At 64.1% G+C, this 57,671-nt stretch carries 50 protein-coding genes, 2 tRNA genes and 9 pseudogenes (2 of these 61 cut by a window edge); 42 read left to right on the forward strand and 19 right to left on the reverse strand.

Translation table 11 applies throughout. The annotated features are described in order from the left end of the window. The 3 genes in view from OL239_RS07910 to ndk are tightly spaced (at most 40 nt apart) and all read left to right on the forward strand, a layout consistent with a single transcriptional unit that may run on beyond the window. On the forward strand, window positions 1-741 hold the 3' portion of the coding sequence (locus tag OL239_RS07910; protein WP_268911383.1) for a bifunctional folylpolyglutamate synthase/dihydrofolate synthase. It extends 639 nt beyond the left edge of the window; only the last 741 of its 1,380 coding nucleotides appear in the window; its start codon lies beyond the left edge, outside the window; the stop codon is at window positions 739-741. A gap of 5 nt (window positions 742-746) precedes the next feature. Further along, window positions 747-1,220 (forward strand): DUF4233 domain-containing protein, encoded by a 474-nt coding sequence (locus OL239_RS07915; RefSeq protein ID WP_268911384.1) that lies wholly within the window; start codon window positions 747-749, stop codon window positions 1,218-1,220. A gap of 40 nt (window positions 1,221-1,260) precedes the next feature. Further along, complete coding sequence (gene ndk / locus OL239_RS07920; RefSeq protein ID WP_268911385.1) at window positions 1,261-1,677, forward strand: nucleoside-diphosphate kinase; 417 nt, start codon at window positions 1,261-1,263, stop codon at window positions 1,675-1,677. 85 nt (window positions 1,678-1,762) lie between these two features. Here the strand turns inward: ndk and OL239_RS07925 are convergent. Further along, window positions 1,763-2,880, reverse strand: a pseudogene (locus OL239_RS07925) (SDR family oxidoreductase). A 132-nt stretch (window positions 2,881-3,012) separates the two neighbouring features. Here OL239_RS07925 and OL239_RS07930 point away from each other — a divergent pair. Continuing rightward, the gene (locus tag OL239_RS07930; protein ID WP_268911386.1) at window positions 3,013-3,648 is read left to right on the forward strand and encodes a CG0192-related protein; all 636 of its coding nucleotides are present in this window, start codon (window positions 3,013-3,015) and stop codon (window positions 3,646-3,648) included. A gap of 16 nt (window positions 3,649-3,664) precedes the next feature. On the opposite strand, the gene OL239_RS07935 is transcribed toward OL239_RS07930, so the two are convergent. Next, on the reverse strand, window positions 3,665-4,288 hold the full coding sequence (locus OL239_RS07935; protein WP_268911387.1) for a vitamin K epoxide reductase family protein: 624 nt from the start codon (window positions 4,286-4,288) through the stop codon (window positions 3,665-3,667). 1,046 nt (window positions 4,289-5,334) lie between these two features. Here OL239_RS07935 and OL239_RS07940 point away from each other — a divergent pair. The 15 genes from OL239_RS07940 to nhaA all read left to right on the forward strand — a co-directional run bounded on the left by OL239_RS07940 (window position 5,335) and on the right by nhaA (window position 19,547). Then, the gene (locus OL239_RS07940; RefSeq protein ID WP_329609377.1) at window positions 5,335-7,899 is read left to right on the forward strand and encodes an Rne/Rng family ribonuclease; all 2,565 of its coding nucleotides are present in this window, start codon (window positions 5,335-5,337) and stop codon (window positions 7,897-7,899) included. After that, the gene (locus tag OL239_RS07945; RefSeq protein ID WP_268911389.1) at window positions 7,785-8,381 is read left to right on the forward strand and encodes a hypothetical protein; all 597 of its coding nucleotides are present in this window, start codon (window positions 7,785-7,787) and stop codon (window positions 8,379-8,381) included. Before OL239_RS07940 ends, OL239_RS07945 begins: the two co-directional genes overlap by 115 nt. A gap of 339 nt (window positions 8,382-8,720) precedes the next feature. Then, a complete protein-coding gene (rplU, locus tag OL239_RS07950; protein WP_104053917.1) occupies window positions 8,721-9,032 on the forward strand; it encodes a 50S ribosomal protein L21 in 312 nt (103 codons plus the stop codon). A gap of 90 nt (window positions 9,033-9,122) precedes the next feature. Further along, a complete protein-coding gene (gene rpmA, locus OL239_RS07955) occupies window positions 9,123-9,386 on the forward strand; it encodes a 50S ribosomal protein L27 (RefSeq protein ID WP_104053918.1) in 264 nt (87 codons plus the stop codon). A gap of 106 nt (window positions 9,387-9,492) precedes the next feature. Continuing rightward, on the forward strand, window positions 9,493-11,067 hold the full coding sequence (gene obgE, locus OL239_RS07960) for a GTPase ObgE (protein WP_268911390.1): 1,575 nt from the start codon (window positions 9,493-9,495) through the stop codon (window positions 11,065-11,067). A gap of 52 nt (window positions 11,068-11,119) precedes the next feature. Continuing rightward, a complete protein-coding gene (gene proB, locus OL239_RS07965) occupies window positions 11,120-12,373 on the forward strand; it encodes a glutamate 5-kinase (RefSeq protein ID WP_268911391.1) in 1,254 nt (417 codons plus the stop codon). Then, complete coding sequence (locus OL239_RS07970; RefSeq protein WP_442864248.1) at window positions 12,370-13,728, forward strand: glutamate-5-semialdehyde dehydrogenase; 1,359 nt, start codon at window positions 12,370-12,372, stop codon at window positions 13,726-13,728. Before proB ends, OL239_RS07970 begins: the two co-directional genes overlap by 4 nt. Before the next feature lie 141 nt (window positions 13,729-13,869). Further along, window positions 13,870-14,109, forward strand: coding sequence for a hypothetical protein (locus OL239_RS07975; RefSeq protein WP_268911393.1), 240 nt, complete (start codon window positions 13,870-13,872; stop codon window positions 14,107-14,109). A 69-nt stretch (window positions 14,110-14,178) separates the two neighbouring features. Next, complete coding sequence (nadD, locus tag OL239_RS07980; protein WP_268911394.1) at window positions 14,179-14,802, forward strand: nicotinate-nucleotide adenylyltransferase; 624 nt, start codon at window positions 14,179-14,181, stop codon at window positions 14,800-14,802. A gap of 441 nt (window positions 14,803-15,243) precedes the next feature. Next, entirely contained in the window at window positions 15,244-16,104 is an 861-nt protein-coding gene (locus OL239_RS07985) for a hypothetical protein (RefSeq protein ID WP_268911395.1), read from the forward strand. Between the two features lie 19 nt (window positions 16,105-16,123). Next, a complete protein-coding gene (rsfS, locus tag OL239_RS07990) occupies window positions 16,124-16,522 on the forward strand; it encodes a ribosome silencing factor (RefSeq protein ID WP_268911396.1) in 399 nt (132 codons plus the stop codon). Between the two features lie 29 nt (window positions 16,523-16,551). Further along, entirely contained in the window at window positions 16,552-17,217 is a 666-nt protein-coding gene (locus tag OL239_RS07995) for a histidine phosphatase family protein (RefSeq protein WP_268911705.1), read from the forward strand. Between the two features lie 150 nt (window positions 17,218-17,367). Beyond that, a tRNA-Ala gene (locus tag OL239_RS08000) sits at window positions 17,368-17,443 on the forward strand. A gap of 84 nt (window positions 17,444-17,527) precedes the next feature. Then, window positions 17,528-17,603, forward strand: a tRNA-Ala gene (locus OL239_RS08005). A gap of 180 nt (window positions 17,604-17,783) precedes the next feature. Continuing rightward, window positions 17,784-19,547 (forward strand): Na+/H+ antiporter NhaA, encoded by a 1,764-nt coding sequence (gene nhaA, locus OL239_RS08010; RefSeq protein ID WP_268911397.1) that lies wholly within the window; start codon window positions 17,784-17,786, stop codon window positions 19,545-19,547. On the opposite strand, the gene OL239_RS08015 is transcribed toward nhaA, so the two are convergent. Continuing rightward, a complete protein-coding gene (locus OL239_RS08015; protein WP_268911398.1) occupies window positions 19,544-20,272 on the reverse strand; it encodes a lysoplasmalogenase family protein in 729 nt (242 codons plus the stop codon). The genes nhaA and OL239_RS08015 overlap by 4 nt on opposite strands. A 250-nt stretch (window positions 20,273-20,522) precedes the next feature. On the opposite strand from OL239_RS08015, the gene OL239_RS08020 reads away from it, so the two are divergent. Next, window positions 20,523-21,596: a fatty acid desaturase family protein gene (locus tag OL239_RS08020; protein ID WP_268911399.1), complete on the forward strand. Its 1,074-nt coding sequence runs from the start codon at window positions 20,523-20,525 to the stop codon at window positions 21,594-21,596. A gap of 96 nt (window positions 21,597-21,692) precedes the next feature. Beyond that, window positions 21,693-22,793 (forward strand): annotated as a pseudogene (locus OL239_RS08025) (App1 family protein). Window positions 22,794-22,941: 148 nt separating this feature from the next. On the opposite strand, the gene OL239_RS08030 reads toward OL239_RS08025, so the two are convergent. The 3 genes and pseudogenes from OL239_RS08030 to OL239_RS08040 form a co-directional block, all read right to left on the reverse strand. Next, window positions 22,942-23,361: a hypothetical protein gene (locus OL239_RS08030; RefSeq protein WP_268911400.1), complete on the reverse strand. Its 420-nt coding sequence runs from the start codon at window positions 23,359-23,361 to the stop codon at window positions 22,942-22,944. A 145-nt stretch (window positions 23,362-23,506) separates the two neighbouring features. Further along, complete coding sequence (locus OL239_RS08035) at window positions 23,507-24,055, reverse strand: FUSC family protein (RefSeq protein ID WP_268911401.1); 549 nt, start codon at window positions 24,053-24,055, stop codon at window positions 23,507-23,509. Between the two features lie 98 nt (window positions 24,056-24,153). Then, window positions 24,154-25,085: pseudogene (locus tag OL239_RS08040) on the reverse strand (LysR family transcriptional regulator). A gap of 544 nt (window positions 25,086-25,629) precedes the next feature. Between OL239_RS08040 and nrdH the strand changes: the two are divergent. The 7 genes and pseudogenes from nrdH (at window position 25,630) to OL239_RS08075 (ending at window position 34,681) form a co-directional block, all read left to right on the forward strand. Further along, window positions 25,630-25,875: a glutaredoxin-like protein NrdH gene (gene nrdH / locus OL239_RS08045; protein ID WP_227890139.1), complete on the forward strand. Its 246-nt coding sequence runs from the start codon at window positions 25,630-25,632 to the stop codon at window positions 25,873-25,875. Between the two features lie 61 nt (window positions 25,876-25,936). After that, window positions 25,937-26,446, forward strand: coding sequence for a class Ib ribonucleoside-diphosphate reductase assembly flavoprotein NrdI (gene nrdI, locus OL239_RS08050; RefSeq protein WP_442864249.1), 510 nt, complete (start codon window positions 25,937-25,939; stop codon window positions 26,444-26,446). Further along, window positions 26,443-28,580: pseudogene (nrdE, locus tag OL239_RS08055) on the forward strand (class 1b ribonucleoside-diphosphate reductase subunit alpha). Before nrdI ends, nrdE begins: the two are co-directional and overlap by 4 nt. Window positions 28,581-28,642: 62 nt before the next feature. Beyond that, entirely contained in the window at window positions 28,643-29,617 is a 975-nt protein-coding gene (gene nrdF / locus OL239_RS08060; protein ID WP_268911402.1) for a class 1b ribonucleoside-diphosphate reductase subunit beta, read from the forward strand. Window positions 29,618-30,081: 464 nt separating this feature from the next. After that, window positions 30,082-31,245, forward strand: coding sequence for an SAVED domain-containing protein (locus OL239_RS08065; protein ID WP_268911403.1), 1,164 nt, complete (start codon window positions 30,082-30,084; stop codon window positions 31,243-31,245). Next, entirely contained in the window at window positions 31,242-32,597 is a 1,356-nt protein-coding gene (locus tag OL239_RS08070; protein WP_268911404.1) for a nucleotide-binding domain-containing protein, read from the forward strand. Before OL239_RS08065 ends, OL239_RS08070 begins: the two co-directional genes overlap by 4 nt. 605 nt (window positions 32,598-33,202) lie before the next feature. Beyond that, the gene (locus OL239_RS08075; protein WP_268911405.1) at window positions 33,203-34,681 is read left to right on the forward strand and encodes a zinc-ribbon domain-containing protein; all 1,479 of its coding nucleotides are present in this window, start codon (window positions 33,203-33,205) and stop codon (window positions 34,679-34,681) included. Between the two features lie 333 nt (window positions 34,682-35,014). Here OL239_RS08075 and OL239_RS08080 read toward each other — a convergent pair whose 3' ends face one another. Beyond that, the gene (locus OL239_RS08080) at window positions 35,015-35,593 is read right to left on the reverse strand and encodes an ASCH domain-containing protein (RefSeq protein ID WP_329609402.1); all 579 of its coding nucleotides are present in this window, start codon (window positions 35,591-35,593) and stop codon (window positions 35,015-35,017) included. A gap of 179 nt (window positions 35,594-35,772) precedes the next feature. On the opposite strand from OL239_RS08080, the gene istA reads away from it, so the two are divergent. Continuing rightward, window positions 35,773-37,314: an IS21 family transposase gene (istA, locus tag OL239_RS08085; RefSeq protein ID WP_268909024.1), complete on the forward strand. Its 1,542-nt coding sequence runs from the start codon at window positions 35,773-35,775 to the stop codon at window positions 37,312-37,314. Continuing rightward, window positions 37,311-38,090 (forward strand): IS21-like element helper ATPase IstB, encoded by a 780-nt coding sequence (gene istB, locus OL239_RS08090; RefSeq protein WP_268909857.1) that lies wholly within the window; start codon window positions 37,311-37,313, stop codon window positions 38,088-38,090. Before istA ends, istB begins: the two co-directional genes overlap by 4 nt. Here istB and OL239_RS08095 read toward each other — a convergent pair. Then, window positions 38,087-40,126, reverse strand: a complete 2,040-nt coding sequence (locus OL239_RS08095; RefSeq protein WP_268911406.1) for a GNAT family N-acetyltransferase — start codon at window positions 40,124-40,126, stop codon at window positions 38,087-38,089. The genes istB and OL239_RS08095 overlap by 4 nt on opposite strands. 254 nt (window positions 40,127-40,380) lie before the next feature. Between OL239_RS08095 and OL239_RS08100 the strand changes: the two genes are divergently transcribed. Next, on the forward strand, window positions 40,381-40,743 hold the full coding sequence (locus OL239_RS08100; protein WP_268911407.1) for a hypothetical protein: 363 nt from the start codon (window positions 40,381-40,383) through the stop codon (window positions 40,741-40,743). Between the two features lie 211 nt (window positions 40,744-40,954). Here the strand turns inward: OL239_RS08100 and OL239_RS08105 are convergent. Continuing rightward, window positions 40,955-42,116: pseudogene (locus tag OL239_RS08105) on the reverse strand (IS3 family transposase). A 436-nt stretch (window positions 42,117-42,552) separates the two neighbouring features. Here OL239_RS08105 and OL239_RS08110 point away from each other — a divergent pair. Further along, window positions 42,553-42,678 carry a mycothiol transferase gene (locus OL239_RS08110; protein ID WP_442864250.1) on the forward strand — a complete coding sequence of 42 codons (126 nt, stop codon included), beginning with the start codon at window positions 42,553-42,555 and terminating at the stop codon, window positions 42,676-42,678. Window positions 42,679-42,711: 33 nt separating this feature from the next. Here OL239_RS08110 and OL239_RS08115 read toward each other — a convergent pair. The 6 genes and pseudogenes from OL239_RS08115 to OL239_RS08130 form a co-directional block, all read right to left on the reverse strand. After that, window positions 42,712-43,193 (reverse strand): annotated as a pseudogene (locus OL239_RS08115) (MOSC domain-containing protein); the annotation flags it as partial. A 5-nt stretch (window positions 43,194-43,198) separates the two neighbouring features. Then, window positions 43,199-43,576 carry a serine/threonine protein phosphatase gene (locus OL239_RS08120; RefSeq protein WP_268911408.1) on the reverse strand — a complete coding sequence of 126 codons (378 nt, stop codon included), beginning with the start codon at window positions 43,574-43,576 and terminating at the stop codon, window positions 43,199-43,201. An 85-nt stretch (window positions 43,577-43,661) separates the two neighbouring features. Continuing rightward, window positions 43,662-44,297, reverse strand: a complete 636-nt coding sequence (locus OL239_RS08125) for an FMN-binding negative transcriptional regulator (protein ID WP_268911409.1) — start codon at window positions 44,295-44,297, stop codon at window positions 43,662-43,664. Between the two features lie 284 nt (window positions 44,298-44,581). After that, window positions 44,582-44,917, reverse strand: coding sequence for a DNA glycosylase AlkZ-like family protein (locus tag OL239_RS20090; RefSeq protein ID WP_442864288.1), 336 nt, complete (start codon window positions 44,915-44,917; stop codon window positions 44,582-44,584). Beyond that, complete coding sequence (locus OL239_RS20095) at window positions 44,824-45,480, reverse strand: DNA glycosylase AlkZ-like family protein (protein WP_442864251.1); 657 nt, start codon at window positions 45,478-45,480, stop codon at window positions 44,824-44,826. The genes OL239_RS20090 and OL239_RS20095 overlap by 94 nt, the downstream gene beginning before the upstream one ends. Before the next feature lie 3 nt (window positions 45,481-45,483). Further along, window positions 45,484-46,449, reverse strand: a complete 966-nt coding sequence (locus tag OL239_RS08130) for a helix-turn-helix transcriptional regulator (protein ID WP_268911410.1) — start codon at window positions 46,447-46,449, stop codon at window positions 45,484-45,486. Between the two features lie 99 nt (window positions 46,450-46,548). Here OL239_RS08130 and OL239_RS08135 point away from each other — a divergent pair, with 99 nt between their 5' ends. The 4 genes and pseudogenes from OL239_RS08135 to OL239_RS08150 form a co-directional block, all read left to right on the forward strand. Then, the gene (locus OL239_RS08135) at window positions 46,549-47,403 is read left to right on the forward strand and encodes an NmrA family NAD(P)-binding protein (protein WP_268911411.1); all 855 of its coding nucleotides are present in this window, start codon (window positions 46,549-46,551) and stop codon (window positions 47,401-47,403) included. A 139-nt stretch (window positions 47,404-47,542) separates the two neighbouring features. Next, window positions 47,543-48,142, forward strand: a complete 600-nt coding sequence (locus tag OL239_RS08140; protein ID WP_268911412.1) for a M15 family metallopeptidase — start codon at window positions 47,543-47,545, stop codon at window positions 48,140-48,142. A 290-nt stretch (window positions 48,143-48,432) separates the two neighbouring features. Next, window positions 48,433-48,618 (forward strand): annotated as a pseudogene (locus OL239_RS08145) (DivIVA domain-containing protein); the annotation flags it as partial. 39 nt (window positions 48,619-48,657) lie between these two features. Continuing rightward, window positions 48,658-48,813 (forward strand): annotated as a pseudogene (locus OL239_RS08150) (DivIVA domain-containing protein); the annotation flags it as partial. A 14-nt stretch (window positions 48,814-48,827) separates the two neighbouring features. On the opposite strand, the gene OL239_RS08155 reads toward OL239_RS08150, so the two are convergent. The 3 genes from OL239_RS08155 to OL239_RS08165 all read right to left on the reverse strand — a co-directional run bounded on the left by OL239_RS08155 (window position 48,828) and on the right by OL239_RS08165 (window position 50,687). Beyond that, the gene (locus tag OL239_RS08155) at window positions 48,828-49,379 is read right to left on the reverse strand and encodes a DUF1697 domain-containing protein (protein ID WP_268911413.1); all 552 of its coding nucleotides are present in this window, start codon (window positions 49,377-49,379) and stop codon (window positions 48,828-48,830) included. 86 nt (window positions 49,380-49,465) lie between these two features. Further along, a complete protein-coding gene (locus tag OL239_RS08160) occupies window positions 49,466-49,618 on the reverse strand; it encodes a hypothetical protein (protein WP_268911414.1) in 153 nt (50 codons plus the stop codon). A 235-nt stretch (window positions 49,619-49,853) separates the two neighbouring features. Then, on the reverse strand, window positions 49,854-50,687 hold the full coding sequence (locus tag OL239_RS08165) for an SDR family oxidoreductase (protein WP_268911415.1): 834 nt from the start codon (window positions 50,685-50,687) through the stop codon (window positions 49,854-49,856). Between the two features lie 468 nt (window positions 50,688-51,155). On the opposite strand from OL239_RS08165, the gene OL239_RS08170 reads away from it, so the two are divergent. From OL239_RS08170 to OL239_RS08190, 5 genes are all read left to right on the forward strand, one after another. Continuing rightward, the gene (locus OL239_RS08170) at window positions 51,156-51,629 is read left to right on the forward strand and encodes a GH25 family lysozyme (protein ID WP_268911416.1); all 474 of its coding nucleotides are present in this window, start codon (window positions 51,156-51,158) and stop codon (window positions 51,627-51,629) included. 52 nt (window positions 51,630-51,681) lie between these two features. Next, window positions 51,682-52,743, forward strand: a complete 1,062-nt coding sequence (locus OL239_RS08175) for a GH25 family lysozyme (protein WP_268911417.1) — start codon at window positions 51,682-51,684, stop codon at window positions 52,741-52,743. 137 nt (window positions 52,744-52,880) lie between these two features. Continuing rightward, a complete protein-coding gene (locus OL239_RS08180) occupies window positions 52,881-53,027 on the forward strand; it encodes a toxin-antitoxin system HicB family antitoxin (protein WP_268911418.1) in 147 nt (48 codons plus the stop codon). 485 nt (window positions 53,028-53,512) lie between these two features. Continuing rightward, on the forward strand, window positions 53,513-54,511 hold the full coding sequence (locus OL239_RS08185; protein ID WP_268911419.1) for a CAP domain-containing protein: 999 nt from the start codon (window positions 53,513-53,515) through the stop codon (window positions 54,509-54,511). A 92-nt stretch (window positions 54,512-54,603) separates the two neighbouring features. Continuing rightward, window positions 54,604-55,362, forward strand: coding sequence for a hypothetical protein (locus OL239_RS08190; protein WP_268911420.1), 759 nt, complete (start codon window positions 54,604-54,606; stop codon window positions 55,360-55,362). Here OL239_RS08190 and OL239_RS08195 read toward each other — a convergent pair. Beyond that, a pseudogene (locus OL239_RS08195) lies at window positions 55,356-56,329 on the reverse strand (SDR family oxidoreductase). The gene OL239_RS08190 and the pseudogene OL239_RS08195 sit on opposite strands and share 7 nt — an antisense overlap. 593 nt (window positions 56,330-56,922) lie before the next feature. Here OL239_RS08195 and OL239_RS08200 point away from each other — a divergent pair. Further along, a protein-coding gene (locus OL239_RS08200) for an SOS response-associated peptidase (protein WP_268911421.1) crosses the window boundary here: on the forward strand, window positions 56,923-57,671 show its 5' portion. 142 nt of this gene lie beyond the right edge of the window; 749 of the gene's 891 nt are visible here — the first part of the coding sequence; the start codon lies at window positions 56,923-56,925; the stop codon falls past the right edge of the window.

Here is a 57,671-nt window from a genome sequence, read left to right on the forward strand (position 1 = left end):
AGTGCTGCCCAGCCGATGGAAGCCGCGCAGGTCCTGCTGGAGAAAGCCCGGGAAGCAGGCGTTCCGTACCGCTTCGAAGGCGTTGAATTCGGCGTCGAGTCCCGCGTGATGGCGGTGGGCGGACAAATGCTGGCCGTCGCCGGACTTGCCGGCCGCTACGGGGACCTGCTGCTTCCGCTGCACGGCAAGCACCAGGCCGAGAATGCCGCGGTCGCCGTTGCCGCACTGGAGGCCTTCATTGGCGGCGGCACGAAGGAACTGGACGTGGAACTGCTGCGCACCGGTTTCTCCACGGTGAGCTCGCCCGGCCGGCTGGAAGTCGTTCGCACCGCGCCCACCATCGTGGTGGACGCGGCCCACAACCCCGCCGGGGCCAAGGCCGCGGCGGAGGCCGTGCAGGAAGCGTTCAGCTTCACATCGCTGGTCGTGGTGGTCGGCATCCTGGCCGAAAAGGACGCCGTCGGAATCCTCACCGAGCTGCGCGAAACGCTCGGTGACCAGATCACCGGCGTGTGCCTCACGCAGTCCAGTTCCCCGCGTGCCCTGTCCGCCGAGGACCTCGTCCAGGACGCCGTCGACGCCGGTTTTGCCGACGAAGACCTGCAGGTGGAGCCCGGCCTGGACAACGCCATTGAATGGGCGGTGGCCAAGGCCGAGGAAAACAATGACCTGTCCGGCGGCGTGCTGATTATCGGATCCATTACCCTGGTGGCCGAAGCGCGCACCCTTCTCGGAAAGTAAGCACCATGGCTAAACTCACCAAAGCGCAGCGCGAGTGGCGTCCGGGAATGCCTAAGAAACGGCGTTCCATCCGCATCATGTTCGCCTCCACTGTCCTGGTCCTGGAAGCGTTCCTGGTACTTTTTGCAACGCTGGCCGTCTTCGGCCTGCGGCGGGACGAGCTGTCTCCTGCGGTCATCCTCGGCGGCGGGTTCGTCCTTTTCGCCGCGCTCATCGCCACCTGCGCGATCCTGCCCAAGCCGGCCGGTCCGGTGATCGGCTGGATTCTGCAGCTGGCCATCATTGCCACCGGATTCCTGGTGCCGGAGATGTTCTTTGTCGGTGCCATCTTCGCTGCCACCTGGTGGTACGGGCTGAAGACCGGCATGCGCCTGGACCGGGAGAACCGGGTGCGGGACCGGGAACAGGCGGAATGGGAAAAGGCCCATCCGGAGGGTTCCGAGGGCCCCGGCGCTTCCGCTGCACCCGCCGCAGACTAGGCTTAGACTCGAATACCGCAACTTCGCAAGGAGATACACCGTGAGCACCGAGCGCACACTTGTACTGATCAAGCCCGACGGCGTGGAGCGGAAGCTCTCCGGCGCAGTCCTGGCCCGGGTGGAAGCCAAGGGCTACACCCTGGCGGAACTGAAGAAGGTGCATGCCACCCGCGAGGTGCTCGAAGAGCACTACGCCGAGCACAAGGGCAAGCCGTTCTACGAACCGCTGGTGGAATTCATGCTGAGCGGCCCGGTTGTGGCGGCCATCTTCGAAGGCGAACGCGTCATCGAAGGTTTCCGCTCCCTGGCCGGAACCACGGACCCCACCGCCGCCGCCCCGGGCACCATCCGCGGCGACTTTGGCCGCGACTGGGGCACGGCAGTGCAGCAGAACCTGGTCCACGGTTCGGATTCCCCGGAGTCCGCCGCCCGTGAAATCGGCATCTGGTTCAAGTAGCCGTACCGCTGCGCGGATACACCCGCAGCACGCCGCGGAAGGGGCCGGCACCAGTGATGGTGCCGGCCCCTTCCGTCATTTCCGCTTAGGGAATCAGGCGTTCGGCGCGCAGGCGGTCGAAGAGCTCAAGGAAGGCATCCTGCGTGCGGCGGTAACCGGTGAAACCCGCCAGCCGGCTCTTGCTCATGTCCGTCAGGACTTCGATGTTCCGGCCCAGGTCGGCGTCGGTGTGCCACCAGGAGGCCAGCCGCCGAAGCTCCGGTTCCGCCAGGCCGTGGCGGGCAGCGAGCTTTTCCCAGGCTTCATCCATGTCCGCCATCTGCTCCTCGAGCGGCCGGGGCGTGGTATCGAAACCGGCCGCTTCCACCCCAAAGTATTCCGCCAGCCGCGGCCAGAGGGAACGCCAGCGGAAAATATCGCCGTTGACCACGTTGAAGGCCTCGTTTGCTGTGTGCCGATCGGTGGCAGCCCACAGCATGTGCTCGGCGAGCAAACCGGCGTCGGTCATGTCAGTGACCGAGTTCCACTGGGTTTCCGATCCCGGAAAACAAACGGCAGTCCCAGTTCACGGCACAGCGTGGCCTGCGCGGCCAGCGTCTGCCCCATGTTCATGGCGTTGCCCACGGCGAAGCCAATGACGGTGTGGGCGCGGTGGACGGACCAGGCGAAACCCTGCCTTTCCGCGGCTGCCGTCAGTTCGTCCTCCTGCGCGTAGTAGAAGTTATCCACCGGCAGCCGGGGTTCGTCCTCGGAGAACGGAGTGTCCGGCATGGACCCTTCGCCGTACGCCTCGAACGGTCCCATGTAGTGCTTGAGCCCGGTCATCAGGGCCACGTGTTCCACCGGGGCATGCTCCAGCGCCGTCAGGAGATTGCGGACCATGGCCGAGTTGACGGCAATGTTCTCCGCTTCCGTTTCCTGCCGCGACCACGAGGTGAAGAAGACGTGGGTGGGGCGGGCATCCGCCAGTGCCGCGGCCAGGTTCTCGGGCGAGGTCAGGTCCGCAGCCACCGAAACGACGCCGGGACGGGCCTCGGAGCCGGCAGCTGAGTCCATTCCCTTCCGGGACAGCGCCAGCACCGTCCATCCCTGCCGGGACAGGAGGTCCACGAGGGCGGCACCGGCAATACCGGTGGCGCCGGCAACCAGGGCGGTGGGTGCGGGGTCCTGTGAGGCATGGTGTGCGGGGGCAGTTCTGAGCATGGTTCTCCTGATCAAGTGGGGCGTTTCGCGGGACTGCGGCAGGGGGTTCCTGCCCGGGCCCGTGCAGGCGACAACCGGAAAACTGCGGGGGAAATTCCTGACGCTGCACCCCGGAGCGCCTAGGCTGGGCACATGGCACTCATTCATCACGCAGATTTGCACCCGGACAAAATGGAACTTCTTACCTCCTGGCTTCCCTCGGCCGCCTGGTTTCCCGGCACCGGGCAGCTGCCTCTGGAGCGGATCGGTTCCTTCCGCTTCGACGATCCCGACGGCGAGGTCGGCATCGAAACCCACTTGGTCGCCGTCGGGCTCGATGTCCTTCAGGTGCCACTTACTTACCGCGGCGCACCGCTGGACGGCGGGGAAGAGTTCCTGATCAGTTCCATGGAACATTCGGTGCTGGGCCGGCGCTGGGTCTACGACGCCTGCGGGGATCCGGCCTACGCGCAGGCGCTGGCTGCCTCGATCCTCTCCGGGCAGGGGCAGGCACCGCAGTATTTCGAGAACGACGGCGTCCGGGAGGACATTCCGGAGTCCGTCAGTGTGGTGGCCAGCGGAATGCCCGACGGCGAGGAATTGGCCGATGGGCCCCAGCCGGGACCGGCGGACCTTCCCGTGGCCCGCATGACAACCGGCGACTGGGAACTTTCAGTGGTGCGGGTGCTGGAGCTTGGGGGAGAAGCGGTGGCTGATCCGTCATTGACCGCCACGTGGAATGGGCAGGACGTCCCCGTGCTTCTCGCGTGGGCGCTGCCGCTCGGCTGATCAGTTTCGCTGCCGGTCAGCCAACGAACGAATTCATGAACCGGAAAAAGATTGACGCAGCGGTGGCGACCCAGAGCAGGGCCACGATAACCCAGGCCCATTCGGACACGAACTTGACCAGGCCCGCCGGGGCCGGCAGGACACCGTGTGCGAGGTTGCGGATGGTCGTGAAGACGAACAACGGAATCATGGCGGCCCAGACCACGATGCAGTAAAGGCACAGCACGTAAATGTCGAACAGTGCCTGGCTCCACAGCCAGACCACGAACACCATACCCAGGGTCACGCCGGCCTGAAGTCCCAGCCAGTACCAGCGCTGAAACCGGGCACCGGCCAGCATGGCCATGGCGGTGGTGATGATGACAGCGAACGCCACAATGCCGATCAACGGGTTGGGGAAGCCGAAGATGGCGGCCTGCGGGGTCTGGAAAACAGTGCCGCAGGAAACCCAGGGGCTGATGTCGCAGCTGGTGATGTAGCTGGCATCCGCATAGACACGAAGCCGTTCCAGGACCAGGACGCCGGAGGCCAGCCAGCCCACGATGCCGGTGACAAGCAGAATCCAGGCGAAGCCGCGTTCCTGGCCCTGCTGGTCGGCGGGCCGGCGGGTGACTTGCGGATTGGCGGCGCTGGACGGCACGGAGATCTCCTTTTGGCTGGTGGTGATACGTGTCGAGTCTATGCGCTGATGCGGGCCAAAAAGACGGGCATGTGAGATAATGGCTGTGGCTGACGGCGGAACCACATTCCGTTGCCGGTCCAGCGACAGGCTTCCGGTTCTGTCGGTGACGCTTCCCAAGCAGTTCGCCCATCAACCCGGATGGGAACCAGGGAATCCGCCGATCAGACCTGCCCGCAGCGGCAACGTCGTGAACGTGCCGGCAGGTAGCAGGAAAAGCGCCGCTGGTCTTCGAGTGATACCGCGCCCTACAGCTGGCACGACCTCGGATGACATCCAGACGACTTCCGGCTGGCGGCAGGCAACTGATGCCCCCCGCACAGCCGATACATTGCCCGCTGGGCATTGGAATGTGGCCAGTGCCGCAGGGGCCGGAGCGTAGTTTTTTATGAGTGATGAACTGAATAATGAACCAGCAGTTAACAGCGGCCTAGCGGCTGGTGAAGCGACGGAGGATGCTTCCGCCCAGGCCAAAGAACCCGTAAAACGGCCACCCGCAGCCGCCGCAAGTCGGTGGCTGCTTCTGCACCGGCGGAGAGCGAGGAAACCGGCGAAGCCCCGGCCCCCGCCGCTGATGCTCCGGCCGCTGCCGCACCCAAGCGGGTCCGCAAGGCGCCGGCGGCAACCGCTGCCGCCGCAACCGCCGCCGCGCCTGCCGAAGAAGCCGCCGCAGCGGAAAAACCTAAGCGTGTACGGGCTCCCCGCCGCAAGACGGTTCCGGCAGGCGAAGCCGCTGCTCCCGCGGAGGCGGCTGCTCCGGCAGAAGGGGCCGTCCCCGCAACCGTTGACGCAGCCGCTCCTGAAGCCACGGCTCCGGCGGCCGCTCCTGAAGCGACGGCTCCCGCAGCAGCTGACGGCGCGGAAGCGTCCGAGGGTCCGGCACCGGTGAAGGCCGTGCGCCGCCGTCGGGCGCCTGCCAAAAGGCAGCCGAAGCACCGGCTGCAGCCGAAGCTCCGGCTGCGGCCGCGGCGCAGGAGACGCCGGATGCCCCCGCCGGGGGCACAGCCGTGGAACCCGGAGCCGCCGTGCTCCCGGACGCAGCTGAAGCCAAAACTGCACCGAAGCGCACCCGCCGCCGCCCCGCGAAGGCTGCCGGAAAGACTGCGCCGGACGCCGAAGGCACCGCAGAGCTTCCCGAAGCTGCCGCGGAGGCCGCAGTGGATGACACTGCGGCTGCCCCCGGATCCGCCGCCGCGGACGAAGCCCTCCCCGCCGATGCAGCAGCGAAAGAAACGGCGCAGGACGAGGCGGAGACATCCAGTCTGAATCCCTTTGCCGTTCCCGCCCTGCCGCTTTTCCATGCGCCGGATTTGACCGCCGTCCGTGCCGCACCCGTGTCCGGGGCCGCCGATGAATCCGACGAAGATGACGATTCAGCCGACGGCAACCGCAGCCGCCGCCGCAGCCGGCGGGGGCGCAACCGGACGCGCAGCGATGCCCCCGCGCACAGCGATGCACCCGCGGATGAGAGCGCGGAGTCCGAGTCGGCGGCCGCCCCAGTAGACGGCGCGGCGGGCCCGGAAGCCGAGGGCGTAACGTCGCGGCGCCGCCGCCGCCGGCGCCGCGGCGACGCGGACCTTGAACTCACCGGTGGAGCCGACGATGATCCGCCCAACACGGTGACCCGGGTCCGGGCCCCGCGTGCCCACGCCGACGCACCCGTCTCGGACCGCGTCACCAGCGTCAAGGGATCCACGCGCCTCGAAGCCAAGAAGCAGCGCCGCCGCGAGTCCCGCGAATCCGGACGCCGCCGCCACGTCATCACTGAAGCCGAGTTCCTGGCCCGCCGCGAGTCGGTCGACCGGCAGATGATCGTCCGCCAGCGCGACGAACGGATCCAGATCGGGGTGCTCGAAGACGGTGTCCTTGCCGAGCACTTTGTCTCCAACACCCAGCAGGACTCGCTGATCGGCAATGTGTATGTCGGCAAGGTCCAGAACGTGCTGCCGAGCATGGAAGCCGCCTTCGTGGACATCGGACGCGGCCGCAACGCCGTGCTGTATGCCGGTGAAGTGAACTGGGACGCTGCCGGGCTCGACGGCCAGCCGCGCCGCATCGAGCTGGCCCTAAAATCAGGGGACTCCGTCCTGGTGCAGGTCACCAAGGATCCGGTGGGCCACAAGGGAGCCCGCCTCACCAGCCAGATCTCGCTGCCGGGCCGCTACCTGGTCTACGTACCGGGCGGTTCCATGACGGGAATTTCCCGCAAGCTGCCTGACGTGGAGCGCAACCGGCTCAAGAAAATCCTCAAGGACCACCTGCCGGAGAATGCCGGCGTCATCGTGCGCACTGCCGCCGAGGGAGCGTCCGAGGAGGAGCTGATGAATGACATCAACCGCCTCCGCGCCCAGTGGGAGAGCATTGACGCCAAAGCCAAGTCCACCAAGACCCTGGCTCCGGAGCTGCTCTACGGCGAGCCGGACCTGACCATCAAGGTGGTCCGAGACGTCTTCAACGAGGATTTCTCCAAGCTGATCGTTTCCGGTGAAGAGGCCTGGGACACCATCGAGGCCTATGTCACCTACGTGGCGCCGGACCTGGTGGGCCGCCTGGAAAAATGGACCAAGGACGAGGACATCTTCGCCGCCAGCCGTATTGACGAGCAGATCGCCAAGGCACTGGACCGCAAGGTCTTCCTGCCGTCGGGCGGTTCGCTTGTCATCGACCGCACGGAAGCCATGACCGTGGTGGACGTCAACACCGGCAAATTCACCGGCAGCGGCGGAAACCTCGAGGAGACCGTCACTAAAAACAACCTTGAAGCGGCCGAAGAAGTGGTCCGCCAGCTGCGGCTGCGGGATATTGGCGGCATCATCGTCATTGACTTCATCGACATGGTCCTTGAAGCTAACCGCGACCTGGTCCTGCGCCGCCTCGTCGAGTGCCTGGGCCGTGACCGGACCAAGCATCAGGTTGCCGAGGTAACGTCCCTGGGCCTGGTCCAGATGACCCGCAAGCGGATGGGCACCGGACTGCTCGAGGTCTTTGGCGAGAACTGCGAGCACTGCGACGGCCGCGGGGTGATTACGCATGAGATCCCGGTTGAACACCGCCGCAGCACCAGCCACAACAGTGCAGGCAACGGTACGGCTGCCCATGCGGTGTCCGAGGACCACCACCAGCAGCACCTGCGGCAGGAAAAGCAGTCCCGCGGGGACCGCAAGCGCAACCGCAGCCGCGGCCAGGGTACCCCGCAGCAGGCAGCCGCAGCAGCGGCTGCCGAGGAGCCGGTCAAGAGCGAGGAGCCCGCTAACGCCGAAGCCGAGCGGCAGGCCAAGGCCAAAGCCGAGGCTGCCCGCGCAGCGCTGGCCACCATCGCTGCCGCAACTGCTGCCGCCACCGCGGCAGCAGCGAACGACGCCGGCGGGGCGGGGAGCGCACCGACGGCGGCAAGCAGGTTGATGCCCCGAAGGCTCCCGCCTCGGAAACGGCCGGGGAGGCGGTTGATGCCGGCGCCGTGCTGCAGATCCAGGGCGAGACCGTCGTGGTGCCGCGCCGGGAACGCCGCGAGCCGGTGCAGGAGGAGCCGCGTTTCACGCTGGAGAGCCTTACCGAGGCCTTCAACGAGGTAGCCGCTGCCGGCGCACCGCAGGGCAGCACAGCTGAGGGCACGCAGGAAAGGGACCGGGCCGGCGAGTCCGCAGCTGCCCAGCCGGCAGCCGGGACCGCGCCCCGCCGTTCGCGGCGAAGCAGCGCTGCCGCCCGCAGCGTCCAGCCGGCTTCCGCAGCTGCCGGGGAAGCCGCGGCAGCCGCGCAGGCGCCGGCCTCCGCGGCGAAGGAACCCGCCGCGCCGGTCCGCCCCGCGGCGCCGGAGCCTGTCCGGCAGGCCCCCTCGGCGCCGTCCCGGGCTCCGCGCCGCCGCCGCGCCGCCGGCAGCCCCCAGGGCGCCGCAGGAACGGATGCCATCCATACCGGCGGTGCAGTTGCTGCCGGACCCGTAGCTGTCCGCCGCGTTGCGGCACCTGCTGCTGAACAGGCAAAGGATAAGCTCCGCGAACCCGCCGGCAGTGCGCCCGTCATCCTCGGCGTCGGCGTTCCGGCCTCGGAGCTCTAGCCGAACCGCAGCGCCGGTGCCTGGACGGACCCACCGGCACCAAAAGCTGGGGCGGCCGTCCCCGAAACAGGGGGCGGCCGCCTCAGCTTCGCCGCGGAGGCGGCAGGACCTCCGGAAATGCTATAAAGTAGGACGAGAGCAGTGACGTCCGAAGAGGCGCAGCGCCCGAAGCCCCGCATTTGCGGGTTGTCGGTTGCGTAGCGTAACCTTGAACTTCGGTGCGAACGCCTTCCAACCGTTTATCGGATACAGGGCGTGACTGCATGGCGCAAGGCGGGCAAATTCAGCCCAGCTAGATGCGCATCCAAGTATTAAACGTCGAGAGAAGTGAGTTCCCAAGTGGTGTACGCGATTGTCCGCGCTGGCGGCCGCCAAGAAAAGGTTTCCGTCGGAGACCTCGTAACCCTGGACCGCGTCCCCGGTGGAGCCGGCAGCACCTTTGAGCTGCCCGCCCTGCTATTGGTTGATGGCGACCAGGTCACCTCTTCCGCACAGGACCTGGCCAAGGTCACCGTGACGGCAGAGATCGTTGAGAATTTTCGGGGTCCGAAGATTGTCATCCAGAAATTCAAGAACAAGACCGGCTACAAGAAGCGCCAGGGCTACCGCTCCTCGCTGACCAAGGTCAAGGTTACGTCCATCAACTCCTGATTCTCGTGCCGGCTCCACCCGGAGCCGGGAACGCGGGAAGCATCCCGCCCCTGAGTTTCATAATCAGTTAGCAAAGGCAGGCAGTAGAAAATGGCACATAAGAAAGGTGCGAGTTCCACTCGCAACGGTCGCGACTCCAACGCCCAGTACCTTGGCGTGAAGCGTTTCGGTGGCCAGGTTGTCAAGGCAGGCGAAATCATCGTTCGCCAGCGCGGCACCCACTTCCACCCGGGCGAGGGCGTTGGCCGCGGAGGCGACGACACCCTGTTCGCACTGGAAGCAGGCGCAGTTGAATTCGGCAGCCGCCGCGGCCGCCGCGTCGTGAACATCGTGGCTGCTGCAGCCGCCGAGTAATCACCGGCAATTAGCTTTTCCGACGGGGCGGGCCTTGATGGCCCGCCCCGTTGTCTTTAAGCCAAGCAGAATTGGCATGATCAAGTAGTTCCTTTGAAGGAGAACCATGGCCAGCTTTGTAGACCGCGTAGTGCTGCATGTATCGGGCGGTACGGGCGGCCATGGTTGCGTGTCCGTCAAGCGTGAAAAGTTCAAGCCCCTGGGCGGGCCCGACGGCGGCAACGGCGGCGACGGCGGCGATGTCATCCTCCGCGTCGACTCCAGCGCCACCACGCTGCTTGACTACCACCACCTCCCGCACCGCCACGCCACCAACGGCGGCAACGGGATGGGCGACTGGCGCAACGGCAAGACCGGCGAAACACTGATCCTGCCGGTGCCCGACGGCACCGTGGTCAAGAACAAGGACGGCGAAGTGCTGGCCGACCTCGTAGGCGAAGGCTCCGAGTATATTGCCGCAGCCGGCGGCCAGGGTGGACTGGGCAACTCCTCGCTGTCCTCGCAGAAACGCAAGGCCCCCGGTTTTGCCCTGCTGGGCATACCCGGCGATGAGCGGGATATCGTCCTGGAACTCAAGTCCATTGCCGACATTGCCCTGGTCGGGTTCCCGTCCGCCGGAAAGTCCTCGCTGATCGCGGCCATGTCCGCCGCCCGGCCGAAGATTGCCGACTACCCCTTCACCACGCTCGTACCGAACCTGGGCGTCGTGCAGGCGGGCGACGTCCGCTTCACCGTGGCAGACGTTCCCGGTCTCATCGAGGGTGCCTCCGAGGGCAAGGGCCTGGGCCACAACTTCCTGCGCCACGTCGAGCGCTGCGCCGCCCTGGTGCACGTGCTGGACTGTGCCGCCCTGGAAACGGACCGCGACCCGCTCGGCGACCTGGACATCATCGAAAAAGAGCTTGAGAAGTACGCCGTGGACATGAGCTTCGCCGGCACCGACGGAGACGTGGTGCCCCTGAACCAGCGTCCGCGCCTGATCGCGCTGAACAAGGTGGACGTTCCGGACGGCCGCGACATGGCCGAGTTCGTGCGCCCGGAACTGGAGAAGCGCGGTTACCGCGTCTTCGAAGTGTCCGCTTCCAGCCATGAGGGCCTGAAGTCGCTGGGCTACGCCATGGCGGAGATTGTCCGCGATGCCCGCAGCGCCGTGCAGAGCGCACCGCCGCGGGTCAAGACCCCCACGCTGCGGGTTCGCAGTGCTGACGCCAAGGGCGGGTTCACGATCCGCCGGGAAGAGCGGAACCTCGAGCCGCTGTTCCGCGTCCTCGGTGACAAGCCGGTGCGCTGGGTGCAGCAGACCGACTTCACCAACGACGAGGCCGTGGGCTACCTGGCCGACCGCCTGGCCAAGCTCGGCGTGGAAGACAAGCTCTTCAAGGCCGGCGCCAAGCTCGGCGACGCCGTGGTGATCGGCGAGGGCGACGGCGTCGTCTTCGACTGGGAGCCGACGATGATCGGCGGCGCGGAACTGCTGGCAGCTTCGCCGCGCGGTTCGGACATCCGGATCGAGGAGTTCTCCCGGCCGACCCGCGAGGAAAAGCGCGAAGACCACCAGCAGCGCCGCGACGCCCGGGCAGCCGCCCGCGCCGAGCTTGAAGCAGAGCGACGTGCCGGAATCTGGACCGAATCGGTGAATTACAAGCACAATAAGCCCGCCGGGCCGGCAGACGGCGAATAGCGGCTTAATACAATCCGCACGGGGACGGGGATACGCATAGGGTGGTGGGGACATGACTGAGAACACGACCTCCCCCGTCCCTGTCCCCGCACCCCGGCGGGCGCTCCGCTCCCGCGCCGGACTTGCCCGGGCGCACCGGATCGTCGTCAAGGTGGGTTCGTCCTCGCTGACCTCCGTGGCCGGCGGCATTTCCGATGAAGCCCTCACCGGGCTCGCCGACGTGCTGGCCGCCCGCCGGGCGCAGGGAACTGAAATCATCCTGGTGTCGTCCGGGGCGATTTCCGCGGGCCTGGCACCGCTGGGGCTGACCAAGCGCCCCACCCAGCTTTCCTCACAGCAGGCAGCCGCTTCCGTGGGACAGGGCCTGCTGATGGCCCGGTACACCGAAGCCTTCGGCAAGCACGGCGTGACCGTCAGCCAGGTCCTGCTCACCATCGAAGACCTGATGCGCCGCACCCACCACGCCAACGCCCACCGGGCGATGGAACGGCTGCTGAATTTCGGCGTCGTGCCCATCGTCAATGAAAACGACACGGTGGCCAGCCACGAAATCCGCTTCGGCGACAACGACCGCCTGGCAGCCCTGGTGGCGCACCTGGTCAAAGCCGACGCGCTGATCCTGCTCTCCGACGTCGACGCCCTCTACGACGGTCCGCCCTCGGAGGGTGCGGTACGCATCCCGGAGGTAACCGGGCAGAAAGACCTTGAGGACGTGCGCATCGGCAAGGTCGGCCGCGCCGGTGTCGGCACCGGCGGCATGGCCACGAAGGTCGAGGCCGCCACCATCGCCGCCGAGTCCGGCATCCCCGCGCTGGTGACCAGCACCGCCAACGCAGCCGCAGCGCTGGCGGGCGAGGACGTGGGCACCTGGTTCACCGGCCGCGGACGCCGCCAGTCCATGCGCCTGCTGTGGCTGGCCCACGTAGCCCGCCTGCAGGGCACACTGGTGGTGGACGACGGCGCCGCCGGAGCAGTTGCGGACCGCCGCCGGTCGCTGCTGCCGGCGGGTATTGTCTCCGTGGAGGGGCATTTCGAGCCCGGAGACCCGGTGGCCGTTGCCCGCCTGGACGGCATGGTGATAGCCCACGGGCTGGCCAATTACGGCTCGGATGAGCTGCCGCGGATGCTCGGCCGCTCCACCCGCGAACTGTCCAGGGAACTGGGGCGCGCCTATGAGCGCGCCGTGGTGCACGTCAACGATCTGGTCGTCCTGAAGGACGGCAGGAACGACGCGCCGTCCGGAGCCGCCGCCGAAGCAGGCAGCTCCGCCCCCCGCCCCGAGACCCTCAATACACTGGGAGCATGAACGCCGTGAAGACAACCGAAACATCAGGGACCGACACGTCAGGGACCGACACGTCAGGAACCGGTACGTCAGCCGCCGGGTCAGCTGCGGCGGCGGAAGAGGCGGAAGCCGGTGTGCATGCAGCGGCCGGCCGTGCACGAACCGCCGCCCGGCGGCTGGCCCGGGCGAACCGGGCGCTGAAGGACCTGGGCCTGCTGGAGATCGGTAAAAACCTCGTCGCCAAGCGGGAGCTGATCCTGGCCGCCAACGCCAAAGACGTTTCCGCCGGCCGGGCAAAAGGAACCTCGGCGGCGATGCTGGACCGCCTCACCCTGACCCCTGAACGGATTGACGGCTTGGCGGAGGCGCTGGAGAAGCTTGCCGGCCTGCCGGACCCGGTCGGTTCCGTTGCCCGCGGCCAGACCCTGCCCAACGGGCTTCGCCTGCGGCAGGTGCACGTGCCGCTGGGCGTGGTGGCCGCCATTTATGAAGCCCGGCCCAACGTCACGGTGGACATCGCCGGACTGGCCCTGAAAAGCGGCAACTCCGTCATTCTGCGCGGCGGCAGCGCCGCCGCGCAGACCAATACAGTGCTCGTGGACATCATTCGGGATTCACTCGACGCCGTCGGGCTTCCCGCCGACGCGGTTCAGGGGGTGGATGCCTACGGCCGCGCCGGCGCCAACGCCCTGATGAAGGCCCGGGGCAAGGTGGACGTCCTCATCCCGCGCGGCGGCCGGGACCTGATCCAGACCGTAGTCGCCAACGCCGCCGTGCCGGTGATCGAAACCGGTGAAGGCAACGTCCACATTTACCTGGACCGCAGCGCGCCGGTGGAGATGGCCGTTGACATCCTGCTCAATGCCAAGACCCAGCGGCCCAGCGTGTGCAATACCGTTGAAACCCTCCTGGTGCACCGCGATGCGCCGGCAACAGCCGACGTGCTGGCCGCCCTGACAGCCGCCGGAGTTCGGCTGCATGCGGACGAACGGGTGCGTGCCGCCCTTCCCGCCGGGGTCCCGTCCCAGCCCGCGGGGGAGGACGACTGGGGCCGCGAGTACATGGACCTGGACCTGGCCGTGGCGATGGTGGATGACATGGATGAAGCGCTGGACCATATCCGCCGCTGGACTACCGGCCACACCGAGGCGATCATCACCAATGACCTGGCCAATGCCGAGCGGTTCATTGCCGAGACCGATTCGGCTGCCGTTATTGTCAACGCGTCCACCCGGTTTACCGACGGCGGTGAACTGGGGCTGGGCGCCGAGGTGGGCATTTCCACCCAGAAGCTGCATGCGCGCGGCCCGATGGGGCTGCGGGAGCTGACCACCACCAAATGGATCGTCCAGGGCGACGGGCACATTCGGATCTGAACCGGCCGCTGCAACCGATCCGGACAAGCCCGGCGTGCGCGGGTGCAGCCCGTCTGCGCTTACGCGTAGACTTGAAGGAAACCATTGCTCCGCCGGCTCCTGCCGGCGGGCTGTTACTCATAGCTTTCTGAGGGGAGATCCATGCTGATCCAGCTTTCCAGCGCTGTACTTGCTGCCAGTGAGGCGGCCGAAGCACACGTAGCGATTCCGATGCATCCGGTGATGTACGGCGTCATAATCATGGGCGCGCTGCTGGTACTGATGTTCGCCACTGTCTCCTTCACCAGCCTGGGGCACCGCCACGAGGCAACACCGGAGCACGTCGACCCGCAGCGCCAGTTCCCGAACAAGCACGATCACGGCCAGGGCATCGAGGGCTGATTCCTCGGTGGAATCAGTAAAACCTTCCTGGCAGCGTCGGCGGCAAAGCCCCAGCCGGGCCAGCGGCCGGTGCGCCTGGGCGTGATGGGCGGAACGTTTGATCCCATCCACCACGGCCACCTGGTTGTTGCCAGCGAAGTGGCATCGGTCTTCGGCCTGGACGAAGTTGTCTTTGTCCCCACGGGGGAGCCGTGGCACAAATCCGCCAAAGAAGTCAGCCCGGCCGAGCACCGGTACCTGATGACGGTCATTGCGACTGCATCAAACCCCCGGTTCACCGTCAGCCGCGTGGACATCGACCGGCCGGGTCCGACATACACCATCGACACGCTCCGCGACCTGCGGGAAATGCGTCCCGATGCGGAACTGTTCTTCATTACAGGCGCTGACGCCATGGCGCAGATCCTGTCCTGGAAGGACGTCCAGGAACTGTGGTCACTGGCTCATTTTGTCGGGGTCACGCGTCCCGGCCATGTGCTGGAGAACATGGGCCGCGAGGATGTCAGCCTGCTGGAAGTGCCCGCGATGGCCATCTCGTCCACCGACTGCCGGGAACGGGTGGCTGACGGGGAGCCGGTCTGGTACCTCGTACCGGACGGCGTCGTCCAGTACATCGCCAAGCACGGGCTGTATGAAGGCGGTCCCGAGCGCGCTCCGAAGTCCCCGACGGCCACCACAGAACCCGTAGCATAACCAAACGAAACCGGATGGGTAGGAAATGACAAACGGTCCAGAGTCCGCAGACGCACCGCGGCGCAGCCGCCGAGCGGCTGACGTACCGGTGGACGCCCCTGCCGGGCCCCGCGAACGGGAGTCCCAGCAGCGGGCCAGGGACCGCGAGGCCCTGCGTGCATACAAGGCACTGGCAGACAAGCAGGCGCGTTCCGACGCGTCTGCGAACCCGCCAACCCGCCGGCAGCTGAGGCTGCAGCAGCAACTGCAACAGCAGCGCGCCGCCGCGTCCGGGGAAGCTGCGGCGTCTGCTGCCCCGGCTTCGACCGCCGGCAAGCCGGCAGCACCGGCACAGGCCCCTGCTGCCAAGGCACAGACAGCTGCGCCCTCCGGGAACCCCGCCAAAGCCGGCCCCGGCCGGCCGACGGGGAGCCCGCAGGCCCAGGTGCCGTCGTCGATGCCGTGCCCGCCGCCCTGCCGCCGGTGCGGGAAGGCAGCCGCCGGGACCGCCGCCGCCGCGCGGAAAGCCCTGACCAGGGCGCCCCTGACCAGGGAACCCCGGCGGAGGGCACGCCGTCCACCGCCCCGGCAGCCGGAGGAAACACGGCGGATCCTAACGCCGATGTCGCCGGCATGAGCGTGGAACAGGCCCTCGTAGCCCGGGAAGCGCTGCACGCGCAGGCCCGCAACCAGGTGGAGGCCATGGAAGCCTTGCAGGCGGAGGACCCCAACGCCGTCGACCTGGAGCTGCTGGCCCAGCAAAAAGCCCTGGCTGAGCGCGCCGCAGTCCTGAACCGCCGCACGCAGAGCATGCAGCGGCTGTCCCAGGAGAACGAGCAGCGCAAACCATCGTCAAGCGACCCGTCCACGGCCCATAATCTCGCGATGGTGACACCGCTGGAATTTGTCCGGGTGCCGGGCGTGGACCGCCCCGTTATGCGCCGGCCGCCGACGTCCCACGTACCGGTTGTCACCTCGAACACTCCAAAACAATCCGGCCGGGCCGTCCCTCCGCCGCCGCAGGGCACGCCGCGCGCCGGCGAGAAACGCTTTGAAGTACGCCGCCCGTCGGGCTCCACCGATGTACGGCATTCGCGCATTCTGGCCCGGGCGGACGCTCTGGTCAATGCGCCCCTGGATCCTGCCGAGGGCGCCAAGCCCGTCGGCGCACGAAGCGCTTTCGGGCTTGACCCGTTGGACGTAAAGACGGCCGGACTCGGCCGTACCCGGCGACTGCGATTTGTATCGCTGGGAATTGGTGGTCTGGGCATTTTGGCCCTGGTCATCTCAGTAGCAATGATCGTCGGCGGCTTTGGCAGCTGATGTTAAACAAGGAGACACTTTGAGCGCCACCGAATCATCCATCGATATTGCACGGGTGGCCGCCCAGGCAGCCTCCGGCAAGCTGGCCAACGACATCGTCGCCATTGATGTCAGTGAACGCCTCGCCATCACTGACGTGTTCCTGATTGCGTCGGCGTCCAACGAACGCCAGGTCAACGCCATCGTTGACGGCATCGAGGAAGAATTGGCCAAGAAAGACCTTAAGCCGGTGCGCCGCGAGGGCCGCAGTGAGGGCCGCTGGGTCCTTCTCGACTATGCCAACGTTGTCGTGCATGTCCAGCATGAGGAGGACCGTGTGTTCTATGCCCTGGAACGCCTCTGGAAGGACTGCCCGGCGGTTGACCTGCAGATCGAAAATGCCGCTTCCGCAGCCCCGTCCGTGCCGGACGCCGAGTAGCATCAGCACCCCGTGACTGCCTCCGCCTCCTGGGATCCGGCCCGTACGGGCAAACGCGTCATTTTTGGCGCCACGGACGTACGGAATGGAACCGCGTGGGGAGGTTTCAGGGCCAGCAGGACATCGATCTGGATCCCTCGGGCGTTCACCAGGCGGTGGAAGCAGCCGCGGTCCTGCGCCACCTCCATCCCGATGCGATTGTTTCATCGGATCTCAGCCGTGCCCTGGCCACCGGGCGGGCGCTGGCGGAGGCCAGCGGACAACCCGTCACCACCGATCCGAGGCTTCGTGAGACCTTTGCGGGAAACTGGGAAGGGCTGTTCTTCGCTGACATTGCGGCCCGTTTTCCCCGCGAGCAGGCGGGCTGGGCGGCCGGGAACGGCGACGTCCGTGCCGGCGGCGGCGAAAGCCGCGTGGATGTCGGCCGCCGCGTCGCGCAGGCCGTGACCGAAGCAGCCGATGCGCTGCCGCCCGGCGGGACCCTGGTGGCGGTCAGCCACGGCGGCGCGATCCGGGCCGGAATTTGTGCCCTGCTGGGCCTGCCGACCGAATCCTGGACCGTCATCAGCGGGGTTTCGAATACGCACTGGTCCGTCCTGGAGGAACGGGATGCAACAGCCGGCGGCGTTCGATGGAACCTGGCCCAGCACAATGTTGGACTCGACGCCATGCCCTCGGGGCCCCTCGAAGGCTAGCTGCGGGCGGAACAGTCCGGCCGGAGGAGCGCAATTGCACCGGTGTAGTTCGATTTTGCACTCCGTTATTTCTGTACTAAAGTAGAGGAGTTGCTTCGGCCCGGGGGATACAAAAACCGCCGCTTGAGGCATAGTGGAAACAGTTTTATTGGGGCTGTGGCGCAGCTGGTAGCGCACCTGCATGGCATGCAGGGGGTCAGGGGTTCGAATCCCCTCAGCTCCACCAATAAACTCCTGCGCAGGCAGGATTTATGTTCATCATTTCCCGGAATTATCCGCGGACCATGATGATGGAAATACCAACTGAATTGGGGCTGTGGCGCAGCTGGTAGCGCACCTGCATGGCATGCAGGGGGTCAGGGGTTCGAGTCCCCTCAGCTCCACCAATCACAGGAAAACCGGATCCGCCAACGGCAACGTTGGCGGATCCGGTTTTTTTAGTGCGGCGTTACATGTGCCACCGCCCTAGCCAGCAGCGCGGGGACTGCACCACAATGCAGGCATGGACAAGCCAATCCTTCCCCGCCGCGGCGGCCGGCTCTTTCCGCGACTCATCGCCGGCTGACATGGAAAAGACATCGGCAGGGCTCCTGCTGGCCTTTACCCTGGGGGCGTTGCTGTGGGCCAACCTCCCCTTCGGGGCGGGCTACACGGAGTTCTGGGACACCGCCGTCGACCTGCGGGTCGGCAGCATGGAACTGGAGATGAGCTTTCACGACATCGTGAATGATGCGCTGATGGCGTTTTTCTTTTTCGCCGTCGGCCTGGAGGTCAAGCGTGAATTCACCGTTGGCGAGTTGACCGACCGCTCCCGGGCCGTGGTGCCGGTGGCGGCGGCGGTGGCAGGTTTGCTGGTTCCCGCCGGGATCTTCCTGCTGTTGAACCCGTCAGGGGAGAACACAGCGGTGTGGGGAGCCGTCATTTCCACGGACACCGCGTTCCTAGTGGGGGCGCTGGCTGTCGCCGGACCCCGGTTTCCCGGCCGGCTTCGGGTGTTCCTGCTGACCCTGGCCGTGGTGGACGACATTGGCGCCCTGGCTGCCATCGCGGTGTTCTATACGTCGGACCTGGAGCCGCTGCCTCTGCTGGCGGCGGCGCTTCTACTGGCGCTTGTGGCGCTTGTCCGGTTCCTGCCCGCCGGACGGGGTCCTGCCTACACGGTCCTGAGCCTGCTCACCTGGGCCGCAACCTACGCCTCCGGAGTGCATGCCACGCTGGCCGGCGTGGCGATCGCGCTGATGATCCCGGTGTTCCCGCCCCGCCGCCCGCACGTGGAACGCACCGAGGCGCTGGCGAGGGCATTCCGGCAGTCGCCCACCCCCGAATACGCGGCAGCCACCGCCCGCAGCCTGAAGGAATCCATTTCCATCAATGAACGGCTGCAGGGCACTTACGCTCCGTACGTGTCGCTGCTGATCCTGCCGCTCTTTGCCCTCGCGAACGCCGGCGTGCGGCTGGACGGCGCTACCCTGGCCGCCGCCTGGCAGTCCCGGCTGACCTGGGGCATTCTTGTCGCGCTGGTAGTCGGCAAGACCGTGGGCATCACCGCCGCCACCGCGCTGATGCTCCGGACAGGTGCCGGCCGGCTCGCGCCGGGACTGACGCTGGCACGGGTGGGCGGGGGAGCGGCACTGTGCGGCATCGGGTTTACCATCTCGCTGTTCATTGTGGACCTGGCCGTTGACGACGGGCTGGTACAGGCCGAAGCCCGCGTAGGAGTCCTCGCAGCGTCGGTTACTGCCTTCCTGCTGGGCTGGGCATGGTTTCGGCTCGTGGACCGGTACCAGCCGGCGTCGACCGTGGGACGGTTCCTGGTGCGGGACTTCGATCCGGCCCGCGACCACTACCGCGGAAATCCCGGAGCGCCGCTCCGGCTGGTGGAATACGGTGACTTTGAGTGTCCATTCTGTTCACGCGCGACCGGTTCCATCGACGAGGTGCTGGAGCACTTTGGTCCGCGCCTGGTCTACGTTTGGCGCCATTTGCCCCTAACCAGGGTGCACCCCCATGCGGTGGAGGCGGCCCGGGCCAGTGAAGCGGCGGACCGGCAGGGGGCCTTTCGGGAGTATGGCCGGCTGCTTTTCCAGCGGCACGACCACCTCGAGACTGAAGATCTGATCGGCTACGCGGTGGAACTGGGGCTCGACGCGGAAACGTTCCGCAGCGACCTGCTGTCAGGGGCGGTGATCAACCGGGTTCAGGACGACGCACTGGATGCAGAGTTCATGGACCTGCATTCCACCCCCACGTTCTTCATTGGGTCCGTACGGCACTTTGGGCCCTATGACGCGCCGTCCCTGATCCGTGCGCTGGAAGACTCCGAATCCTAGGACCGTGCCGCACCGTGCGCGGCACTGGTCCGGAGCACGCCGGCCACGATCAGTGCCTGGCCGGCGCAGTAGGTGAGCATCACGAGCGGATTGGTCCAGTCCGGCATGGCGTCGGGCAGGAAAATACGGAGTGCCAGGATGGTGTCGGAGGCGAGGAACAGCATGCCGCCGGCTGCCACCACGGGACCGCACCGGGCCGCCGTTGCCGCCGTCCCGGCGAGCACGGTTCCGTAGGCGGCGACGGCGATGGTCAGGCTCCCGAGGGACGGCCACAGCACCAGCAGCATGAGCACCCACCACACGGCAAAAATGAGCGTCCACCGGGGAGCGGGCCGGCGGCAGTGTGCCGGGCCAGCAGCCAGATGTAGCAGATGTGGGCGAGGCCGAAGGATCCGAGCATGACCGGAAGTTCCGGGGCAAACGGGAAGAATGCGCCCGCCCCGTCGCCCAGCCAGGAAAAGACCCGCCCCGTCGCCCAGCCAGGAAAAGAGGAGGGCCGCGAGCAGCAGGGCGGCGGGCCGGCGCGGGAGGAAACCGCGCCCGCCCCACAGGGCAGCAGCAGCCAGCAGCGGCATCAGCATGAGCTTGGTTGGTTCCGCGATTTCCGCGGCGCCGGCGGCACGGGCTGCGATATGGACCGCTGAGACTGCGGCAAACGGCAGGAATGCCCGCCACCGGATGCGGGGCGGTGCGGCGGTCGGGTTTGGTGCGGGGGCGGTGCTCACGGCATTCCTTCGGGTTGGCAGGAGCCCATCGTACGACGCCGGACGCACGTTTTCGGCAGGATCCGAACGGGACCGGACACCGCGGACCCGCCCCGGCAGCACGGAGAAACCGGCCCGTGGCCGCCGGGTTTGAGAACTTGAGGTACCGGTCACATGGTTTTGGTGGACATTCGGGTTAGGCTGGAGTATCTACAGAGCAGCACTTGCTCGCTACCGCCGGCTGGGAAGTCGAAGAAACCCAGAGGGCTACATGAGCACAACTGCACAACCAGCTGCACCGAAGACCCGCACCAACTCCGTCGTCAGCAGCTATTCCGGCCTGCTGAAGGCGGTTCGTGACGAAGGGCTGCTGAAGCGCCGCCGCTCCTTTTACATCACGACCTTTGTTTTTCTCTGTGCCGGCCTCATTGCCGCCGGAACCGGGTTCTTCCTGATCGGCGAGAGCTGGTTCCAGCTGCTGATCGCCGCCGCGCTGGGTGTGCTGCTGACACAGATGGCGTTCATTGCCCACGAGGCAGCGCACCGCCAGGTGTTCGAGTCCGGTCCCGCCAACGACCGCGCCGGCCGCTTCGTGGCCAACGCCGTCGTCGGCATCAGCTACCAGTGGTGGATGAACAAGCACAGCCGGCACCATGCCAACCCCAACACGGTGGGCAAGGACCCGGATATCGACATGGACACCATCTCGTTCCTGCCGGAGCAGGCCGCACGGCAGAAGGGCTTCATGGCCTGGTTTGCCCGCCGCCAGGGCTGGCTGTTCTTCCCCATCCTGATGTTTGAGGGCATTAACCTGCACGCCACGTCCATCAAGCACCTGTTCGCCAACAAGCAGGTCAAGGGCCGCGTCCGTGAACTCGCCACGGTCTTCCTGCGGCTGGGGCTTTACATCGGGGCAGTGTTCTTTTTCCTGCCGGTCGGTATGGCCTTCGCGTTCCTCGGCGTGCAGCTGGCCGTGTTCGGGGTGTACATGGGAGCATCCTTCGCTCCGAACCACAAGGGCATGCCCATCATCCCCAAAGACTCCAAGGTGGACTTCCTGTCCCGCCAGGTGCTGACCTCACGGAACATCAAGGGCAAGGGCATGAATACCCTCATGGGCGGACTCAACTACCAGATTGAGCACCACCTCTTCCCGAACATGCCGCGCCCAAACCTGGCCCGCGCCTCCGAAATCGTGAAGGCCTACTGCGCGGAGCAGAAGATCCCCTACACGGAAACCACGCTGGGCAAGTCCTACGGCATCGTGGTGCGGTACCTGAACGAGGTGGGGCTGTCCGCCCGCGACCCGTTCGACTGCCCCATGACATCGCAGTACCGGCGCTAGCCGCCGCTGCCCGCTTGCTGAAGCCGGCAGCACCGTCCAGGACGGTGCTGCCGGCTTTTTTGCGTCCGGGGCCGGTGCGTCTGACAGACTGGGGTTATGTTGCCGAAACCTTCAGACTCACCGTCCGGTTCTACCCGACCCGCAGTAAGGGAAGTTAAGGAACAGGCCAGCCATATCGGAATGCGGCTCGAAGATGCCCTGCACAGCTACCGGGAGGGCCGGGCCCGCAAACGCGGCGAAGTCCAGACCGTCCTGCCCTTCACGGGCTACGGCACCACCGAATGGGTCCGGGTGCTGGGCCGGGTGATCCTTGCCAAGCCCGGCTTCGCAGCATCCGGGAAGGACGACGGAGCCAAGGTCATCCGCGACGGAATCCGCGGGTGGCGCAACTTCATGAGCCCGCCCATTAATCAAGGCTGCAGTCACTGTGGAGATCGGCGACGAGTGCTTCCCGGTCACCGCTGACCGCGGCGGCGTTGTTGATGTGGTCCTTCCCGTGCGCATGGCGCCGGGCTGGACCACGGTTACACTCCGGTCCGAGGATTCCGAGGCCGCCGCCGCACCGGTCTACATCGTCGACCCTGAGGCCAGCGTCGGCGTTGTTTCGGACATCGATGACACGGTGATGGTGACCGCGCTGCCGCGGCCCTCCTGGCAGCCTGGAACACCTTCGTGCTGGACGAACACGCACGGACACCCACCCCGGGCATGGCCGTGATGATGGACCGTCTGACGCGGGAGAACCCGGGCAGCCCCGTGCTGTACCTCTCCACAGGGGCCTGGAACGTGGCGGCAACTCTGACGCGGTTCATCACCCGCAACCTCTACCCGGCCGGCCCGCTGCTCCTGACGGACTGGGGACCGACCCGGGACCGCTGGTTCCGCAGCGGGCCGGAGCATAAGAAAACGCAGCTTGAGCGCCTGGCCAAAGAGTTTCCGCATATCAAGTGGCTGCTGATCGGAGACAACGGGCAGCATGACGAAGCGATTTACGCGGCCTTCGCCCGGCAGTACCCGCAGAACGTACGGGCCATCGCCATCCGGCAGCTTTCGACGGGCGAGGCTGTCCTGGCCGGCGGCCGCTCAGCATCGCGGGCAGGGGATACGCCGTCGGACATTCCCTGGATCTATGCGCCCGACGGCGCGGGCATGGCGCTGCAGCTGGCCGAACTGGGGCTGCTGCCCGACGCCGGGTAGTCCCGGCAGGGGCTTCGGACTATGTGCCGGCCGCCCCCGATCAGGTCGGTGCCGCTGACGGACAGCGCTCAGCGCAGGCCGCGAATGTCAATGTTCCAAGGGCTTGGGGCCATTAAAGGAAAGTGCGCATTGGTTTATTCAGTGCGGGTTAGGGCTGGTCCTCTTCGGTCTGCACGGTGCGCAGGATCCGGCGCATGCTCATCGCCAGGGAAGCGGCGACGTCCACGGGACTGTCCGGGGACGCGGAGGAGTTCATATCGATCTGGAGCTGCCTCACGGCCTCGCGTGCATGCGCATACTCGTCTGTGTCGGCGTCCCAGGTCTCCACCGCCTCGCCGCAGGCCAGCATGGCCGTGGAGAGCTGGTCCTCGAGTCCGGCGGGAACCGGCATGTCCTCCGGATTGGTCCAGATCGCCGTTGCGAGGATTTCCGTCATGTCCTCCACATACAGCGTCACCCGTTCCATCGCCCGCAGCGCGCGGTAGTCCGCGGCGAGGTCGCGCTGGTGGCGGCGGCTTCGAAGGTTGCCGTAGCGGCTGGTGTCGGCAAGCTGCACCGATTCGCGCACTTCCTGCTGAACGACACGAGTTCGGTGCGGCGATTGGACCAGTCCTCGTGCTCGGGCGGCCAGGTTTCGGAAATTGCGGTGCCCATCTCCTTGAGCTGCCGGGCCAGCGACAACCGCAGGGAAGCCAGCCCGTCCACGGCGCCGCTCAGGTGCAGCGGAGGAAAACGACGGCGTTGACGGTAAGTCCCACGGCTACGCCCACCAGCATCTGGACCGCGTAGCCCAGCGAGTACCCGTCAGGATCATCTCCTCCCAGCACCAGCACAAAAAGGGCCGCAACGGGCAAATAGTCCTTTCCGGCGCCCAGCCGGGGAATGCCGGCCAGAAGCACGCCGAGACCCACGATCAGGGCAATGGTCCACACTGACGGTCCGCCGAAGACCAGGGCGATGAGCGCCAGCCCCATGCCGGTGACCAGCCCGATCAGGGTTTGAATCCCCGCCTTGGCTGAGCCGGAAACGGTGGGATACATGCTGACCAGCGCACCCAGCGGAGCGTAGTAAGGGTACTGCGATGCGATGCCGGGCACCAGGGGAGCCAGGCTCCAGGCGATGCCCACCGCCAGCGCTGCCTTGATGGCCAGCTGGATGCGGGTGTAGCGGAGCATGCCGGTAAGCCGGTTGGAGACGGTGGAGACGGAGACGCCGCGCAGAAGCTTGCCCGTCCTGCGAAAGAGGTTCTCGGTTGTGGGCATTATGCCAGTATTACCCGCGTTCACCCGCGGAAGCCACTTGGGTAGCGGCGGTCACAGCGGTTGCCGTGCCGGAGCCGGGACCGGGAAGCCGGCCGGAGCTAAGCGTTTCCGGCGGTCCGCGGGGCGATGCTCTGGCTCCGCAGGATTTCGGCGAGCTGGTCAAGGAAGAGCCGGACCCGGGGATTTTCGCGTTCGTTGATGACCAGCGCAAAAATACTCCGGGCAAGCCGGATCTCGGGTACGTCCAGAAGGACGACGCCGTCGTGCCGGTTGAGCATGGCCAGCTCCGGAACCAGCGCCGCGCCGAGGCCGGCAGCCGCCATTTCCAGGCTTGCATTGAAGTCGTCGCAGTACGCAGCCACGTGGGGATGGAGGTTGCAGCCGGCAAAGAGCCGTTCGATCACCAGCGCGTCCGGCGTTCCGGGATGGTGCATGATCCACGGCATGTCCGAGAGCTGTTCGGCGGAGATTGCCGACCCCTCCCGAATGCCCCAGGAACGGGGAAGGACCACACGGAAGTCGTCGTCTCCCAGCCACTGGCGACTGATCGTGGACGGCCAGGCGAGACCGCCCTGGCCCACCTGGTAAATAAGCGCGACGTCGAGTTCCCCGCCGCTGCGCAGCCCCTGGATGGTCTGGCCGGGTTCGGCAACGTGAATCTTCAGATTGATGCCCAGGTCCTGCCAGCCCGGGGAGCCGATCAGCAGGGGAAGGGCAAGGTGGCCAGGCTGGGAAAAATCCCCAGCCGCAGCTCGTGTTTGGTGCCCGCTTCCACCCTGGCGGTGGCGGCCAGCAGGGCGTCCATGTCGGTGAGGACCTTCGCTGCATGCCGTGCCATAACGACGGCGGCCTCGGTGGGCACTGCCGTGCGTGCCGAGCGTTCGAACAAATGCGTGCCCGTGGCCCGTTCCAAAGCCGACATCTGCTGGGAAACCGCCGACGCCGTGTAACCCAGTCTGAGGGCGGCCGCGGCGAAGGACCCCACCCGGATCACTTCCAGGAGTGTCTTGAGATGAATCGGGTTTACCACCGGTGCCGCCTTCCCCAACGCTGTGCCCATTGCCGCCGTCGACCACTGTATCCGGTGCACCGCCGCCGGGGCCGGATCGGTGTCTGGATTCGTGCCCAGCCCCCGGCCCGGATCGCCCGGTTCAGCGCCCCGCCCCGGGAAGCAATCGAGTGCCGGGGTAATGTCCCTTCCCCTCGCCCAGAGTAGGGAACATGGGCTTATTCCTCAGTCGAAGCGGCATCGTCCCGACACTCGGTTCCGGCCGTCCGGGCCCGATCCCGAACGACACGCCGTCGGTCCGCGACACGCGATGAATTTGTGGCCTTCGCTACCCTGCACAGGCTGTGGGTTCAATCTGCACAGCCTGTGGAGAACCCCTGCCCCTCCGCGGGAATTCACGGAATTTTCCGCCCTGCCCTGTGCATTAGCTGTGGACGACGGCACCGGGGAATGACATACTTGTAATACATCATCTTGGGGTTCCCGTTGCGGCGGCGCACTAGATGTAGTGTCTGGATGTAGTATCAATGGACAGACTTCAAGGCTTCACAAGGGGAGACCAACCATGACCGTTACGGTTTACACCAAACCCTCCTGCGTTCAGTGCAACGCTACCTACCGGGCGCTGGACAAGAAGGGCATCACGTATCAGATCGTGGACATGTCCCAGGATGCCGAGGCCCTGGAACGGGTCCGCGCACTGGGTTACATGCAGGCTCCCGTCGTCGTGACCGAGCAGGATTCCTGGTCCGGCTTCCGTCCGGACAAGATTGCCGAACTGGATCAGTCTTCGGTTTCCTCGGTCGCCTAAGACGGCTTCCGCAGCACCCGCACCACACCAGCAGTACCGCACCGTCAGGAGCGCAGGAACCATGGCACTGGGGATAGCAGACCGCACCGGGCTTGGCCCGGAAACGGGATCCGCAGCAGATGAGCATCCGATGACCGATGCGCCCCTGATCTTCTTTTCATCGGCATCCGGCTACACCGGCCGCTTCGTCGAAAAACTGGAAACGCAGGCGGGAAGGATCCCGCTGCACACCTCTGAACCCACCCTGCTGGCCCGGCGGCCGTATGTCCTGCTGTTGCCCACTTACGGCGGCACTGCAGCACAGCCCGGGGCAGCGGCACGCGGCGCCGTTCCCAAACAGGTCATCAAGTTCTTGAACAACGAGCACAACCGCTCCCTGATTCGGGGAGTAATCGGCGCCGGAAACACAAACTTCGGGGACTCCTATTGCCTCGCGGCGGATATCATCGCCGTGAAATGCCAGGTCCCCGTGCTGTATCGATTTGAACTCATGGGCACGTCCGAGGACGTTGCCAAGGTTAACGAAGGATTGGAAAAGTTTTGGACACATCAGTCGCAGAAGCCGGCATGACGGACTCCAAGGAGCTCCCGGAGGCTTACAAGGGCCTGGGCTATCACGAGCTCAACGCCATGCTGAACCTGTACGGCAAGAACGGAGAGATCCAGTTCGACGCCGACCGCGCTGCTGCGCGCCAGTACTTCCTTGAGCACGTTAACAACAACACTGTCTTCTTCCACGACCTGGAAGAGAAGCTGGAATACCTGGTCAAGAATGACTACTACGAGCCGGAAACGCTCGAGCAGTACTCCATGACCTTCATCAAGGAGCTGTACAACCGCGCCTATAAGAAGAAGTTCCGGTTTGAGACCTTCCTCGGCGCGTTCAAGTTCTACACCTCGTACACGCTGAAGACCTTCGACGGCAAGCGCTACCTGGAGCGGTACGAAGACCGCGTCTGCATGGTTGCCCTGCACCTGGCCCGCGGCGACGAGCAGCTTGCCATGCAGATGGTGGACGAAATCATCGAGGGCCGCTTCCAGCCCGCCACCCCCACGTTCCTCAACGCGGGCAAGGCCCAGCGCGGCGAGCTCGTCTCCTGCTTCCTGCTGCGCATCGAAGACAACATGGAGTCGATCGGCCGCTCCATCAACTCCGCCCTGCAGCTCTCCAAGCGCGGCGGCGGCGTGGCTTTCGCCCTGACGAACATCCGTGAAGTCGGCGCCCCGATCAAGCAGATCGAGAACCAGTCCTCCGGCGTTATTCCCGTGATGAAGCTCCTGGAAGACAGTTTCTCCTACGCCAACCAGCTCGGTGCCCGCCAGGGTGCAGGTGCCGTCTACCTGCACGCCCACCACCCGGACATCAACCGGTTCCTGGACACCAAGCGGGAAAACGCCGACGAGAAAATCCGCATCAAGACCCTCTCCCTCGGCGTCGTCGTTCCCGACATCACCTTTGAGCTGGCCAAGCGCGACGAGGACATGTACCTGTTCTCCCCGTACGACGTCGAAAAGGTCTACGGCATGCCGTTCTCCGACATCTCGGTCACCGAGAAGTACTACGAGATGGTGGACGACGCCCGGATCAAGAAGACCAAGATCAAGGCCCGCGAATTCTTCCAGACCCTCGCGGAGATCCAGTTCGAGTCCGGCTACCCGTACATCATGTTCGAGGACACGGTGAACCGGGAAAACCCGATCGACGGCAAGATCATCATGTCCAACCTGTGCTCCGAGATCCTCCAGGTCTCCGAGCCCACCACGTACAATGATGACCTCTCCTATGCCGAGACCGGCAAGGACATCTCCTGCAACCTGGGTTCGCTGAACATCGCCAAGACGATGGACTCCCCGGACTTCGGCCGGACCATCGAAACGTCGATCCGCGCCCTGACCGCCGTCTCCGACATGAGCCACATCGGGTCCGTTCCTCCATCGCCAAGGCCAATGACGCGTCCCACGCCATTGGCCTGGGCCAGATGAACCTGCACGGTTACCTGGCGCGCGAGCGGGTCCACTACGGCTCCGAAGAGGGCATCGACTTCACGAACATCTACTTCTACTCCGTGGTTTACCACGCGGTGCGGGCCTCAAACCTGCTCTCGATCGAGACGGGCCGCAAGTTCGCCGGGTTCGACCGCTCCAAGTACGCCACCGGCGAGTTCTTCGATAAGTACGTGAACCAGGCATGGGTTCCGAAGACGGAGCGCGTCCGCGAGCTGTTCGAGGGCATCCACATCCCCACCCAGGCCGACTGGGCCGCGCTGAAGGCCTCGGTCATGGAGCACGGTATCTACAACCAGAACCTGCAGGCTGTGCCGCCGACCGGGTCGATCTCCTACATCAACAACTCCACCTCCTCGATTCACCCGGTGGCTGCGAAGATCGAGATCCGCAAGGAAGGCAAGCTCGGCCGCGTGTACTACCCGGCGCCGTACCTGACGAACGACAACCTGGAGTACTACCAGGATGCCTACGAAATTGGCTACGAGAAGATCATCGACACCTACGCCGCTGCCACTCAGCACGTGGATCAGGGCCTGTCCCTGACGCTGTTCTTCAAGGACACCGCCACCACGCGCGATATTAACAGGGCGCAGATCTACGCATGGCGCAAGGGCATCAAGACCATTTACTACATCCGCCTGCGCCAGCTCGCGCTGGAGGGGACTGAGGTGGAGGGTTGCGTTAGCTGCATGCTGTGACGTTTCACCATGCCTAGGGCGTCGCTGCCTCTCACACCTCTTATCAAGACAAGGAACCATTCATGACCGAGAAGCTGAAGCTGATCGACAGCGTCCAGGCGATCAACTGGAACAAGATCCAGGACGAAAAGGACGTTGAGGTTTGGAACCGCCTGGTCAACAACTTCTGGCTGCCGGAAAAGGTGCCGCTGTCCAACGACGTGCAGTCGTGGAACACGCTCACCCCGGACGAGCAGCAGCTGACCATGCGCGTGTTCACCGGCCTGACCCTGCTGGACACCATGCAGGCCACCGTTGGCGCCGTCTCGCTGATCCCTGATGCGCTGACCCCGCACGAGGAAGCGGTCTACACGAACATTGCGTTTATGGAGTCCGTGCACGCCAAGAGCTACTCCTCGATCTTCTCCACCCTGGCGTCCACCAAGGAGATTGACGAGGCGTTCCGCTGGTCCACGGAGAACCCGAACCTGCAGAAGAAGGCGCAGATCATCACGGATTACTACCGCGGCGATGATCCCCTGAAGCGCAAGGTGGCTTCCACACTGCTGGAGTCCTTCCTCTTCTACTCGGGCTTCTACCTGCCGATGTACTGGTCTTCGCGGGCCAAGCTGACAAACACGGCCGACCTGATCCGCCTGATCATTCGTGACGAGGCCGTGCACGGCTATTACATCGGCTACAAGTACCAGCGCGGCCTGGAGACTGTTTCGGAGGAACGCCGCCAGGAGCTGAAGGACTACACGTACGAGTTGCTCTTCGAGCTGTACGAGAACGAGGTCCAGTACACTCACGACCTGTACGACGGCGTCGGCCTGGCCGAGGACGTCAAGAAGTTCCTGCACTACAACGCCAACAAGGCGCTGATGAACCTGGGCTACGAGGCCATGTTCCCGTCGGCCCTGACGGACGTGAACCCGGCAATCCTGTCGGCCCTGTCCCCGAATGCGGATGAGAACCACGACTTCTTCTCCGGGTCCGGGTCCTCCTACGTGATCGGCAAGGCCGTGAACACGGAAGATGACGACTGGGACTTCTAGTTCTCTTGTGAGTTGACAGGTTAGATGGCATAACTGACACGTTATTTGGCATGTGCCAAACAACCTGGCATAAATGACAACTTGATTGGCAGGCACTACACACGGCAGTTCCGGTAGATGGACAACTCATTCAATCTTTGGGACAGCCCGAATGGTCCTTGCTGAGGGTGACAAGCTTGTCGGCCAAACGAGCTCGGCAGTCACTGTGAGGCCTGAGGCTAGTTGGCGACTCATTCAGAAGTCATCGGATTGAGATGCGACGGCAGAAGAAGTCCATGTAGTTTGCGTTGAGCTGTGCCCCTCGCAGTAGCGGTGGGTAACAGGCTTCTCACCCGGTTAGAAATCAGAGTTGGTGGGCATGAAGTCGTCGTGCCCACCATTCTGAGGCAACGTCACTTCGGTGCGCCTAACCCCTAGGCAGGCGTGCAGCCGCCTTCAATGCAGCAAACCCGAAGGGGGAGTCGTTGGCTAAGCGAAAAATTCCTGAACCGGAGAGACTGAAATTATGGGTTCGGTCCGGTGGCCGTTGTCAGATTTGTCGCCGATACCTCCTGGAAGGTCAGCTCGCGGCGCGGGAGCTGACCTTCGGCCAAGCTGCTCACATCGTCGGCCAGCAGGCGAGCGAGAATTCGCCTCGAGGTCTCGACGACGACCTGACTGACGATGAGCGCGACAATGCAGACAACCTAATACTTATCTGCGACGACGAGCATAGCGAGATCGACAAGATGGGTTCAAGGGACGCCTTCACGGTCTCGTTCCTCCGGGAACTAAAACGAAAGCATGAAGAGCGAGTGTCCCTCGCGACGAGCTTCGGCGAGTATCAGCGCACCACACCTATTCGAATGATCGGATGGCTTCACGGGAAGCCGGTCGACGTCGGCCGCGATGCGGTAGCGAGTGCTGTCATGGCCGGTGCCGGCCTTATGCCTAAGTTCGACCTGTCTACGCGCAACATGGTGGAGATAGACCTACGCGGCTTGCCGGGGGAAGATGAGCCGTCGCCAGCGTACTACGCTGCCGCGTGTTCAGTGATCAACAAAGTCATGACGAACAAAGTGGCCGAGGCCGTCGCGAACGAAGAGATCATCCGGCTGAGCATCTTCGCTTTCGCAAGGATTCCGCTCCTGGTCTACCTCGGTTCCCAGCTGGACGACACAATTCCAGTCGACGTTTACCAGAAGCACCGCCGCACTGAAGATTGGCAGTGGCCAGACCGAGCTGCGACAGCTTCTTTCACCGTAGCATTAGCGGATCCCGCACCAGCACAGGATGAGGCTGTCCTCGTGGTCAACGTCAGTGGCTCTATTCAGCATCACGAACTTCCCGACGCAGTTCAAGGTCTTCCACACTGCCAACTCATTGTCGACGAATTGGCTCACCCCGATGTCTTTGCGGGCCCTAACGCACTTGCTGCATTCAGTGATGCGTGCAGAAATTTACTGGCTCAGCTAGAGGCACGAGGGCACAAGCACGTCCGACTATTGCACGTGTTCGCGGCCATGCCCTTGTCCGCCGCGGTTGAGTTCGGACGAGTGTTCGCACCCGAAGTTCATCCATCGATTCAACTCTACGACCGGATGCCGGACGGCAAGTATATCCAGGCAATTCAGATAGGGACCCGATGAAACTCACCCAGTACTTCAGCAAGCTACTGACGGAGTCAGTAAACCTCAACGCAACCCGACTCGGAGACCTCGATACGCGGGTGAGCCGCATCACAGAAGCCCTCAAGGCGGCGAGCTCTCTGGATGGTCGCGTGCTCGACACAGTCCCCCAAGGATCCTGGGCCCATGAAACCATCATTCGCCCTGCTGCTGAGCTTGAATTCGACGCGGACTTCCTCGTTCAACTGAGCGAAGACGCTGCATGGAATGAAAACCCACGCAGCTACGCAAATGCGGTTTGGTCTGCGTTGTCTGATCACAACATCTATGGAGGCATGAGCTCCAAAAAGGACCGCTGCGTCCGAGTGACTTACTCCAACGATTGCCACATCGACATCATCACGTATGTGGTCATGTCGAACGGCCGACAAGTCATCGTCAACCGCAATACAAATGAGTTTGAAGACACCAACCCCGTCGGGTTCTCCGAGTGGATCCAGGAGAAGGATCGCCTCACCAATGGGAACCTGCGCAAGGTCATCCGTCTCCTCAAGTACCTTCGGGATCATCAGGGCGCGTTCAGGTTGAAGTCAGTTCTATTGACGACCCTGGTAGGCAATATTGTGGACAATTGGCGCGATCACGACGGCGATTACTACAAGGATGTGCCAACCACCCTGCTTCATCTTGTGGAGGACCTAGACCGCTGGATGCAAGCACAATGGTCGAAACCGCCCCTCGTTGACCCTAGCTGCCCGATGACAAGCTTCGACCACCGCTGGACGGACAGCCAATTTGCTGCATTCCGGGACAGAATCCATGACTTGGCCCCGAAGATCCGCAATGCGTTCGACGCGCCAACAGTCGACGAAAGCATTGCCGCTTGGCAGAAGGTCTTCGGAACTGCATTTCCTGGATCAGTGGCAACCGCAACCACGGCCTCCGCCAGTGGTGCGATCAAGAGCGCAGACGTCCGTCGCGCACCCAAGGAACAGTTCATCGAGGAAATGTTCCCCGTCCAGCTGACCGAGACGGTTACCATCACGTGTGACGTATCGCCGCCACACGACCTCAATCGAGTTCAACGTCGCGCCTTACGCTCAGGGGCAGGACATGTGCCAAAGAGGCGCGACCTTTATTTTGCGGTGGACGGAACTACCGTGAATGGCCCCTTCGTCGTGTACTGGAAAGTCCGTAACTCAGGCTTCGAAGCGGAGAAGAATCGCTCGCTGCGCGGCGAGATCACGCGAGACGCGGGGCAACGCCGGAAAAAGGAAAGCACGCTCTATGCCGGTCAACATTATGTCGAATGCTACGTCGTCAAGGACGGGATTTGCGTGGCTCGGTCACGCGAGCCTGTCGTGATCATTTAGCCAAGTTCCCAAAACGACGCATCGACGGCATTGCTCACCCCGTCGGAGTAAGTTTTCCGTGCTTCGACCTCCGGTCGGGCCCATCCATGCGTGGCGGAATCGACCGCTCGGGTGGAACCTGTTCACGCTACTGCTGGCCGTTTGGTCCTCCAAATGCATTGCATGGCAGCACCGGACCGGACGGCGATCACCGAGCAACAAGAATTCGTCTCATCTTCAATTACGATGCATAGTGAATTGCAGCGCGGTGGTGCGAATGGCGCGACAAGTGGAAGGTCGGCCTCAACGAAGAGTTCTGGACAAGGTGATCGGGTTGGATAGGGTGAATCATGCCGGCTGGGCAAATCTGCTCGACTGAAGGGTGCAGCAACGCGGCGGCCTTCACGACAAGGACTAAGCCCACCTGGTGCGACGACTGCCTGACGACGATGCTGGGCGAGCTGAACATGGACCCGGTGACGACATTTCCCGGGAAGGACAAGCGCTGGCGAACTCGCTGCCGCGCCTGTCGAGGGGAGTGCGATTACAGACTCGACTATCTGCTGGAACTGCAAACTCGTGACGAGCCCTCCTGCCGAAGGTGCTATTGGATACGCCGGACGCTCATGAGCGACCGGCTCTCCGGCACGGTGCACCAGGTCACCAAGGAGCAAGTGGCCGTCCATCTCGACGTGCACGATTACGTGGCGGTTGAGGAGCTCTTCGATCTTCCGAGCGGTGGATGGCCCATCATCACCCGCTGCAAGCACTGCGGTGTCCAGTCGGCCGAACGCATGGGTGACATCGGGTGGAGGAGGTGCGTCTGCAGCCGTAACAGCAAACCGAGGGCATCCCTGGTCGGCAGGACCCGCGGTGCGAAAAAGCTGTTCGTCGAGTCACAGAGCGCCGCACTCGACTGGTGGGATCATGATCGCAACGACGCCTCCGTCCTCGCCACCATCTCCGAACAGTCCAAAACGCAGTGCCAGTGGAAGTGCGGCACCTGCGGGTACAGCTTCACGTCCTCCGTCGTTTTCATGGCTGTCAAGCCTGGTTGCCCGCAGTGTTCGAGGAAGGGCAGCGAGGAGTGGGATGCGGAGCGGCAGCGGTTGAAGGTTACCTCAGTCGCTGACGTACCGGAGCTCCTCGTGGCGTGGAACGACGAGGCCGATCCCCACGACGTCATGGTTTTCAGTCATCAGCCGCCGAAGTTTCGATGCAAAAACGGTCACCAGCCCAGGCTGACGCCGATCGCGTTCCACCGCTCGGGATGCCAATTCTGTCGCCGAACTGAGGAGTCTGTGCCCGAGCGCGCCACCCTCGCCGAGGCTTCGCCGGAAGTTGCCAGCCAGTGGCATCCGACGCTGAATGGCAGGTGGACGCCTGAGAAGCTCGGTCCAGGGTCGAAGCGGATGGCCCACTGGCTTGCCGACTGCTGCGGCTACGAATGGGCGGAACCCGTCGGGAGCAGAAACAAGTATAAGCGTCAACGCTGCCCACAGTGCCGAACCATTCTCGACTCGCTCGGCTACGTCGACCCTGGCCTCGCCGCCGAATGGGCTCCAGATAACCCCGTGACGCCATGGCATGTCCGCCCCTACGGCCAGACGAACTTCGTGCCCCGCTGGATCTGCTCGGTCAACCCGTCGCACCGATGGGAAGCTTCAGTGATTGCCCGTTCCAGCGGTGCCGACTGCCCTGAGTGCAAGCAGATAGGCAAGTCCCGCGTTGAACTCCAACACCTCGAAGCGGCCAAAAAGCTTTTCGCCGTAGTCAAGTCCGGAGCCCTTGTCCGCAGTGATGCGTTCCGCACGCGCAAGCGGTGGTCAGTGGACATCCTTGTCGAGCACGAGGGCACACTGGTCGCCATCGAGTACGACGGCGCCTACTGGCACCGGCCCGCCGCCAAGATCGACGTCGACCGGCGAAAGAGCTTGGATCTGATCGCCGCCGGCTACCGGGTACTGCGGCTCCGGGAGGACGACCTCCCATCGCTGGGGATCGAGTCACAGGACTACCTCGAACTGCAGGTCTACTCAGCAGCTCCTCGACCCGGTGACACAATCACACGCATCGCGCATTGGTTGACACCAGAGCCGCGATGACACGATTCCTTGTGCTCCGGATGGCGGCTAACAGGTGATACTTCGCTGGAGTGGTTATGGGCGGTGCTACCGATCTCCGTTGATTACAGTGAGCCCGCTCTCGAGGATTTTGAGTTCTTACAGCCGAGGGATCTCGACTACATGTGATCAGGCAATCGCGGAAATTTCATTTGCGCAGATTGTCAGAGCGGGATTACTTCAGGCGCGTGAGCCGATCCATGAGCAAGTCCTGAGACCATTCACGGGTGGCTTAGTGCCGGGTAGGCAGGATCTACTTCTACCGTCGCCTGCCTGGCGGGCCTCCAAGGAGCCTCGCCGATGCTCAGCAAGGAATCAGAGGGTTTCTAGAAGGCCTTGGTAGACCTTTTGGGAGAGGTACCGCCAGCTCTGCGGGGGTTCCAAGGCATGGTCACTGCGCAGTTCGTGCAGCGTCAGGTGCCTCCGGCTGGGAGTGACGTCTTCGAGATGCAGGGCGTATGCAGTCGTGGCACCGTCGAAGTAGGTCTTGAATTCCTCGTGGGTCAGACCTAGCAGGAGGCCATGCCTTGCCCAGATTACTTCCGGAGTGCCGGAAGTAACGCCTCCGACCCGTGCGTATGCGGTGATCGCCCGGTCTTCGCCTGAGGAGTACATCACCAGGAGTCTTCCTACGGGCGAGCGGGGGATTTTCTTTCGCAACTCGAAGGTTTTGGTGCCGGCAAGGATGGAGCGCACGAATCGCGTTCGGATTGATATGAGGACTGCGTCGGAGTGCTCAACCATCTGCTGGGTCAACTGCTGCGTCGTCAATGGTTCATGCCTCTGCTGTAGATCTCCTGGTAGGCAGCGTCTGGAATCCTGCGGGTTGTGCGCATCCTGTTCAGCGACTTGCCGTGTCCATTCACGATAGCCTCCGCATCTGTTAGCGGCCATGGAAAACTGCCCATAGGCGGCCACGGAACTGCCCACTGACGGCCATCAAAACTGCCCGCCGGTGGCCATGAGATCTGCCCACTTCCTTACTGAACCCGACCGCTTAAGCGGCGGGAGCCTCTCCCGGGGTTTGATGACGGTGTCTAAGTCGCATCAAAGTCGCCCGGGAAGAGGCCCTAATGAAGTCTGACGGAGAAATCATGGAAATACTCGCTGCGTATGATCTGACCCGATCGTTGCGCGCCGCTGCGGAACTCACCGGCTGCTCGCACCACACCGTTGCCAGACACGTCGCTGCCCGCGACGCCGGTCAGCCGATCGCCGAACCCGTCTACCGGGGCCGGGTCACCGATGCGTTCCTGCCCAAGATCGAAGAATGGATCGAGGCCTCCAAGGGCAAAATCCGCGCCGACAAAGCCCACGAGAAACTCCTTGCCCTCGGCTACGAGGGTTCGGAGCGCTCGACCCGCCGGGCCGTCGCCCAGATCCGCGCTGCCTGGCGTCTTGGCCATGTCCGGGTGCACCGGCCCTGGATCACGGAACCGGGCATGTGGCTTCAGTACGATTTCGGCGACGGCCCCGTGATCGAGGGGAAGAAGACCGTTTTGTTCGTGGCGTGGCTGGCATGGTCCCGCTTCAGGATCGTCATCGCGTTGCGGGACCGCACGGCGCCGAGCGTGTTCGCCGCATTGGACCGCAGCTTCCGTGTCATAGGCGGCGCCCCGACGTATGTATTGACCGATAACGAGAAGACCGTGACGGTCTCCCATCTTGCCGGGGTCCCGGTGCGTAACCAGCAGACCGTCGACTTCGCCCGCCACTACGCGGTGACGGTACTGACCTGCCAGCCGGCGGACCCAGCATCCAAGGGCGGCGTGGAGTCCTCGGTGAAACTCGCCAAAGCAGACATCGTGCCCAAGGACACCAACCTGCGTGCCGAATACGCTTCTTTCGCCGAGATCGAAGCAGCCTGCCAGGCGTTCACGGACGAGGTCAACAACCGTGAGCACCGGACCACCCGCCGCAAACCCGCCACGATGCTGGCCGAGGAGGCACCACGGTTGCACCGGGTCCCGGAGACCGCGCACACCGTCGCGTTCGGGCTCTCCCGCAGCGTCCCGGAGAACACGCCGATGGTCACCTTCGAAAACGGGCAGTACTCCGTCCCGGCGCATCTGCTCGGCGCGCGGGTGTTCGTCCGGGCCCACGGTGCCGGTGCCGACGAGCAGGTCATCATCGTCCACCACGCCAGCGGTGGCCCGGTGGAAGTTGCCCGCCACCGCCGCGCCCGCCCCGGCATCCCGGCGATCAACGACGCCCACTTCCCCGGCCACCGGCCCAGGGTCCCGGGTGAATACACGGCCAAAGCGAGGACCGCCGCGGAAGCGGAGTTCCTGAGCATCGGTGACGGTGCCCGGGCATGGCTGCTCGAGGCCGCCGCGGCGGGCACGGCCCGGATGAACATGAAGATGGCCGAAGCAGTCGCTCTGGCCAAGATCGCCGGGCAGCCCGAAGTCGATCAGGCGTTGGGGACCGCGGCCATCCATGGCCGCTTCGCGAACAACGACCTGGCCTCGATCCTGAACGCCGCGGGCACACGCATCATCACCCATGCCGCCGGGGAAACCCGGTCCCTGACTCAAGGCACCGCCGGGTGGGCAGCGATCGGCCGGCCACCCGTTCCAGCCCGTGCTGATGACGAGCTGGAGGAAAGCGCATGAGCCCGGTCCCGGTCCCCGCACCGGCGCTGCCGGCGGAGCTGGAAGCGTTGATGCGGCAATTGAAGATGCCTCATGCGCGGGCATTGGCCCCGGAACTGATCGCAACCGCCCGCGCCCAGCGCTGGGAACCGGCCGAGGTCATCAAAGCGCTCTTCGTTGAGGAAGTCGCCGGCCGGTCCCGGTCCATGCTCGCCACCAGACGCAAGGCCGCGGGCTTCCCGACCGGGAAGACCTTTGATACCTGGGATCCGGCGGCCTCCTCGATCCCGGCACCGACGCAGCAGGCGCTGCGGACGCTGGAATGGATCGGGCGGAAGGAAAACGTCGTGATCTGCGGGCCCTCGGGCACGGGTAAAACGTTCTTCCTCGAAGCCCTCGGGCAGCAGGCCGTCGAGGCCGGCCTGCGGGTGGCGTGGTTCCGGCTCGAGGATCTCGGGGCTCTTATGCGAGCCCACCGCTCCGATGACAGTGTCACCAAAGTCGTCGCCCGGATCCTGCGAGCAGACTTGGTGGTGGTCGATGACATCGGGCTGTTGCCGGTGGGCACGGACGCGGCCGAGGGCCTTTACCGCCTCGTTGACGCCGGGTATGAGAAACGCTCCATCGCGGTTTCTTCAAACCTGCATCCGGCAGGCTTCGACGAGCTCATGCCCAAGACCCTGGCCACCGCCACCGTCGACCGGCTGCTGCACCACGCGCATCTCTGTCAGACCTCAGGGGAATCGATCCGCCTCAGCCAAGCCTTGGCCGGGAAGGGAGTTACCCCGATGAGCTAAACCCACACCCCAACATGGCCAACGCCACCGAATACCCGGTGGGCAGATCTGGTGGCCATGAGTAGGCAGTTTTCACGTCCACCAGCGGGCACTTTTGCTGGCCGCCCATGGGCACAAACTATTGGCCATTGACACGCATCCGACAATTTTATGGGGGAGGGGAAGACTTCTGTGTCTCCGAAGCGGAGGGCAACTGCTTCATCCGCTTTGCCCGCGTGGGTTTCAATGTCGGCCAACGACCAGACGCCGTATTTCTGGAATCGCCTGTGCAGGGCGCCGGGGGATGCCCGGTGAGACGAGACGAGCTGGGACGCGGCGACAACTTGGTGACCGAGCGGCCCGCTGGCGTACCAGAGGATTCTGCCCGGTGCCTTTGGTTGTTGCGGTGCCGACTTGTAGTACACGTGCCGACGGCTAATTCCGAGGTCTTGATTTCGCGCAAGGAGCGGTGTGTCGTACCCGAGGAGTTCGCTGGCGTAGGTCTGCTTGATGGGGACGACGTAGCATTCCAACGGTGCATTCCGAATTTTTAGCGGCCACAATTGATGCTCCAGCCTGGCATAGTCCGTGGGGGTTTTCAGCGGGTTCTGGAGCCAGGGCGTCAGGTCCCAGTCCGCGAAGCGACCAGTGTGCAGATCATCGACATCGAGCTGGACATCGACGACCTCAATCGTCCAATTGCCGTCAAGGAACTTTGCTCCCTCCTGCTCAAGGATTTCGGTGTAACTTTCACCGCCACCTGGCGCTGGATCGGTGAGGATGATCCTCAGAGCTCCCCGACGCAGGGCCTCATGCCTTAGCTGGAAGAGAAGTTGCTTGAGCAGGGTCGGCCCAAGAGGTGCACGCCGCACTCGGAGCATTTCCAACTCGAGGACCCCGGCAGAGCAGCTGGTCACGATTAGCGCGTCTGCGAGACGACTCTTGGAGGCATGCACGATTCGCATGTCTGACCCCATTTTGGAACGCACGAGTCCCCGGAATCGGGTTTTCGTCTCACCGCTGTGGGCGCTGATCAGATGGTCAAGTTCTCGGTCTATCCCGGCAGGAGCCTGACCGATGGTCATCTCCGTGTTCTGGATCCGCTCGGTGGCATCTCTGCGGGTGCCCTTGAGTTCGTCGATCACCAGAAGCAGCTGGGACGGATGCAGTATGTGGACGCCGTGTTGCAGTGCGAGGGGGCGCAGGATTCGCGCGGCGTTGTCGTCATTGGTGATCATGACCGCTGCCCCGCTAACGATTGTCTCCGCTGCCAGGCGTGCATCGGCTCTCAGGCTGGGATCTTTCCGGAGAGCGGCAGATGGGATTGCCTGTAGGAGCTCGCTGTACAGCGCGTCGCAGACCGACAGCTCGCCGCGCAGTTCTTCATACTGTCCAAGCTGAGACACGACCCGCCGGCGTAGGCTGGCTGGTTCGATGCCGGACAGTTCGTTTCTCACCGAGTGAGAGATGCAGTAGGCCACCTCTCCTTGCAGCATGGGTGAATCAAGAAACTCCTCCGTCTCCAGCTTGCGCTTCAGCAAAACATCCATGACGACGTTGGTGTCCATTGCCACCTGTACCCGGGGGTCCTCGGCCAATGACACTGAGAACAAATCATCGTGATCAAAGGACCGACGGAAGGCGGTCATCTCAGCTTTGTCCTTGCCCCGACCGACAGGGAAGCTCTGGGCCTGGAAGCCGAGTTTGGGCCACACGGCATGTGCCTCATAGTCCCGGCGGCACTTCAGGCGGATGCACTCCCTATGTCCATGCCGCAGTTGAATTTCGTCCACAAGCCGTCGCGCCAAACCCTTTCCCCGGTAGTCGGGTTTGATGCACAGGTGTATAAGGCGCACATCGGAGCGGGGCAGGTCAAAGAGGACATATCCAGCCAGTTCGCCATCAACGAAGGCACCGTAGATGCATTCCGCTTGAATTGACGTTCGGTACGCGTCGTGCGGAAACAGTCCGAGGAATTTCTTGAACCGGTCGCCCAACTCGACAACTGTCCCGAAATCGGCCTCGCCGCATGGCCGAATGACTGCCGATTCCCCCAAGTTGCGTCCTTTTCTGTCCCAGCGCGGTGCCGCGCAATCTCCAATCTAACTGCCGACTTTGAATTATCTGTGTATCCGGTGCCTGGACGGCGCTATCCGGCTCGTACCGGTTGCGATGATGTGGCTGATCCGTCGGCGGCTGTGAGGCAAGGGACCTGACCCCGATCGACCGGTTCCCCACCCCCGCAAGGCCACCCACAAAATGGGCGATCGCCGCGATCGAATCAGCGGCCCGTGAATGGGCCCGCACCATTGTGCACGTGGGTGACTTCGGGCTGGACTGGCCGGGGCCCAAACGGGGCCGCTACGAGGCGAAACTCAACAGATACTTGATCGATCTTGGGTTGACGCTGATCGTCTCAGGGGGCAACCACGACAATTGGGACACCCTTCTGAAACTCCCGATGGACGCAGACGGGCTGGGAACCCGCCGCTCCAACATCCGCGTCCTGCCGCGGGGCGGGCGCACCCAAATCGAAGGCTCACCGTCGGCGGCCTGGGCGGGGCGTTCAGCGTCGACTACCGGCACCGCACCGAGGGCGGGGAAGGGACTGGTGGAGCGACGAGGAACCGACGGCGGAGGACGCCCAGAGACTGATCGATGGCGGACCCGTTGACATTCTCATCACCCATGACGGCCCGGCAGGGGTCCCGGGGAAGGGCGATTTCCAACTATCCCCGGAGCTGACCGCACGCGCTGAGGAGACGCGAGTCCTCATCCGCGGCGTGGTCGATGCCCTCTTTCCTCCGCATGTGTTCTGCGGCCACTGGCATCAGCGTCGAATGGGACTGCTGAAGGTTTAGTTGACAGCTGGGGTTGATGATTGTTTACGCGGCTGTGGCCGTGTTTTTTATTGTCTCAAACTCGATGGGTGTCAGCCGTCCGAGGGCACGCTGACGACGTTTTCGATGGTAACTGCGCTCGATCCAGGTCGTAATGGCCAGCCTGAGCTCGGCGCGGGTCTGCCAGCGTTTGCGGTTCAAGACGTTCTTCTGGAGCAGAGAGAAGAATGATTCCATAGCGGCGTTGTCACCACAGGCCCCTACCCGGCCCATCGATCCGGTCAAGCCATAGGTGTTCAGAGCCAGGACGAAGTTCCTGGATCTGAATTGGGATCCGCGGTCCGAGTGCACCACCGTGCCTGCCGGTTTCCTAAGAGCCACGGCATGGTCCAGTGCACAACGGCCAGGGACGCTTTCATCCGCCCATCCATCGAATACCCGACAATCCGGTTCGAATGCAGGTCTTTGATCGCACACAGGTAAAGCTTTCCCTCCCCGGTGTGGTGCTCGGTGATGTCCGTGAGCCATTTCCGGTTCGGCGCCGTGGCGCTGAAGTCCCGTTCGATGAGGTCGTCGTGGACCGGTGGCCCGGCTTTGAGCCCTGACCGGCGCCGGCGGTGGATCACGGAAAGGATGCCGTTCTCGGAGCACAGTCGCCAGATCCTGCGTTCGCTGACCGCAGGGCCGGGGCCAGCGTTGATTTCGTCGGCGATGAAGCGGTATCCGAACGCCTGATCCTCGCGGTGGTGATCGATGGCGGCGTTGATGAGGTGCGCTTCTTCCCAGTCCCGGGACGGGACAGGATTGGCGGCCCACTGGTAGTAGGCCTGTCTGGAGAAATTCAATACCCGGCAGGACACTGCCACGGGAACCCTTAGCGGGGCGTCCCTGGCAGCCATCTCACGGACCAGCGGGTACATCATTTTTTTGGATTGATATCCCTGGAGAGATAGGCCACGGCACGGCGCATGACTTCGGCTTCCTGCTCCAGGAGCCGGATGTGCCTGTTGGCCTCCCGCAGCTTCGCGGAATCATCGGACACGGAGCCGGATTTCACGCCGTCCTCTTTGTCGGCGATCTTCATCCAGCGGTGAAGGGCTGCCGGTGAGACACCGAAGTCCTTGGCGATCTGGGTAATGGGTGCTTCGCCCTTGCGGGCGACCGCGACGACATCGCGGCGGAACTCTTCGGGAAAGGCTTTGGGCATGATGAACATCCTTCCACCCGCAAGGATCAAATCCTCACAGGCAAAGTGTCAATCAAACCTTCAGCAGTCCCAATTCACGAACTAAGACACCCCAACGGGAGCGCATCGCGCGTCAACGTGCTTCACAAGGAGCATTACCGCCAGGGCAATGCCGTGCTCGTCTGGCCAGGCGAAGCACCGCTACGCATTGAGCCCCTGATAATCGGAGGTAGGTAGCCAGCCAGCACCAATTGGCCACCCACTCCCATCACAGCCCACAGCATGCTCCGGCCCTCGTACAGGCGGTGCTCCTGACCATCGGTCGCCTGATGGAAGCATCCCTGGATGGGCTGGGACCGGCGCCAGTACGTGAACTGCGCACCGACACCGACCACGAAGTGTTGTTCCGAGGCTGGGCGGTAGACACAACCAGCGGCTGCCGGCGGCCGACGGCGGGGTGGGATGCCTTTGCCGCATGCTGGTTGACTTGTTCGAGGAGTATGCCCGCCATGTGGGGCATGCCGATCTGATCAAGGAGTCGGTTGACGGGCTGGTGGGGGAGGACCCGCTGGCCGAAGCGTAAAGCTCCAGGCTAGGGGAGCCAACCCGGGCGAGCACGCCGGAGCATTCCGCTGCTCAGCGGCCGGCAGCGCAGACCGCCCCGGCCGCGCATCGCCTTATGCGCGCCGGAAGCCAGAACTGTATCCATCCAGGCACAGGGGGTGCGCATGCCGGCCCCCGTGGAAGGCAACGCTGCCCGCGGCCGATTCGAGGGTGAAATCCTGCCCTATGAGCGGCGCGAGTTCCGCGCCGCGGAGCACCACATTGCGGCGGGGGAGCAAGGGGGTCAAAGGGGCCCGATTCGAGTTCCGCAGCGATTGCCTCCAGGGACTCGGTGGCAAACAGGGTGACGGCAGCGTCCATATGGGCGGCTTTGCCGAAGAACGGGTCACCCACAATTCCCTTCCCGGACACCACATCCAGCCGGTCAGCATCGGTGGTGGCGACGTCGGCCACACCGTCCCGGGCACGTCCGAAATAAGCGTGACCGCCGGAGACGCGCAGGTGAAGGATTTCGACGTCGTACTCAAAGCTCATACCTTCTACGCTAATCGCGCCGTTTGGTGCAGCCGGTCCGTCGGAAGGAAGATCTCCATGGACGCGGTCATGTCGGCAGCCTTCGCGATCGCCTCGGCGGCAGCGAAGGCCACGGACACCCGGTCACGCCGGACTTCCCGGATTAGCACCGGCACCCGCTCGCCGTCGAGATCGAGCTCCCAATCCTCCACGAACATCGCGAGTCCGAGGTCATCCAGGAGACTCTCCGCCTCTTCCAGTTCCAGAGCCTCTCCACGCTGCCGGTGCAACAGATCAAACGGGATGAAAGCACCGGCATCGGTCATGTGGATGTAGCCCACATGCTCTCCGTCGTCGGAGCGGCGGTGATCGAAGGTGTTGTCCTCTGGAAGTTGCTGCAGCATGGGAAGACCCTAACTGGTCCTGACCCATCTGTGGAGCATGCGGCGGATTCGGCCGTCCGATCAGTAGGCAGCGTCCTGCGATTGGTCAGTCCAGCATCCCCGTGTTGACCCACCTCATCCGCTCGGCCAGTGGCGGATTGGCGTACGGTCCCGGCCGTTCTAATTGATCAGCGATGCTTCGGATAGTTTCAGGGGCCTTGTCCTGACTCATTTTCTCCTTGCCCTCCACCCGGGTGACCCGCAGCCGGAAGCCGACGGTGCCGCGGACAATGCGGTGGGCGTACTCGCTGTTCTCGCGGCTCGCGTGCAGCAGACGGGGCTCGGGCAGCGGTGCTTCGAAGTGCTTCACGAGGCGGTCCAGAACTGCCATGTTTTCGGCATCCGACAGGATTTCCGGCGTGCCCCAGAGGTGGGCGACGGCGAAGTTCCAAGTGGGAACGCCCGGACCGCTGGTGTACCAACCAGGCGAGATGTAGCCATGGGGTCCCTGGACGATCGCCAGCATTTCGTGCTGCCCCAGCTCGTGTTTCGCCTCATCCGGCCGGCCGACATGGCTGAACAGGACGATCCCGTCGGCGTCCTCGTCCAAGACGACGGGATAGTGCGAGGCCACCAGTCCGCGACCTTCCACCTGGCTGATGAAAGTGCACCAGGGGTTGCTGCGGACGAGGTCCCTGATGGCCTCCGGATCATTGAGCGCGTAGCTGGGATTGTCTCTCATCGGTCCTTCCTTAGCGCGTGCCGCGTCCGGGCCACCCTAACAGGACCTGACCGCGTGCAGATTTCGAGCGTCAGGCCCACCGCAAGCCAAACCTCACTTGTGCTCTGCGGTTCTGATTAAGCCAGCGGCCGAGTTCGTGGGCTTCTTTCTCCGCCGTCTCAAGCTGGACTTTGTCAATTTCTTGAACGGCGAGACTTCGACCACGGTCGCGTCGTCTTCAAAGCGGTGCGTCCACATGCCGACAGTCTGCCCTTCCAAGAGCACAGCCTGTAGCGTCATGCCGTCTAATGTGCGTTGCATTTCGACGTAGCGCGGGGTGATGAACCTGGTGCGGTCCTATAAGCGAGAAGGACGTTGTCGTAGTCATAGAGGAACCGCACTGGAACGTCCGTCATATCGGGTGCAAATGCATCGGTTCGGTCGTAGAGAATCTGCCCCTGCTCCGAGCGGTACTCGATGAGGTGATCGGCGAGGTTGTCAAAATAGGGGCGGCACTTGGTTAGTCCGGACCAGGCCTGGAAGTCCATCACGGTTGCCGGACCGAATGCTCCGAGGTAGCGGAGCAGCATCTGTTCAACGGACATTGTTGGCTCAACGCGGCCTTCGGTCCAGACGTCCAGTGTGGTGTAAGCGACCGGTCCGCTGCGCCCCCACTGCCCACGAGGGGGATCTGCACAAGCGGAAGCATGAAGCGGGCCACCATCGCCAATGCATCGGGCCTTGTATCCGGCCACCGCTTACCCAGCTCCGCACCAGGTTCGTTGAGCGTGCGGGGCTGCGTTTCGAGCAGGTCTTTCGCGGCCGCAGTGACGGTTGATAGGTCGACGTCCCGCACCTCGCGCCCGAAGCTGGAAGCCAGGGTTCTTTCGTGCAAGAGTTGAGTGTGAAACCGCAGGGACGCTGCGTCCGTTGCCGTCATGAGATGGATCGTGGCGAGCATGGCCGACATCCGCACCAGGGAACGATCCCCGAGACGTGCGCTTGGCTGTTCCGGCGAAAGGCCTCCCGCCCGCCTGAAGAAAGCGGTGTACCAGGACCAGGGATTTTGGGCCTGTAAGCCCACCAGATGCCGCGTCAGCTCAACCTCGGAGACATTGGCCGGCGCGAGGAGATACTGCCGCTGCAAAGTCATACGCGAAAGATCAGCCCGGGACAATGTGGTGTGAGATCTGCGCAGCGGCATGGATCAGCGTCCCGTTCCCGGCGTGGCGGAGCGGCGGAGCCGGTCCGCCCAGATCTTCACCTGCCCGACGGCGTCTTCCGGGCCGTGAACCGTGAAGTCCATGCCAAGGGAGCACAGACAGAACATCGCCCAGTCCAGTTGTTCTGCGGCGATGAACACTTCACATGATCCGGCGTCGGACGCTTCGACAACGCCGTAGTGCGCGATTTCTTCGCGGACCCGTTCGGCAGGGGCCTGAACCGTGGCGTGTACCCGGTATTTTGCCGGCAGCGAGCCAAGCCTGCTTCGCACGAATTCCATCGGGTCCTCCACGGGGAGGCGGCGGGGCGCGAAGCGTTTACCCGTGCGTCGGGGTGCAGACACCCGGTCGATCCGAAATACGCGCCAGTCGCATGGCGAAGAATCCCATGCGATCAGATAGAGCCGCTTCTCGACAGTGACAATCCGGTGCGGTTGCACAACCCTGCGGGTCCCCTCCCCGTGAGTACTCCGGTAGTGGAACTCGACGGCGTCCAGGTCCCGGCAGGCCAGGGCGATCGTTGTCAGTACCGTGACGTCAGCAAGGGCCGCCCCGGGCTGGCCGAAGCCGCCGGCAACGCCTGCAAGGCTGGAAATTCTGCCACGCAGGCGGGCAGGGAGCACCTGCACGATTTTGGCTATTGCGCTGACTGCTGCGTCTGCCGGCACTGCATAAGTGCCGGTCGCCACATCCTTGAGGCCCAGCACGGTGGCTGCGGCTTCTTCTTCGGTCAGCACGAGGGGCGGCAGGGCACCACCCGAACCGAGCTGATATCCGCCGCCGGTCCCGCGGGTTGTGAGGACGGGATAGCCGAGTTCCCGCAACCCGCCGATATCCCTGCGCAGCGTGCGGGGGCTGACGCCCAGCCGCCCGGCAAGTTCAGGTCCCGTCCAATGACGGCGGGCCTGGAGCAGGCTCAGAAGTTCGAGTATGCGGGTGCTTGTGGTCACGCACCTCAGCCTAGCCACGTTCCGGTCACATAGTGGCCGCAACCGGCATGAGGATGGAGCGTGCACATCCGTTCACCGCCCGTCCTTGAAGGAGTACCCATGACCGTTCTCGTCACCGGCGCAACAGGAACCGTAGGCCATTACCTTGTTGATCATTTACTCGCGCTCGGCGTCACCGTGCGCTGTCTGACGCGCACACCGGAGAAGGCTTCATTTCCCGGGGGTGTTGAGGTGGTTAGGGGAGACCTCGGTGCACCTGAATCGCTTGACGAGGCGTTTGACGGCGTGAGCAGCGCCCACCTCATCACGTTCGCGGGTGAAGACTATGCGCCGATCCCGGATGGCAGCGCGGTTGTCGGGAAGCTCCTTGCCGCAGGCGTATCCCGGGTCTCGCTGCTGAAAGGCGACAGCAGCGCATCATTGGTTGAGGAAGCCGTCTTCGCCAGCAGCCTCAGATGGACAGTCCTGGCTCCGGTGGAGTTTATGGCGAACATGCTCGAGTGGACGGATGGCGTCCGGAAGGGCCGCCTCGAAGAAGGATTCGTAGACGTGCCAAGCACCGTTGTCCACGAATCCGACATTGCCAAAGTTGCTGCGCGTGTTCTCGTGCACGGTGGGTATGACAACGAGACCTTATGGATCACAGGACCGGAAGCACTGACGGTCCGCGAGCGGGTTGCGGTTATCGAGCAGGTGACCGGCCGCGCCGTCGCACTGACTGAACTTCCCGCAGCAGCCCTGGAAGCGCAGTGGACGGCTTACGGCTTCTCAGCCGATGACGTCTCCTTCATGCTGCAAATGAAAACCAATCCACCGGAAGCCTCCCGCATTCCCCGGGACACGGTGCGCAGAGTGACGGGTCATCAACCACTCTCGTTCCGGGAATGGGTACAGGAACACGCCGGCGTCTTTAGCAACAATCAACCGGGTTCCCGGGGCCTGCCGCGTCGCTGACCCCGTCCCACCGGGGATTGTGCGAAAGTTGCAGTGGAGGAAAAATGCCGCGCCAGTACGTCACAACGCATATCGCGATGATTGCCTCAGTGTGCCTTTGTTTTCTCGCATATTTTCCTGGTCCGAAAACTCTCAGAACGTGGAATCCAACGTCCCCGCAGCAGCCGTTGTTCCTGAATTTGATTCCCCGGCAAGCATCAGCGTAGTGGTCAATAAGGATCGGCCATTAGACGCCGGTTATGTTCCGCCGGACCTGATTGACGCCGGGGGAGTGCTGCTGCGGGCCGAGGCAGGTCACGCCTACCTGCGGATGAGCGCCGGCGCCGCCGAAGCCAGTGCTGCCATCACAGCCGTTAGCGGGTTTCGGCCGGCAAACATGCAGGCCGACCTGCATTCCTCCTACACCGACAGTTACGGCGGCCCAGCGGCGGAAGCTCTGTCAGCCCGTCCGGGGCACAGCGAACATCAGACGGGGCTGGCTGTCGACATTGCCAACCCGGACGGTGCCTGTTCGCTCCAGTCCTGCTTTGACGGAACTCCCGCAGGCTCCTGGGCAGCCGGCAACGGACACCGCTATGGATTTGTTGTGCGCTACCCGGCGGGAGCTGAAGCTATTACCGGGTACTCCTATGAGCCCTGGCATTTGCGCTATGTGGGGGAGGAAATGGCCCGCCAAATGTTTGACGCTGGAATTACTCTGGAAGAATTTGCGGATCTTCCGGCTGCGCCCGGCTACTGACGACGGTGATACCGACAGGCGGGGAAAGGCGGAATAATCACGGTGTTGTGGGTTAGATTGGGCGTTCAAAGCGGATGACGGGTTTCGGCTCTCCCGTGGACGCTTTGCAAACAGGCGCACAGGAAAGGTGGAACAATATGTCTCCGGAGAGACTTTCACTGCTGGCTCAAAACGACAGCGATAGTGGTGTATCCCCGGTTATGTGGATCGCACTGATCGCGGTGGTCCTGCTTATCATCTTCATCATTAAATCCTTCAAACCCAAACGCGCACCGGGCAGCAGCAATGGTTTGTCCGCCGCCGCGGCGGCTCCGGAGAAGCCGGCACTCACAGCTGAGGATGTGGTCACCAAGCGGTTTACGCCCACGAAGTTCAGGGAGGGCTACGACCAGGACCAGGTCGATGATCTCCTTGACCGGGCGGTTCGGGAACTGCAACGGCTTCAGGAAGAGAATGAACGTCTCCAGCAAAAAATCACCAACCCCCTCAGCGGGCCTGTTTCCCTCACCGATCCAATCCTTACCCCGGAACAAGTAGTCAACCAGAAGTTTCAACCCACCAAGTTTCGTGAAGGGTATGCCCAGGACGAGGTGGACGACTTCCTGGCCCTGGTGGTGATGGGACTGCGGGAGTGGGTCTCGGAAAACCAGCGGCTCAGGGCCCGGCTTTCCGGCAACGTCCGCTTCTAGTCCTGAAACAGGTTCCACAATTTCTGGGTGGTATTCCAGCTGCGGATTGTCATGGACTTGTACACCGGGGACGCCGCAATGGTACCCAAACGGCTCCTGCTCCGCTCCGCGCTGAGGCGCCGGGAGTAAATGACCCCTTCTCCGGGCCAGACGGCGTCCACTCCTTCCCGCGGGTTGAAGGCGGGCATTGCTTCCGCCGCATCGATCCCCATGAGGAAGATTGCGTCGGAGTGATATTTGCCCGGCTGCTCACCAAATCCCTCGGGCTTGTGCGCGATGACGTCCTGCAGCTGGGCCCGGCTGAGCACCAGCACCCGGATCAGCTCGTCGTCGAGCTCAAACCTCTCGGTCAGGGCCTCCTCGATCCGCGGTCCGATCTCCGCGGCAGCGTCGGCCGATTCGAGCAGCACGTTTCCGCTCGCGATATAGGTCAGCACGTGTTCATACCCAAGATCCTCCAGATGTCCCTTGAGCATCTTCATCGGCACCTTGTTTCTTCCGCCAACATTGATGCCGCGCAGCAGGACCAGATACGGGCTCGGTTCCATGGTTCGCTCCGTCCGTCAGTGGGCGTGCCCCGATTCGACCACACCGTTCCCGCCCCGGCAACGGACGCCGCCGTAAGCCGGTTCGGTCAGGGACGGATCGGCGGGGCCTGCCCCTGGGAGAGCCGGTCGGTAGGCAGCAGGATCTCGATCGTCCTCGTCATGTCTGCCGACTTGGCGATCGCGCCGGCGGCCGACGGCGTGACCAGCACCCGGTCCCGCCGGATTTCCTGAATGAGCACCGGGATATGCTCTCCATCGAAATCCAGCCACCAGTTGTCGATGAACATCCGCAGCCCGAGGTCGTCGAGCAGACCTTCGGCGGCCTCCAGCTCCAGCTCCCGGCCCTGGGCCGGTGAAGCAAATCAAAGGGATAAACTTTCCGGCGCCGGTCAGGTGGATGTAGCCCACGTGTTCGCCGTCCAGGGTCCGAAGATGGTCGAAAGTGTTTTCCCCAGGCATGGTGTCGGCCATGCGTCAGCCGGCCACTTGGCGGCGCTGGCCGGTATCGACGGCGGCCACGGCACCGCCGTCGACCAGCAGGTCCATTCCGGTGATAAAGCTGGCGTCGGAGCCGAGCAGGAAGGCCACCGCATTGGCGATGTCACCCGGCGTGCCCACCCGGCCGGTGCCCGACCCCTCAATCATGGCCCGCATGTGGGCACCCGACTCGCCCGCCAGTTCCTGCTGGCCCATGGGCGTGGAGATGACGCCCGGGCTGATGCTGTTCACGCGTGCACCCCGGGTGCCCCAGCGCAGGCTGGCCGTTTGCACACGCAGCTGGTTAGCCCGCTTGGCGACAAGGTAGGCGTAACCCGGGTTGTCGATTTCTGCGACGAACGGAATCAGATGCAGGTCATCCACCGGCACCGTAGCCAGGCTGGCCAGGACATCGGCGGGAATGCTGCCGCCGGACATATAGGCGGACATGCTGGAAATAACGACACCCGCCCCGCCCGGCGCAATGACCTTTTCGAACTCCTCCAGAACCAGGGCGGCGCCGATCAGGTCGACTTTCCAAATCGCGTCCACGGGGGCCTGGACGGGGGAGAGCCCCGCTGTATGGACCACCCGGGTGACTGCCCCGAGCTCCGCTGCTTCCGCCGCCAGTGCTGCCACCGAATCACGGGAGGACACGTCGACAGTGCGGGAGACGACGTCGTATCCGTCGCCCAGCGCGCCGGTGACCACGCTCTCGAGGAGGTCCTCATTGAAATCGGCCAGCAGCACTTTCCGCCCGGCTCCCGAACGGCGCAGGACTGCCTGGCCCATGCCGCCCAATCCAATAATCACCAATACTTCAGATGCCATGACGCTCCAATATCGCAGGGTCCGGGAGGGAGACTCCGGTAGTTACCGAGGATAGCCCGTGCTGGGTGCCGGTGCCGTGTTTATTAGCTGCTGTGTTCTATCGCCGGCGCTTCGGAACAGCTTCTTTCGTGCGGGGGACCTGTTTCCGGAGCCGATTATCCGTTGCACTCCGCACTTCCGCGCGGTGCATTAGAGTATGTAACGATTTACCTGCAAAGTACTCGACTCAGCAAGGTCGGCCTGATGCGTGGAAATATCCTGGCATACGGTAAAACCAGCGCGCAGGACCCCGTTCCTGCAACCGCCGGTTAGTCAAGCTCAACAAAGTTCGGTAATCATTTTCCGCATCGTGCGGGAAACACCCGGAGTGCAGCTCTCTATGCGCTCCGGACAACGGGCAAAGGAACCGTGGGGGTTCCACAGTTCCTGCGGATACGCGGGACATCAACAACACCATCCAGGACATAAATGAAAACCACGACGCTTTCCACTGGTCTCACATCAGTTGCACTAGCCGGCTTGCTGGCTGTTTCCTGCCTTGCCGGCCCGGCAGCGGCCGCTGTTCCCGCGCTCGGGACGGACCCCGCCACGAACGGGATCAGCGAAGCTGAACAGGCCCAAATCATCGGCGAAAACGGCGCCTCCATGGGGCAGGGCCTGCACCGGCTCAACGCCACCGGCGATGCGCAGCTGCCCGCTCCGGACGAAAATGCTTCCCCGGCTGAGCCGGAAGCGGACGACGGCGCGGCCGCCGATGCCGATGAGGGCGGGGAGCTCGACGCCGGCACCGCGCCGCCTGAGGCGGCGGAGCCGCTGGCCGGAAACTGGCGGCCGGCCGGAATCCAGGGCATGGACGTCTCCAGCCACCAGGGCAACGTGGACTGGAACCACGCGTGGGCGCAGGGATCCCGGTTTGCCTACGCCAAGGCCACTGAGGAGTGACGTACAAGAACCCCAACTTAACCAGCAGTACAACGGTTCCTACAACGTTGGCATGGTCCGGGGCGCCTACCACTTCGCCCTGCCGAACGTTTCCTCCGCCGTTGACCAGGCGAACTACTTCGTGAACAACGGCGGGGGCTGGTCCGCGGACGGGCGGACGCTGCCGCCGCTTCTGGACATTGAGTACAACCCCTACGCGTCGCTGGGCAACACCTGCTACAACATGAGCGCCGCGCAGATGGTTAACTGGATCCGCGACTTCTCCAACCAGGTCAAGGCCCGCACCGGCCGTGCCCCGATGATCTACACCACCACCGACTGGTGGAAAACCTGTACCGGCAACAGTGCAGCCTTCCGGGACAACCCGCTGCACATTGCCAATTACAACCACTCCGGCGCCGGACAGCTGCCAGCCAGCTGGAGCGTTTACAGCGTGTGGCAGTACAGCAGCACCGGGCCCTTCGTGGGCGATTCCAACGTTTGGAACGGCACCGCCGCTGGCCTGACGGCGTTTGCCCGCGGGAGCGCGCCTGCGCCGGCACCGGCACCGGCGCCGCCGGCCCCCGTCGTTCCGGGTCCCTATAAGGACGTGCCCGGCAACAGCGAGTTCGCCAAGGAGATCTCGTGGCTCAAGGCCAAGGTCATCACCACGGGGTATCCCGACGGCACCTACCGTCCGCTGAGCTCCGTGAACCGGGACGCCATGGCCGCGTTCCTTTACCGGCTCGAGGGCAAGCCCGCGTACACGGCGCCCAGGACCTCACGCTTCCGGGACGTGGCGACGAACAGCATGTTCTACAAGGAAATCCACTGGCTGGCAGCAAGCGGGGTAGCCACCGGCTGGAACGGCAACACCTACCAGCCGGTTGCAGCGATTAACCGTGATGCGATGGCAGCCTTCCTCTACCGCATGGCCGGAAGCCCGCGTTACACGCCGCCGGCGGTGTCTCCGTTCAAGGATGTCCCGGTCAGCAACATGTACTACAAGGAAATCAGCTGGCTCGCCGCGCAGAGCATCTCCAGGGGATGGGGGGACGGAACGTTCCGCCCGTACCAGCCGATCGCCCGCGACGCGATGGCAGCGTTCCTGTACCGGTACGACGCCAAGTTCTAGCAGCACCCGAAGCGGGGAGCAGCAGCCGGCAGCACACCCGCGGGTGTGCTGCCGGCTGTGTTTCCAGCCGCGCCGGGGTGACGTAATGAACGCCGGAACGGTCGGGCGGGCGCGCAGACGCCGATACGATTTAACGCATGAACATTGAACTGCGGATTCCGCCGAAGCTGGGACGGGAATTGGAGGAGCTCGCCAAGGAGCAGGGGGTTTCCGTGGAGGTTCTCGTGGTCAACGGTGCCCGGCTGCTCCTTGAGCACCGCAACCGCCGCAGCCACCTCGCGTAGCTGTTTCCCGGAGGGCACATAAGGCGGCGCTAAAGAATTCAGCAGTAAATTGTTGGAATGATACAGACACGCGGCCGGGCGGGCGCGTAAAAGTGGCATTGTTTCGTGGCGCGTTGAACGAATCGCCGCTCCGGGGCGGCTACGATACTTCCAGCCATGAAGAAAAACACCACATTCCGGGCCGCTGCCGTTGCCGTCCCCGTTTCCTGCGCCCTTATTTTTACCTCCATTGCGATTCCCGGAGCTGCTGCCGCAGCCGAGCCGGAACTAATGCTCCCGGCGGTCTCCGCCGCCGGGGAAAATCCCGGGTTTTCTCCGGTCCTGCCGGGCGTTCCCCGGCCCGACCCTGAAGCCCTAACCGCGGAGGAAGCAGAGGCTGCGGTACAAGCCGCGGCGGAAGCTGCTGCCCTGCCGCAGGACCCGGCCGCCCTGCCGCAGGGCGCAGGCAGCGGAACTGCAGCCGCGCCGGATGCTTCCCCGACTCGGTGCGCAGCGACCGCTTCGCCGGGCAGGTCTTTGACCTCATGAATGCCAAGCGCAGGGCCGCCGGTGTTCCCGCACTGACGTGGAACCAGCACATTGCCGATGTGTCCCAGGGGTGGGCCGACCACCTGCGGGTAACAACCGCAAACCCGAACTTCAATTGGGCCAATATTCACCGGCCTGACGCAGGTGGATCCCTGATTCCTCCCGGCGCCAACTGGTACGGGGAAATCATTGCGTTCAACTTTTCCGCCGCGCAGGTCGTCGACTGGTGGATGAACTCCCCGGCGCACCGGGACGCCATGCTGGATCCCCGGGAGACCCATGCGGGTGTCGGCTACGTAGTCCCGACCAGCGGCCCGTATAAGGGCTGGCACCTGGTGGTGTCCAACCTGGCGGGCTATCCCAAGGCCACCAAGCCCGCCGTGGTCTCTCCGTTCAGCGACCTGGTGGGCGGCCAGAAATTCCTCGCGGAGATGAACTGGATGCACAAGCAGGGCATTTCCACCGGTTGGGCGGAGAAGAACGGCACGAGGACCTATCGTCCGCTGCAGCCCGTCAGCCGTGAGGCGATGGCCGCTTTTATGTACCGGTTGAAGGGATCGCCGAAGTTCGCGGCCCCGGCAAAATCTCCCTTCACCGATGTTTCCGTTTCGAATCCTTACTACAAGGAAATTGCCTGGCTGGCATCGGCGAAGATATCCACGGGCTGGGTCCAGAAAAACGGAACCAAGGTATTTCGCCCACATGCCGCCGTCGAACGCGACGCCATGGCTGCGTTCCTTTACCGGCTGGACGGCTCTCCCAAATACACCCCGCCCAAAAAGTCCCCCTTTGTTGATGTGCCCGTTTCGCATCAGTTCTACAAACAGATTTCGTGGCTCTCAGCCAGCGGCATTAGCACCGGGTGGCCGGCGTCCGGCGGTAAAGCAGCGTACCAGCCTGCTTCAACCGTTGCCCGGGACGCAATGGCCGCTTTTATGCACCGCTGGAAGTCCTAACGCCCGGGCCACGCCGCGGGGTCCCCGTTCCGCGGCTGCCAGCGGATAGGGTGCCTCTGTCAAGCGGTTACTGAGGTACGCATGGGGGGCAAATGAATAAGGTGCATAAGGCAGTATCAACCGGGCTGGCAGCAGCGCTGATGATGGGACTGGCCGGGTGCGGTTCATCCGATTCGGGTTCTTCCGCCGTTGAGCCGTCCGCAGACGCGGCCAGCTCCGCTCCCGCGCTGCCGGAGGAGGTCAACGGCCTGCCGGTGAAGACGCTGGCGAACGACGGGAAGGGCGAGTATCTGCAGACGACCCTGGACGAAGACGATCCGGCCCTGGACTATGATTCGTCGATCGTCCACCCAACTGCGCTGGACCTGTTCAGCGCAGAGGAAATCGAAGCGGGCCAAAAGTTCGCCATGTACTTTGCCGCCGAAGAGTTCATGGATTCCACGCTCAACGGCAACCCCGACGATCCGGAAGCCATGCAGGAATGGTGGGACGAGAACGGGGACTCCTTCCACTCGGACCACGCCGAGGAAATCCGCAGTGTCCTGGACAGCGCGGTCATCGTCATCCGCGGCAGCCTGCGGGAGCCCAACGACCTCACTTATGGACCGGACAAGGGGCACGTCCTGTCACGGTCGCTGGTCCCCGCGGAAATATACGGAGCCGTGTACGAGGGCGATGACCTGCTGGGTGTTTCAGCGGACTTCGAAGTGGAACACGCCCTTGTCCTGGACGGCACCGAGACGCCCGACCCGGTCAGCGGAACGGTCAAGCTGCTGCTGAAGCAGGAAGATTCGGGAGAGTGGAAGATTGCGGGAACCAACAGCATGGTGGTCATGAAACCCGTTCAATAACCCGCCAGGGCGTCCGACAGTGCCATGAAATCCGGGTCGATCTTTTGTTCTTCGGGATGGGCGTCGTACCAGTCCAGGATTTCCACGGCCCCCGCCGCAAAGGGAATTTCCGCGGTAAACTCCGGCACCAGGGACTTGATCTTGGTGTTGTCGAAAATGACGGAATGGGCCTTGTCACCAAGCAGGCCCGGCCCGCGGCCGGGGTCGCGCGAGGCTATGGTCTCCGACGCCACGTGGACCAGCTCCGGTTCCGGCACGCCTGCAGCCGCCGCCAAGATGCGGTATATCTCGTTCCAGGGCAGGAATTCGTCGGAGGTAATGGTGTAGCTCTCGCCCGCCGCGGCGGGGTGGCCCAGCAGTCCGGTGAAGGCCCGGGCGAAGTCCCGGCTGTGCGTCAGCGTCCACAGGGAAGTGCCGTCTCCGTGCACGAGCACCGGAAGCCCGGCCCGCATCCGGTGCAGGTCCGTCCAGCTGCCCATAAGGGGAATCATGGTGCGGTCGTAGGTATGCGAAGGCCGGACGATGGTTCCCGGAAAGCCGTCGTTGCGGTAGGCGGCGACCAGGAGGTCCTCGCAGGCGATTTTGTCCCGGGAGTACTGCCAAAACGGATTACGCAGGGGGTGGACTCCAGGATCGGGAGCCGGGCCGGAGGTTTTTGGTACGCCGAGGCGGAGCTGATGAACACATACTGGCCGGTGCGGCCCCGGAACAGCTCCATTCCCGCGGCCAGCTGTTCGGGAACAAAGGAAATAAAGTCGGCGACGGCGTCAAAGTCTCGTCCGGCCAGGATTTTCGCGGCGGCGGCGGTGTCACGGATGTCGGCGTGCAGGACCTCAACTCCGGGCGGCACCGGCCGGGAAGAGGAAACCCCGCGGTTCAGCAGCGTCACGCGGTGTCCGGTCCGGCTCGCGTGCTCGGCAACGGCGGAACTGATGACTCCGGTTCCGCCGATGAGAAGAAGATCCATGTGCGCTCCCTGACTGGATGGATGAACCGCGTCGGAGATGTGCGCGGCACGGAGGAGTGTCCGCAGGCCTATTCTGCAGTACGGTCCGGCTTCTGTCCCGCTATTCCTGCCCTGTTGCGACACGGGTGGAGCGGGCGGAACCGGATCCGGCAGCTGGCGGGGATCCGGCGCCCGGGGAGCCGGCTCGCAGCCGCTGCCGTGCTCGCCGGTGCGCTCGCCGAGAGCGGTTTTCCGGCCTCCGCTTGAACGCCTGGTTACCGCGGAGGCCCACACCCAGGTGGACCGGCGGATTCCGGCGTCGGTCCACAGCACCTGCACCGCCCGGGTATTCCAGGTGCAGGCTTCGCCCTTGACCCGTTCGGCAGCGCCCGGGAACCGGATCCAGGCCCAGACGGGCAGGCCGGGCAGTGAGGTGGTGGCCGGATCATGTTCAAAGTCCAGCTCTTCCCGGGTTAGTTCAATCGGCTCAGCACGCCTGGCGTAGCGGGCGGCGAGCCGTGCCGCCGCTTCCTGGTCCATGCTTAAAAGTAGAACACATATTCGAACGCTTAAATATCCCGGAACCCTGTGTTCCTCCGGGCACAATGGGAATCATGTGCGGACGATATGTGATGGCAAAGGCAACATCGGACCTGGTGGCAGCCTTCGCCGCGGACCAGGCGGTGGGGGAGGATATCGCGCCATCCTGGAATGTGGCACCCACCGATGACGTGCGGATTGTCACTGAGCGCGCCCGTCACCGGCCCGTTCCGGGTAACGACGGCGGCCGGAACCGCGGCGGCAATGCCGACGACGGTGGCGCCGGTAACGCCGACGACGACGGTGCCCACGTCGGCGGTGCCTCCGACGGCGGTGGCGCCGGTACCAACGACGGTAGCGCCAACGACGGCAGCGCCAACGACGGCAGCGCCGGCAGTGCGGACGCAGCGGCCACCATCCGGCGGCTGGCAACGGCGAAGTGGGGCCTGGTGCCGGTGTGGGCGAAGGACCCCAAAATCGGTGCGCGGATGATCAATGCGCGCCGGGAAACCGTCCTGGAGAAACCGGCGTTCCGGAAAGCGGCGCGGAAGCGCAGGGCGCTGGTTCCGGCGGACGGCTATTACGAGTGGGAGAAGTCCGGCTCCGCCAAGATTCCCACCTACCTGTATTCGCCGTCGTCGGACCCCCTGGCCTTCGCCGGACTCTACGAATACTGGCCCGATCCCTCGCTGCCGGAGGACGATGAACACAAGTGGCTGGTCAGCTTCACCATCATCACCACCGAGGCCAGCGATGCCCTGGGGCATATCCACGACCGCACGCCGCTGATTGTTCCGCCGGATTTGTACGGGGACTGGCTGGA

Source organism: Arthrobacter sp. ATA002 (assembly GCF_026898095.1).
Taxonomy (GTDB): domain Bacteria; phylum Actinomycetota; class Actinomycetes; order Actinomycetales; family Micrococcaceae; genus Arthrobacter_B.

Excerpts from the sequence above, each read along its gene's own strand:
- OL239_RS08165 (WP_268911415.1), bottom strand. The coding sequence starts at position 50,687 with ATGGCATCTGAAGTATTGGTGATTATTGGATTGGGCGGCATGGGCCAG.
- OL239_RS08125 (WP_268911409.1), bottom strand. The coding sequence starts at position 44,297 with ATGAGAGACAATCCCAGCTACGCGCTCAATGATCCGGAGGCCATCAGG.
- OL239_RS08155 (WP_268911413.1), bottom strand. The coding sequence starts at position 49,379 with ATGGAACCGAGCCCGTATCTGGTCCTGCTGCGCGGCATCAATGTTGGC.
- OL239_RS07970 (WP_442864248.1), top strand. The coding sequence starts at position 12,370 with ATGAACGCCGTGAAGACAACCGAAACATCAGGGACCGACACGTCAGGG.
- nrdH (WP_227890139.1), top strand. The coding sequence starts at position 25,630 with ATGACCGTTACGGTTTACACCAAACCCTCCTGCGTTCAGTGCAACGCT.
- istA (WP_268909024.1), top strand. The coding sequence starts at position 35,773 with ATGAAGTCTGACGGAGAAATCATGGAAATACTCGCTGCGTATGATCTG.
- OL239_RS08170 (WP_268911416.1), top strand. The coding sequence starts at position 51,156 with ATGAAAACCACGACGCTTTCCACTGGTCTCACATCAGTTGCACTAGCC.
- OL239_RS20095 (WP_442864251.1), bottom strand. The coding sequence starts at position 45,480 with ATGCCGCTGCGCAGATCTCACACCACATTGTCCCGGGCTGATCTTTCG.
- OL239_RS07930 (WP_268911386.1), top strand. The coding sequence starts at position 3,013 with ATGGCACTCATTCATCACGCAGATTTGCACCCGGACAAAATGGAACTT.
- OL239_RS07915 (WP_268911384.1), top strand. The coding sequence starts at position 747 with ATGGCTAAACTCACCAAAGCGCAGCGCGAGTGGCGTCCGGGAATGCCT.
- obgE (WP_268911390.1), top strand. The coding sequence starts at position 9,493 with ATGGCCAGCTTTGTAGACCGCGTAGTGCTGCATGTATCGGGCGGTACG.
- OL239_RS08175 (WP_268911417.1), top strand. The coding sequence starts at position 51,682 with ATGGTCCGGGGCGCCTACCACTTCGCCCTGCCGAACGTTTCCTCCGCC.
- OL239_RS08120 (WP_268911408.1), bottom strand. The coding sequence starts at position 43,576 with ATGCTGCAGCAACTTCCAGAGGACAACACCTTCGATCACCGCCGCTCC.
- rpmA (WP_104053918.1), top strand. The coding sequence starts at position 9,123 with ATGGCACATAAGAAAGGTGCGAGTTCCACTCGCAACGGTCGCGACTCC.
- OL239_RS08070 (WP_268911404.1), top strand. The coding sequence starts at position 31,242 with ATGAAACTCACCCAGTACTTCAGCAAGCTACTGACGGAGTCAGTAAAC.
- OL239_RS08190 (WP_268911420.1), top strand. The coding sequence starts at position 54,604 with ATGAATAAGGTGCATAAGGCAGTATCAACCGGGCTGGCAGCAGCGCTG.
- OL239_RS08020 (WP_268911399.1), top strand. The coding sequence starts at position 20,523 with ATGAGCACAACTGCACAACCAGCTGCACCGAAGACCCGCACCAACTCC.
- OL239_RS08075 (WP_268911405.1), top strand. The coding sequence starts at position 33,203 with ATGAGCGACCGGCTCTCCGGCACGGTGCACCAGGTCACCAAGGAGCAA.
- OL239_RS08080 (WP_329609402.1), bottom strand. The coding sequence starts at position 35,593 with ATGGCCGCTAACAGATGCGGAGGCTATCGTGAATGGACACGGCAAGTC.
- nrdF (WP_268911402.1), top strand. The coding sequence starts at position 28,643 with ATGACCGAGAAGCTGAAGCTGATCGACAGCGTCCAGGCGATCAACTGG.
- OL239_RS08180 (WP_268911418.1), top strand. The coding sequence starts at position 52,881 with ATGAACATTGAACTGCGGATTCCGCCGAAGCTGGGACGGGAATTGGAG.
- nhaA (WP_268911397.1), top strand. The coding sequence starts at position 17,784 with ATGGAAAAGACATCGGCAGGGCTCCTGCTGGCCTTTACCCTGGGGGCG.
- istB (WP_268909857.1), top strand. The coding sequence starts at position 37,311 with ATGAGCCCGGTCCCGGTCCCCGCACCGGCGCTGCCGGCGGAGCTGGAA.
- nrdI (WP_442864249.1), top strand. The coding sequence starts at position 25,937 with ATGGCACTGGGGATAGCAGACCGCACCGGGCTTGGCCCGGAAACGGGA.
- OL239_RS08135 (WP_268911411.1), top strand. The coding sequence starts at position 46,549 with ATGACCGTTCTCGTCACCGGCGCAACAGGAACCGTAGGCCATTACCTT.
- proB (WP_268911391.1), top strand. The coding sequence starts at position 11,120 with ATGACTGAGAACACGACCTCCCCCGTCCCTGTCCCCGCACCCCGGCGG.
- OL239_RS08035 (WP_268911401.1), bottom strand. The coding sequence starts at position 24,055 with ATGCCCACAACCGAGAACCTCTTTCGCAGGACGGGCAAGCTTCTGCGC.
- OL239_RS07975 (WP_268911393.1), top strand. The coding sequence starts at position 13,870 with ATGCTGATCCAGCTTTCCAGCGCTGTACTTGCTGCCAGTGAGGCGGCC.